Genomic DNA, 57,671 nt, shown 5'->3' with positions numbered 1-57,671 from the left:
GCCGGCGCCGGCGTTTTCTTCGCGGCGCACCACGTGCACTACGGGTTGGGCGGCCCACCAGCTTTGGCGCTGGTAGCCGAGCGGCCGCCAAAAGCCCGCGCGGTCGAAGAGGCCCTGGTTGTTGGTGGTTTCGGGCCAGTCGGCCTCGCCGAGGTAGTCGAAGCCCGTCCACAAAAACTGGCCCGCCATGAAGGGCTTATCGCGCAGGGCCAGCCAGGCGCTGAGCGCGTGGGTGTTTTCGGTGCCGATGACCTTGCGGGCGGGCTTGGCCTCGTGGGCGGCCACCAGTTCGTTTTCGCGGTAGTTCTGGCCCACCACGTCCATTATTTCGGCAAAGCCGTTCTCGTACACCTTCGACTGGCCGGGGCGGAAAAGCGCCATCGTGACCGGCCGCGTGGGGTCGAGCTGGTGCACCAGGTCCTGCTGCTCCTTGTATTTCTGGAAGCCCGCGGCGTCGTTCAGGTTGTCGTGAATCTCGTTGCCCACGCTGTAGAGCACGATGCTGGGGTGGTTGCGGTCGCGGCGCACCATGTCGCGGGTGTCGGCGCGCCACCACTCCGTGAAGAAGCGGTTGTAGCCCTGCTCGCCGTTGTTTTTGGCGGCCGTCCAGGTGTCGAAAGTTTCATCTAGAACCAAAAAGCCCAGGCGGTCGCAGAGGTCCAGAAACTCGGGCGCCACCGGGTTATGCGCCGTGCGAATAGCGTTCACCCCCACCTGCTTCAGCAGATTCAGGCGGCGCTCCCAGGCGGCCAGCGGCACGGCGGCACCGAGGGCGCCCGCGTCGTGGTGCAGGCACACGCCCTTGATTTTCAGGTTCTCACCATTGAGCCAAAAACCGGTGGCGGCCTCAACCTTCGCTTCGCGAATACCGAAGGGGGTAGGCTGCTCGTCGAGCACCGCGTTGGCCTGACGCAGGCGGGTGACGGCTTTATATAAAACCGGCTGCCGCAGGCCCCATCGCTGCGGCTTGGGCACGGCTATTTCCTGCGTGAAAACGACCGTGCTGCCGGCCGCCACGGGCTGGCTGGTTTGGGTGGTTTTGACGGGCTTGCCGGCCGGGTCGAGCACGGTAGTTTCGACCACGTAGGTGCCGGCCTGGGCGCCCTGGTTTTGCACTTCGGCCTGCACGCGCACGGTGGCCTGGGCGGCGCCGGCCTGCGGCGTGGCCACGTACACCCCATTCTCAGCGAAGTGCACCGGGTTGAGGCTGAGCAGCCTAACGTGCCGGTAAATACCCGCCCCGGTGTAGTAGCGCGAGGCCGGTTGCACCGAGTTGTCGGCGCGCACGGCCAGCACATTGGGCTGGCCGGGGCCGTAGTTCAGCTTACCGGTCAGGTCGTAGGCGAAGCTGCTGTAGCCGTAGGGCCGCTGGCCCAGCTTCTGGCCATTCAGCCAGACTTCGCTGTTGGCCATCACGCCATCAAACTCGATGACGACGCGGCGCTGGCGGTCGGTTTCGGGCAGGGCGAAGCGCTTGCGGTACCAGCCTACGCCGCTGGGCAGGTAGCCGCCGCCGCGGCCGGTGGGCGCGGCCTGGTCGTAGGTGCCGGCGATGCTCCAGTCGTGGGGCACGGCTACGGCCTGCCACTTGGCATCGTCAAAAGTGGGCTGGGAAGCTGTAGGCGCATCTTGCTGCAGAAAGCGCCAGTCGGCATCAAACGGCGTGACGATGCGGGCCGGGGCCTGCGCCTGGGCAGCCGGCGCGGCCGCCAGCAGCAACGCCAGGCCCGGCAGCAGCCAGCGAAGGGGGGTAGGAAAAGGAAGGGCGAGCACGGGTGGGAAAGTTGAGGGAGGCGAAAAGGGTCGGAGCCACGAACTGGGCGGCAAGTACGACGGCGTACCGGCCGGGGGCCTACCCGCACTCTCCTGCCGGGAGCGGCGCCGGCCCTATCAGCTGGCTCTTTTCCTTCTAAATCAATCACCTGAATCAACGGGCCGTGTGCTTCAGGTGATAGCTCCACGATAGGCTAATTTTTTAGTGGTAGCAGGAGGGAGCAGGAAAGCCCTGGTTTTACGCCCTTCTACTTTCACAAAAAAATCACCGAAGAAGGCAATTGCCGGCTTCGCTTCCTTCCCCACCCAATCCTATGAGAAAACTGTACTCCGCAGTTGGCGGCTTGCTTTTGCTGCTGCTACTGCTAGCGGGCCAGGCCCGCGCCCAAACCACCACCATCACGGGCAAAGTCACTACCCCCTCCGGCGAGGCCCTGCCCGGCGTGACGGTGCTGCTCAAGGGCACCACCAACGGGACGGGCACCAGTCCCGACGGCGCCTTTTCCCTGAGCGTGCCGGGCGGCCGGGGCACGCTGGTGTTCTCCTACGTGGGCTACGTGAGCAAGGAAATCGCGCTCACGCCGGGCCAAACGACAGTTAATCTGAAGCTCGAAACCGATAACAAGAGCCTCGACGACGTGGTGGTGGTGGGCTACGGCACCCAAAAGGCCTCGAACGTGACCGGGGCCGTGACGGGCATCACTTCAAAAGAGATTGAGGAGCGGCCGGTGAACCGCATCGAGAATGCGCTGGCGGGCCAGATGCCCGGCGTGTCGGTGCAAACGGTGTCGGGCGAGCCGGGTGCTGACCTGCAAATACGGGTGCGGGGCACGGGCTCCATCAACGCCTCCACCGAACCGCTGTACGTGGTAGACGGCGTGCCGGTAGACAACCTGCGCGGCTTCAACCCCACCGACGTGGCCAGCCTGGAAGTGTTGAAAGATGCCTCGGCCGCCGCCATTTACGGCTCGCGCGGCTCGAACGGGGTCGTGCTGATTACCACCAAGCGCGGCAAAATTGGTAAGGCGCAGCTGCAGCTTTCGGGCTTCGTGGGCCTGCAAACGCAGGAGCGGCGCATTAAGGTGCAGACGGCCGAGGAGTGGATTCAGATGCGCAAGGATGGCATTGACGAGGACTGGGTGAAGCAAAACGTCCTCAACCGCGCCGACGACCCCATGAGCGTGCGCAAGGCGCGCCTGGGCGGCAGCGCCATTAGCAGCACCAGCTACTACCGCTACCTCTACGACCCCAAGTGGGCGTACGGCACTGACAGCCTGGCGTATATCGACTGGCAAAAGGAGTTCCTACCCCCCGCGCCCATGCAGCAGTACACGCTGGGCGTGTCGGGCGGCACCCAGGACTTCAACTACAGCATCAACGGCTCGTACCTCAACCAGCGCGGCCTGGTCATTAACACCGGCTTGCAGCGCGGCACGCTGCGGGCCAACTTCGATGCCAAAATCCGCAAGGGCATCCGGCTGACCATGACGCTGGCTCCTTCGCTCGAAGACTCGAACCTGGGCCGCGTGGATGGCAAGGACCAGCAGGCGCTCAACGCCATTCAGATGCCACCCGTGGGGCCGCTGGCGGCGGGCGTGCTGGTGGGTGCCAATCCCTACCCCGCCTACCCCTGGTCGGGGCGCTACATCAGCCCGGTGGCCGTGATGCAGCGCACCCAGAACAACACCACGCGCTTTCGGATGAACGCCAACATTGGTCTCAACATCGACCTGGGCCTGCCCGGCCTGCAGCTGCAAACGCTGGCCGGCGTGGACAACTTGTACCTGGTAGCCAACGCGTTTACGCCCACCAGCGCCTCGCGCGACTGGGCCACCGCCGCTAACGACGGCGCGCTGAGCACCGCCTCGCGCAACCAGCAGTACAGCACGCACTACCTGGGCCAGGCCCTGCTGAGCTACACCAAGCAGCTGGGCAACCACTCTATTAACGTGATTGGCGGCACCTCGCTCGAAACCACCCGCCAGGACGTGAGCCAGCAAAATGCCTCGAAGCTGCCCAACGACTGGTCGGGCCTGTTCAACAGCGCCAACTCCAACACGAGCACCTATACTTCCGTGCCTTACAAAACGGCGCTGGTATCGTTTTTCGGCCGGGCGCAGTACAGTTATATGGACAAATACCTGGTGTCGGGTAGCCTGCGCGAGGATGGTTCGTCGAAGTTTGGCTCGAATTCGCACTGGGGCTTGTTTCCGGCCGCGTCGGTGGGCTGGCGCTTGTCGGAGGAGCCGTTTATGAAGGGCGTCACGGCCGTGAGCGACCTGAAACTGCGGGCCAGCTTTGGCATGACGGGCAACAACCGCATTCCCGACAACGTGCAGTACGCGCTGCTCAACCCCAGCAACTACTCGCTCAACGGTGCGGCCGTGACGGGCTACTCGCCGGCCAACTTCGCCAACGAAAACCTGCGCTGGGAACAAACCGTGAGCTACGATGCGGGCCTCGACTTTGGCCTGCTCAATAACCGCGTGCTGGTGTCGGGCGACGTGTACACGCGCACTACCAACGACTTGCTGCTCAATGCCGTGCAGTCGGCCGTGACGGGCTTCAACAACAGCTACCAGAACGTGGGCAGCGTGCGCAACCGCGGCATCGAGCTGGGCCTGAATACGCGCAACGTGGTGGGCAACGGCTTTACCTGGAGCACCAATTTCAACGTGGCCTACAACCAGAACGTGGTGCTGAAGCTCGGCGACGCCGACACCCCCATTCAGACCGGCTTCAGCAACCTCACCTCCATCATTCAGGTGGGGCAGCCCATCAACTCGTTTCTGCTCTACGACGCCATCGGGGTGTATAAAAACCAGGCGGAAATTGATGCCAGCCCCCACATGGCCAAGTCGACGCCCGGCGACTCGCAGTACCGCGACGTGAACGGCGACGGCGTGATTGACAACAACGACCGCACCCTCATGGGCAACCCACAGCCGAGCCTCACCTACGGCATGACCCACACGTTCAGCTACAAGGGCTTCGACCTCAGTATTTTGATGAATGCCCAGACTGGCGGCTACATCTACTCGCTGGTGGGCCGCAGCATCGACCGGCCGGGCATGGGCTACCTGTATAACCACCTCGACGTGTGGAACAACCGCTGGCGCTCGCCCGACAACCCCGGCGATGGCATGACGCCGAGCATCAACGCCACCACCGGCGCCTACTACGACACGCGCTGGCTGTATAAGTCAGACTACCTGCGCCTGAAGAACATCACGCTCGGCTACAACCTGCCCACGGCGAGCTTCTACAACCGGGCCCGCGTGTACGTGGCCGTGGAGAATGCCTACCTCTTCACGCACTACAAGGGCGGCTTCACGCCGGAGGCCTCCAACGGCACCGGCCTGGGCAGCTACGACTACGGCGGCTACCCCCCCGCCCGCGTCTACACCTTCGGCTTCAACATCACGCTGTAAGCTCCTCTCCCACCCGTCTTTTAGCTGATTATGAAACCCTTTATCTCTTTTTATCGGCCCGCGCTGCTGGGCCTTGGCCTGAGCGCTAGCCTGCTGCTGGGCGCCTGCAACAAGGTGCTCGACATTGCCCCCGAAGCCCACAACAGCGTGGCCGACTTCTACAAAACCGAGTCGGACTTCAACCAGGGGGTAGTCGGTATTTACAACGATTTTCTGCCCATCCCCGGCGACTCTTATTGGAACCTGTCGGAGCTGCGCTCGGACGACATCGTGGTGACGGTAGGCCTGAACGTGCAGCGCGACTACGCCGATATCAACGGCTACTCGGCCACCTCGCAGACCGGGCAATTTGAGACGACCTGGTCGGATTATTACTCCGTCATTTACCGCGCCAACGTGGTGCTGGGCCGCCTGCCGGCCATGTCGTTTGCGCGGGTGCCGCAGTTCACGGCCGAAGCCCGGTTTCTGCGGGCGCTGGCTTATTTTGACCTGGTGCGCTACTGGGGGCCGGTGCCGCTGACCACCACCGAAGTCAGCATTTCGGAGGCCAAAAACCTGCCCCGCGCGCCCATCGCCGACGTGTACAAGGTCATTACCGAGGACTTGACTTTTGCCGCCGCCAACCTGCCCGACGTATATGCCGCCACTGACAAGGGCCGCGTGACCAAGTGGGCCGCTAAGGCGCTGCTCGGCAAGGTGTATTTGACCATGTACGGCTACCCCCTCAAGCAAGCCGACAAGCTGCCGCTGGCCAAGCAACAGTTTGCCGACGTGATTGCCCAGGAGGGCGTGAGCGCCAGCGTGCCGGCCATCGCGCCGAGCTACAAGACCATGTTTCAGACGGTTAACGACAATAAGTACTGGCTGTTTGAGGTGCAGTACATATCGGGCACCGGCGGGCTGGGCAGCACCGCGCCCTCCGACATGGGCTTTCAGTACCCCTCGCAGTGGGTTACGTACCAGCCCTTCGGCCCCGACGCGGGCGTGAACCCCAACCTGCTGGGCGCCGGCTGGCCCAAAATCGACACCCGCAAGGCGGCCACCATCGATTCGGGCTACGTCGATACCAAGACCAAGTTTGTGTCGCCGCGCATTCAGTTCACCAAGTTTTTGGAGAAGGGTACCACCGCCCCCACCGGCACCCGCGACTACCCCAACAACTACCCCCTCATCCGCTACGAAGACGTGCTGCTGATGCAGGCCGAAGTGCTGAACGAGGAAGCCGGCACCGGCGCCGCAGTGCCCACCCTGGCCCTCACCTACCTAAACCGCATCCGGACCCGCGCCGGCGTACCGGTGCTCAAAACCATGACCAAGGAGAATTTCCGGCTGGCCCTGGAGCAGGAGCGCCGCTGGGAATTTGCCGCCGAAGGCCAGCGCTGGTTTGACCTGGTGCGCACCGGCCGCGCCCTCACCGTGATGAACCAGTTTATCAAGGACAACGCCGTGCGCCACCCTACCCCCCTCGACGAGCACGACCTGCTGTTCCCAGTGCCCTTGCAGGAAATGCAGATTAACCCCGGCTTCTGGCAGCAGAACGCGGGGTATAATTAGGGGCGTATTTAAGGACTCAAAAAGAACGTCATGCTGAGCTTGTCGAAGCATCTCTACCACGCCGTTAGAATTACTAACCGACTGGCGTGGTAGAGATGCTTCGACAAGCTCAGCATGACGTTCAAAAATGCCTAAATACCAGCTTCCTTACTGCCTCCCACCCATGCGCCTACCCCTCATAGCCGCCACCCTGCTCGCCCTCACGGCCGCCCAGCTGCCAGCCCCTACCCCCCTGTTGTTCTGCTACTTCAAGAACAACGGCACCGACGGCCTGCACCTGGCCTACAGCCGCGACGGCTACCAGTGGGCCGCTCTGCACGGCGACAGCACCGTGCTGCGCCCCACCGTGGCCCAGGACCGACTGATGCGCGACCCCTGCATTATTCGGGGGCAGGATGGGCAGTTTCACATGGTCTGGACGGTGAGCTGGCAGGACCGCGGCATCGGCTACGCCACCTCCCCAGACCTGGTGCACTGGAGCGCCCAGCGCTTTTTGCCGGTGATGGCCGACGAGCCCAACGCCCGCAACTGCTGGGCCCCGGAAATCACCTACGACCCGCGCACCAAAAGCTACCTCATTTACTGGGCCACCACCATCACGGGCAAGTTTCCGGCCACTCAAAGCACGCAGGAGAGCGGCTACAACCACCGGCTGTACTGCACCTCGACCCAAGATTTTCAGACCTTTACGCCGACGCGGCTGCTGTATGAGCCGGGCTTCAATGTGATTGACGCCACTATTCAGCCCGACGGCAAGCGGTTCGTGATGTTTTTGAAGGACGAAACGCGCGAGCCGGCGCAAAAGAACATTCGGGTAGCTTTTGCGGAAAAATTGGGCGGGCCGTACGGGCCGGCGTCGGCGCCCATCACGGGTGCTTATTGGGCGGAGGGGCCCACCACGGCCCGCGTGAGCGGCGAGTGGCTGGTGTATTTCGACAAGTACCGCGACCATAAATACGGCGTGGTAAAATCGACCGACCTTACGCACTGGACCGATGCTTCGGATAAGCTGCACCTGCCCGCCGGCCTGCGCCACGGCACCGTGCTGCCCATTTCGGAGGCCGAGCTGCAAACCCTGCTGGCAGCGCCAGCCGCCCCGTAGCCATGCGGCGGTTTTTTCATTGCTGGTGCCTGCTAGTGCTGGCACTGCTACCGATGACCGGACGGGCCCAAGCCCCTACCCCCCCGCCGGCCGGCCACCTCGCGCCCAAGCCGCTCTACCGCGACCCGGTGTATGATGGCGCGGCCGACCCGGTGATTATCTGGAATAAAAAGGCCCGCAAGTGGTGGATGTTTTACACCAACCGCCGCGCCACCGACTCGGCCGCCACCGGCGTGACGTGGGTGCACGGCACCAGCATCGGCATTGCCGAATCGGGCGACGGCGGCGCCACCTGGACCTACCGCGACACGGCCAACATCAACTACCGCCCGCAGCCCGGCTACACCTTCTGGGCGCCTGATGTGATAGCGGATAAGGGCATCTACCACATGTTTTTGACCTACGTGCCGGGCGTTTTTACTGACTGGAACCACCCGCGCACCATCGTGCACCTCACCAGCCCCGACCTCCTGAACTGGCACTACGTGAGCACCCTACCCCTCGCCACGGATAAGGTCATCGACGCCAGCGTGTTGAAGCTGCCCAACGGCACCTGGCGGCTGTGGTACAACAACGAGCGCGACCACAAAAGCACCTACTACGCCGACAGCCCCGACCTGAACACCTGGACCGACCACGGCCCCGCCCTGGCCGAGCGCGGCGAAGGCCCCAAGGTATTCCGCTGGCACGACCAGTACTGGCTGATAATCGACCCCTGGAAAGGCCTCGCCGCCTTCCACTCAACCGACCTGCTGCACTGGACGCCGCAAGCCACGCGCCTGCTCGAAGCCCCTGGCCGGGGCCCCGACGACCAGGCCATCGGCGGCCACGCCGACGTGGTGGTGAGCGGCGGCCGCGCCTACCTGTTTTACTTCACCCACCCCGGCCGGGCGGCGGCCCACCCCGCGCCGGCCACCAGCGTAGCCGCCCGCCGCAGCGTCATTCAGGTAGTGGAGCTGCACTATGACAACGGCCAACTGACCTGCGACCGCGACCAACCGACTTACGTGAATTTGAAGCCGCCGGAGAAGTGAGGGATGTGGAGCGAACGGAGCACCTCACGAGACCCGCCAGAACAACACTATCTCAACCACTAATGAACCAACCCATCCGCCTCGCCGCCACCCTCGTCCTCGCCACCGGCCTGCTCACCGCCGGCCGGGCCCCTACCCCCGGCCGCCAGCTCGAAGCCCTCGACCGGGGCACCGTGGCCGTGGCGGTAGGCAAGGGCCAGACGTTCATCAGCTGGCGCTTGCTGGCGACCGATGCGCCGGGCCGGGGCTTCGACGTGTACCGGCAGGCGGGCACTGCGGCGCCGGTGAAGCTTACCCGCACTCCCCTGCTCGCCGGCACCAACTACCTGGATGAAAGCGCCAAAGCTGGCCCCGCCTACACCTACTTCGTGCAGCCGGCCGGCAGTGGCGCGGATAGTCACCCGGTGCGGGCTGGCGTGTGGGCCCAGCCCTACCTGCGCGTGCCGCTGCGCCAGCCCACGGGCGGCACCGTGGGCACCGGCGCCGAGGCCAGCGCCTACACTTACAGCGCCAACGACGCCTCGGCGGCCGACCTCGACGGCGATGGTCAGTACGAACTTATTCTCAAGTGGGACCCCTCCAACTCCAAGGATAACGGCCAGGCCGGCCTCACCGGGCCGGTGCTGCTTGATGCCTACCGCCTCGATGGCACGTTGTTGTGGCGCATCAACCTCGGCAAGAACATCCGCGCTGGGGCCCACTACACGCAGTTTCTGGCCTACGATTTTGACGGCGATGGCAAGGCCGAAGTAGCCTGCAAAACCGCCGACGGCACCGTGGATGGCACCGGCAAAACCATCGGTGACGCCAGCAAGGACTACCGCTCGCTCACTACCCCCACCGACGCGCCCGCCGTGCCGGGGACCCGCGACGCCCGCTACGGCCGTATCCTGGCTGGGCCCGAGTACTTCACGGTGTTCAGCGGCCTAACCGGGGCCGCGCTCGCCACCGCGCCCTACGTGCCGGGCCGCGACCCCATCGATGGCTGGGGCGGCATCGGGGGCAATGGCGGCAACGACCGCTACGGCAACCGCTGTGACCGCTTCGTGGCCGCCGTGGCCTACCTCGACGGCCACCTGCCCAGCGCCGTGATGTGCCGCGGCTACTACGGCCGCACCGTGCTCGCGGCCTGGGACTGGCGCGGCGGCAAGCTTACCCAGCGCTGGGTTTTTGACTCGAAAGACGCTCAAAACCCGTTCTCCGGCATGGGCAACCACGGCCTGAGCGTGAACGACGTGGACGCCGATGGCAAAGACGAAATCGTGTACGGCGCGATGGTGGTCGATGACAACGGCCAGGGCCTGTTCAGCACCGGCCTGCGCCACGGCGACGCGCTGCACGTCAGCGACTTCGACCCCAGCACGCCGGGCCTCGAAGTGTGGGGCGCCCACGAAAACGAAGAGCCTGTGCCCGGCCACCCCGCCGGCCCCGGCGTGGCGCTCTACTCGGCCACCGATGGCAAAATATTGTGGCACGGCGATGATGGCCAGGACGCCGGCCGCGCCATGGCCGCCGACATCGACCCACGCTTCCCCGGCGCCGAGCTATGGGGCGGCTCGCCCGAGGTGGGCCTGCGCTCTATCAAAGGCGAGCGCATCGGCAACGCGCCCCGCTCGGTCAACTTCGGCCTGTGGTGGGATGGCGACCTGCTGCGCGAATTGCTCGACGGCACCCACGTGGACAAGTGGGACTATAAAAACGCCACCACCACGCGCCTGCTCGACGGCAGCCCCTTCGGCGCCGTTTCCAACAATGGCACCAAGGCTACCCCCTGCCTGTCGGCCGACCTGCTCGGCGACTGGCGCGAGGAGGTAGTCTGGCGCACCGCCGACAACCAGGCGCTGCTCATCTGCACCACCACCATACCCACCACCTACCGCCTGCCCTGCCTCATGCAAGACCCCACCTACCGCCTCGGCGTGGCCCGCGAAAACGTGGGGTATAATCAGCCCCCGCACACCGGGTACTTCCTGGGCGAGGGCATGAAAATGCCGGCGAGCCAGCCCGTGAAGTAGTGGCATTTACCTTTCTGGAACGTCATGCAGAGCGTAGCGAAGTATCTCGCTTGCGCCACTGGAGTCACTAAACCCAACGATTCGAGCGAGATGCTTCGCTGCGCTCTGCATGATGACCAGCGTGGTATGAAAGCACATTACAATAATTCCTACCCCCCCTCCCACCCATGAGCGCTCGTTTTCTCCTGCCGGCCCTGGCCTGCGTCGCCCTACTCACCAGCCCCGCGCAGGCGCAAATTGGCCGGCGCTTTCCGGCGGAGCGGAAGGTGGTGACGGACCCCGTCACCGGCACGCCGCTCACGTTTTTGACCAGCACGCCAGCCGGCGATTCCAAGATTTACCAAACCCATAACCAGTGGACGGCCGACTTGCAGTGGCTCATTTTCCGCTCGAACCGGGCGAAGAACGAGGCGATGGCGGTGAATGAAAAGACCGGCGACATCGTGCAGGTGAGCGAGGGCGGCTACGTGGGTATGCTCAACGTGGCGCGCCACGCCATGAAGCTGTATTTTATGCGCCAGCCGCCCGGCCCTACCCCCTCGCCGAGCGGTGAAGCGGCACCAGCTTCTTTGCAAATCGTGGAAGTAGATTTGGCTAAAGTCTTTGCCGATAGCAAAGCCGGCAAGATGCGGCCCGCCAGCGCTTACCAGCGGGTATGCGGCACCACGCCGCCCGCGCTGCAAGCCGGCGGCGACATGGCCCTCGACGGCGACGAAACCTGGGCCTACTTCCGGGTGGGGCGCGACGAGGCCGCCCGCCACCTACCCCCCGGCACCAAGCTGGAAGCCAATTTTGGCCCGCGCAACATGGGCGCCGGCCCCGCGGGCATTGCGGCGATGAACGTGAAAACGGGCGCCATCAAGTACGTGGTGTCGGTGCCGTTTCAGATTGGGCACATCCAGACCAACCCCTGGGTGCCGGGCGAAATCGTGTTTTGCTGGGAAACGGGCGGCAAGTCGCCCCAGCGCACCTGGATGGTGCTGGCCGACGGCAGCGGCCTGCGCCCGCTCTACCCCGAAGCCGAAACCGAATGGGTGACGCACGAGGCCGTGATTACCAAGGATGAAACGGCCTTCGCCATTATGGGCCACCGTCCCATTCCGGCCGTGGCCCAAGACGTAGCCGCTGGCACGCCCGTAACCGGGGCCAACCCCGGCCAGGAAGCGGCCTGGGGCCCCAGCGGCACCCGTGAGAAGCCCACCGGCCTGGCCATCGTCAACCACCGCACCCGCGAAATGACCATCGTGGGCCAGACGCCCAGCGGCAGCGGCCTGTGGCACGTCAGCGGCTCGCCCGACGGCCGCTGGGCCGTGGGCGACGACTTCGCCCGCAACATCTACCTCATCGACCGGCACACCCACGAAATGCTGCTGCTCTCCACCAGCCACAAAGCCACCGCCGCCGACCACCCTCACCCCACCATGAGCCCCGACGGCACCCGCATCGAAATTCAGTCGGCCATGCTCTCGGCAGATGGGCGCAGCATGAATATCTGCATCATTCCAGTGCCGGAGGCGTGGCTGCGGCGGGTGTATAAGTGAGGTAATTTGGGAGGCAGTAGAAAGGTCATGCTGAGCGTAACGAAGCATCTCTACCGCGCTGGTGGAACCTCACCCCCTACCCCTCTCCAAAAGAGAGGGGAGCCAGACGTGACGGCACCACTTCTGCGATGCTTAACCCCGTGGTGTACTGCTCCACCCGTTATCCTACCTGCAAACCGGCTTGGGATTTGGAGCCCAGAAAATGCTTGACGGAAGTTGAATAGCTCAGGATAGCTAGAGCCGTCAACTCTAAAGGCAAGGTTAAACAGAAACCTAGCAGGGGACCTGAATGGGTGAAGTTGTAGTAGATAATGCTGCTTATCACGCACACACTCAAGCTACAAATTAGTATCATAAGTATCCGGGCGGGACGCCAGCGCCGGAACAGCAGGAATAACAACAGTACACTCGTTCCGACCCCGCCGCCGTAGTGGCCCGAAGGCGCTACAAACCACAACTTCTGATAAATGGGCAACGCCAGGCTCAGCAGCCAGCAGCTGGCCACTACTACTAGCAGCCAAAAACCTTTGTCAGTGGTACGCATAAGGCAAAGCATTCGGAGGTCTGGGAACCGTGAAAAATGACAGCAACGCGAAGTAATAGCCCAGCGAGCAAATTATTCCAGCAACTTTCTCTCTGTTAGCCATCTTTGCGAAAGAATGCTCACAACATCTTCAAGATACTGACTGTAAGAGCTATTGAAGCTGTTTAGAAAGTCGGCTTTGAGGCGGGCTGCCTAAATGGACTTTCTAAACAGCTTCATTAGATGTGGAACGTAGCCGCGGAATGAGTGCTCTTTACACCGTTCTGAGCCTATCAACCCTACCGCCCCATAATGGCCAGCACGGGCGCCACCAGCAGCCGGGAGCCGGTGGCGTCCAGGTGCAGGCCGTCGGCGGTCATGGTGTTGATGTCCAGGCCCGGGGTTTGGTAGCCGTTCACGAAGAGGCAATGGGTGCGGCGCGCCACCTGTTGGAAGGTGCTGGCCATGTGGCGGACCCGCTCGTTGCCGCCCTGGTACTTGGGTAGGGCTTCGGCTTTCGTGCCGTAGGGCGGCGGGGAGATGAGGATAATCTTAGCGCGGTTGATGGCGGGGTAGGGACAGGTTTTTATGCGGTGGAGGAGGGTTGCCAGGTTGACCGGGACTTCTCGCTGGCGGTCGGCAAAAACGGCTTTGGCGTCGTTGGTGCCCAGCTCCAGCACCACGAAATCGAACGGCCGGTCCTGGGTAAACTCGGCCGCTTTCCGCAGATTTTCGTCCAAGACCAGCAGCGAATTCAAGGTGCTGTCGCCGTTGTTCACGAACCCAATGGTGCGGCCCGATTTGCTGATATTGAAGACCTGCGCCTGGGGTAGGGCCAGCTCCAGCTGCTTGGGCCAGCTGTGGGGAAACGTGCCGTTGCTGTCGCCTAGGGTCAAGATGTTGAGGGGCTTGTCCGACGCCACCGGGGTTTGCGCGGGTAGCAGGGCCGGCAGGAGCAGTAGAAACAGGAGAAGCTTTTTCATGGCAATGGCTAATAATTAGGACCTGCTGGCGCGTGTCTGCGACGCTAGAAGCCTCGCTTGCTACTTTAGATCATGCTTTCATCTTATTCTACCCAAAGCCTAGACTTCTTGTTGGAAATACTTCCAGACTTGCAGCCCTTCGTAACCGAGCAAGAATATTGGTTCGAAATAAAGATGGTTTCGCCATCCGGTTGGGACTTTTGGGTATCATCAGCGAATACTGAGATTACCGTTGGCTTCGCTGAATATCACACTCATTTTGGATGGCATGAAGGCGACCCCACAGACGATGCCACTGATGCCGCCGGATTCATTCGTTCCCTTCGTACCGGGCAGTTGATGTTATCAGTTTGGTATCGAGGCGAAGAATACGTGGGTTCTCGCCCAATTGAATCCATTCAAGAAGCTCAGCCGAAAACATGGTTTCAACGTTGGTGGAGACGAAAACAACGGCTTCAAATCAAAAAGTGGATTGAATAACCTCGTCCAGCCTACTTCAAAATCTGCACGGAACTGTCGTTGATGCCATACGGGTGCTGCTTGAGTAGCTGGATGATTTCGGCGCCGGCCAGCAGCACGGGGCCGTAGCCGTGGGCGGCGTACACGTTCACGGGGCGGTAGTAGTAGAAGGCCGGGTCGAAGCCCATGCCGGTGCCCACGCAGGTGCCTTCGACCTGGCCCTGGGGGGTGACTTTGGTGCTCACGGCGTTCCAGGCTAGCAGGGCCATGGGGCCGTAGGCCTGGGCATCGAGCCAGCCCTGGTTCACGGCGTGGGCGATGGCGTAGGCGTAAATAGCCGTGGCCGAGGTTTCGAGGTAGCTGTCGGGACGGTCGAGCAGCTGGTGCCAGAAACCCGAGCCGCTTTGCTGGGCGGCCAGGCCGCGGGCGTGGGCGCGCAGCAGCTCCAGCACCGCCGGACGGCCGGGGTGGTTGGCGGGCAGCACGTCGAGCAATTCCACGGTGGTGAGGATGGCCCAGCCGTTGGCGCGGGCCCAGTGGAACTCGGGGTGCTCGGCCATGCCCTGCACCCAGCCGTGCATGTAGAGGCCCTTTTGCCGGTCGAACATGCGCGGGGCAAACTGCGTGAGCTGCTTCACGGCCTCGTCGTAGTAGCGGGCGTCGCCGGTGAGCTTGCCCATTTGGGCCAGCGCCGGGATGCTCATAAACAGGTCGTCGAGCCAGAGCGTGTTGGGCTGGGGGCGGTTGCGGGCCAGCGTGCCATCGGCGAGGCGAAATTCCTTGGTCATGATGTAGCTCACGAACGGGTCAATCATCGGCCGCAGGTTGGCGGTGGGGTCGAGGCGCTGGGTCTTTATCATGGCCGCGCAGATGGCGCCCACATCGTCCAGGGCGTGGGGCTGCACGATGGAGCGCACGGGCGTGGCCGCCTCGGGGTGGGCCGTTTGGTAGGCGCGGAAGTAGGGCACCAGCTCGCCCAGAAACTTCAGACGGCCGCGGGTGTAGGCGGCGAATTTGGGGTCGCCGGTGGTTTCGGAGGCGCGGAGCATGCCGGCGTAGGTCACGCCCCACTCGTAGCTGGTGAGGCGGAAATCGCCGGGCTTGATAATGGCGTCGGGGTTGAATTTCCGGCGGTCAGTAATGGTCGCGTTGGTCTTTTTATCGACCAGCTCGGTGGGGGTAGCGGCGTCGAGGTAGGCGTACACACGGTCGAGCACCAGCTTCACGCCTTCGGCCGTGGTCTGGCCGTAGGGGATGGGGTAGTCGGGTTTTAGCAGGTGCAGGGGGGTGGTAGTGTCGTTGGCTTTGGGCGGCGCGGTTTGGGCGTAGGCGGGCGTGGCGGCAAGCAGCAGGAGCGCCAGTGATAGTCTTTTGCCAAAAAAGAGGGGGTAGGGCATGGGAATTGGCCGCCTAAGAAAGTTAATAAATATCTCCAGAACGTCATGCTGAGCCTGTCGAAGCATCTCTACCGCTTCGTTGAACGGCTCATGCGAAGCGGTAGAGATGCTTCGACAGGCTCAGCATGACGTTCCGCTAAGTCAGCATGACTTGTTCGTCTAAATCAGCAAGCCTCTACCCCCTTATTGTGCCACCACCTCGTAGCTCGCGCCCAATTTGGTCGGAAACGAGGTGAGGTAATAGGTAGTCCCGTTGGCCGTTTCGGTGGTGGTTTTGGCCGCGGCCGGGCTCACCTGCACAGGCCCGCTGGTGCGCAGCACGCACGGCGCGCCGGCCCGCGAGGTGAGGCGCGCCGTGACCAAGCGGCCGTCGTGCCAGGTCATATCGACTACGAAGCCGCCGCGCGCCACCAGGCCCTGCACCGCGCCGGTGGCCCAGGCGGCGGGTAGGGCGGGCAGCAGGTGCACGTCGGCGAGGTGGCTTTGCAGCAGCATTTCGGTGAGGCCGGCGGTGGCCCCGAAGTTGCCGTCAATCTGGAACGGTGGGTGGGTGTCGAAGAGGTTGTGGAGGGTCGAGTTTTTGAGCAGTTCCTGGTACATCTTGTAGGCGTGGTCGCCGTCGAGGAGGCGGGCCCAGAAGTTGATTTTCCAGGCCTTGCTCCAGCCGGTGCCCGCATCGCCGCGCACCACCAGCGTTTGGCGGGCGGCCGCCGCCAGGGCGGGGGTAGTGAGCGGCGAAATCTGGCGGCCGGGGTGCAAGCCAAACAGCTGCGACACGTGCCGGTGTTGCGGGTCCACGTCCTCAAAATCGCCGTACCACTCCTGCAAATTGCCTTTTTTACCAATGTGAAACGGGTAGAGCCGCGCCCGCGCCGCCCGCACCCGCGCCGCAAAAGCCGCGTCGGTACCCAGCACCGAGTCGGCCTCCAGTACATTGGTGAACAGGTCGCGGATAATCGACATGTCCATGGTGGAGGCGATGGTTACGACCTCCTCGCGGCCGTTGGGCAGGCGGTAGCTGTTTTCGGGCGAGGTGGAGGGGGCTGTCACGAGGTAGCCGTCGTGCTCCACCAGCCAATCGAGGCAAAATTCGGCTGCCCCCTTTAGCAGGGGGTAGGCTTCCTGGCGCAGGTAGGTTTTATCCTGCGTAAAGCGGTAGTGGTCAAATAAGTGCTGCGAGAGCCAGGGGCTGCCCAGGCTCCAGTTGGCCCACTTGGGGTCGCCTACCCCCTCGCCCACCGGATTAGTCGAGGCCCAGATATCGGAGTTGTGGTGCGCGGCCCAGCCGGCGGCGCGGTAGTAGGTGCGGGCCGTGGCGGTGCCGGTGGTGGCCATGTGGGCAATTTGGGTGCGCAATGGCTCCTGCAGCTCGGCCAGGTTGGCGGCCTCGGCGGGCCAATAGTTCATCTGCAGGTTGATATTGGTGGTGTAGTTGCTGCGCCACGGCGGCTGCGTGAGCTGGTTCCAGATGCCTTGCAGGTTGGCCGCCGGGCCGCCCGGCCGCGAGCTGCCCAGCAGCAGGTAGCGCCCAAACTGAAAGTACAGCTCCTCCAGGGCCAGGTCGGGCTGGCCGGCTTTGTAGCGCGTGAGGCGCTCGTCGGTGGGAAGGTCGGGCGGCGTGTCGCCGGCCAGCGTGAGCCGCACCCGGTTAAAATAGCTCTGGTAATCAGCTACGTGGCGGGCCCGCAGCTGCGCGAAGCTGTATTTTTCGGCGCCGGCCAGCCAGCGTTGAGCTTCCTTGGTCTCGTCCTTGCCATCCTTATCGGGGCACTTGTCGAAGCCGTTGAAGCTGGTGGCGCCCGATACCAGCAGCAGGGCCTCGCTGGCCCCGGCCACGCGCAGGATGCTGTCGGCCGTCGTCACGCGCCCGTCGGTGCGCGCCACTTTCAACCGAATCTGGTAGCGCATGCCGTTGCAGCCGCGGTCGTCCTGATACACCACGGGCTTAGCCTCCTGGTTTTCTACCAGACTGGTGCGGGCCTTGCCGCGCAGCACCAGCTCCCTACCCCCCGCCGCCAGCTTGGAGGCCAGCGGATTGCGCAACGACAAGCTAAAGCTCAGCGCCTTTTTCTTACTGGCCGTGAGGCGAATGACAATGACCTGGTCGGGCGCGGTCACGAATACCTCGCGGGTGTAGGTCACGCCGTTGGCGGTGAAGCGGGTGGTGGCAGTAGCAGTCGAGATATCGAGGTCGCGGCGGTAGTTGCTCACCGCGCCGGTCAGCGGCTGGCGCAGCAGCAGGTCGCCGAGGGGCTGGTAGGCGTTGGTATTGGGGCCCTGCATCTGGCGCATGAGCTTCGAGGCCGCGCTGTTATCGCCGGCGAAGAGCAGGCGGCGCACCTCGGGCAGGTAGGTGGGCGCGGCCGGGTTGGGGTCAGGGTTAGCGGGGCCACCGGTCCACAAGGTGCTCTCGTTCAGCTGCATCAGCTCGCTGTCGGGCCGGCCGAAGAGCATGGCTCCCAGCCGGCCGTTGCCCACGGGCAGCGCCTCGTTCCAGTCCTTGGCGGGCTGGCGGTACCAGAGCACCGTGGCGGCCGGCGGCTGCGCCAGAGCGGGTAGGGCGAGGCTTAGGGCCAAGATTAGGGCAGGCAAGAACTTGCTTCTCATTGAATGAAAAAGAACGTCATGCTCATCGGGCGTCCGCTTGTCGAAGCATCTCTACCGCCTCGTTGAACGGTGCTGATGAAGCGGCAGGATGCTTCGACAAGCGGACGCCCGATGAGCATGACAGGCAGATTTGAAGTTGCAAACTACCCTGTCTCAGCTAATTCCCATCCGGTTTGGTGACAGTGCTGCGCGGGCTTTCGGGCCAGCGCCACTGGGCCAGGGCGTCGGGGTGGGCGGGGCTAAAGGGCGGCACGTCGGGCCGCAGGTACTTCACCAAGTCCAGCTTAGCGGTTTTCATACCCTCGACCACGCAGCGGGCCACCTCGTAGGCGCCGTAGGGGTTGAAGTGCGTGTTGTCGGCCAGCGCCTGGGTCTGGCCGGGGTAGGAATTGGCGGGGTAGTGCACGAATATCTTCTTCGTCTCCTCGTCGCCGATGGCTTCGTACAAGCTGGTAGTTAGCGCATTGAGGTCGATGAGTGGCACGTTATCCTGCTGCGCTACCTGGCGCACGGCGGCCGGAAAATCGCCCAGGCTATTCTCCATCTTGCCCCCGGCCCCGAACGAGCGCCGGCTGGTAGAAGTCACCAAGACCGGAATGCCGCCCTTTTTGCGAGCCTCGCTCACGAAGAGCTTCAGCCGCTCGGTGTAGGCCAGGAAGGGGCCGTCGTTGGGGCCGTGCTCCTTCTGGTCGTTGTGGCCAAACTCGATGAATAAATAATCGCCGGGTTTCATGATACTCAGCACTTTTTCGAGCCGGTGCGAGCCCAGGAAACTGCTCAGGCTCAGGCCCGATTCGGCGTGGTTGGCCACGGCCACGCCGGGCCCGAAGAACCGCGGCAGCATCTGGCCCCAGGCCGCCCAGGGCTCGTCGTCCTGGTCTACCACGGTGGAGTTGCCGGCCAGAAAAACGGTGGTAGCGGCCGGCGCGGGCGTTATTTCGAGGGCTACCAGGGCGCTCGGCGCGCCGTCAAATTCCAGCGTCAGGCGGTCGTCCCAGTCCAGCTTGTTCAGCTCGCGGGGCTTGAGGCTGACCTCGCCGCCGCCCACGATGCGGCGGTTCTTGACGTTGACGGTCCAGGTTTGGGTGAGGAGCTGGCCGGGCCGGGTGGCGGTGGTTTCGAGCAGCAGCCGGCGCGACTCGGCCTTGACGAAGTTGGACGATGCGCCCTTGAAGTCACCCAGCGTCACGGTCACGTTGTAGTTGCCTTCCGGCACGGCGGCCGAGAAGTAGAACGGCTGCCGGCTGGTCACGAAGTCGCCCCGCAGCGCATCCCTACCCCCCCTATCAACGCCCGTAACGGTGGTACCAAAGTCGAAGCCGTAGCCGGTTTGCGCGGAGTAAACGGCCGTGGGCAGCACCTGCTGGTAGCCAGCCGCCGCCCGGCCCGGCCCAAAGTCAAACTTGAGCGTGGGCGGGCCTGCTTGAGCAGCGGCGTGCAGGGGCCCCGCCAGCAGGGCGGGCAGCAGCAAGGCGTTGATTTTCATAGGCTCAGAAAGACGCGGCGGCTATTTCACCGCCGGCCGCAGGTACTTGTTGAGGGCCAGCTTTTTGTCGGCTCGAATGCCTTCTACTACTGATTCGGCGTTGACCTGGGCCCCGGCGGGGTTGGTGTGGGTGTGGTCACCGGGGAAGAATTTCTTGGTCGCCTCGGGGCCCAGCTGGTCGTACTTGCGGGCGGTCAGCTCATTCAGATTAATAAACGCTACCCCCTCCTGCCGGGCCACCTCGGCGGCCCACTTACCAAAATCCTGGTCGGCCCGGATGACCTTGCCGTCCTTCCACTCGTTGCGCGGAATCATGGAGCACACAATGGGCGTGGCCCCTTTGGCCTTGGCTTCCTGAATGAATTTGCGCAGGTACCAGCCGTAGGTGTTCACGGTTTCGGGGTGGCCGTCGGGCCACACGAGGGGTTTGGTTTCGAGGCCGGTGCCGCGCAGCACGCCGCGGCGGCCGGCCTTGGTGGTGTCGGGCACGCTGCCTTCGTTGTGCCCAAACTGCATAATCAGGAAGTCGCCGGGCCGGATGGCGGCGATGGTTTTGGCCCAGCGCCCCTCCGAAATGAAGGTGCGCGTGCTACGCCCGGCCATCGCGTTATTGACGATGTGCAGCCGCGTGGTGTCAAAATAGCGGGGTAGGGCCGTGCCCCAGCCCTGCTGCCCCGGCCCGGTGTTGCGCACCGTTGAGTCGCCGATGATGAACAGCGTGGGGGTAGGCGCGGGCCTGGGGAGGAAGGCCGTGAGGGCTAGGAGGGCCGCCAGGGCCAGGAGCAGATTTTTGCGCATAGTTGAATGGATTTCGCTAAAAGGCCCTCGCGTTCACCTCACCCCCTAGCCCCCTCTCCAAAAGAGAGGGGGGGCTAGTTCTAGTATTTAGAGCTAAGACTAAAGACTAGTTCTCCCTCTCTTTTGGAGAGGGGGCTAGGGGGTGAGGTGCCGCCTGCGCCGCCTACTCCGCCGCTACGGGCCGTGCGGGCTGCTCCTTTTTGCTGGCCGTGGGCTGCTCCGAGCCCAGGTAATTCCCATAGCCCACAATTACCGTGGAGAATACCACGGCCACAATTCCCACCGCTACCGTGCGCATAGTCAGGCGGTTGGCACCGCGCCACTCGTGCAGCATCAGGCCCCAGAACGAGCTGAAGGCGATGATAAAGGCCATGTGCAGCGTCCAGCCCGAGAAGCGGTAGGCGCCCATCTGGCTGTCGCCCATGCCGTAGAAGAAGAACTGCAGGTACCACGTGAAGCCCGCCGCCGCGCAAAACAGCACGTTGCGCAGCGCCGGCATGGTGGGGTTGAGGTAGTCGGTGTAGGTCTTATTCTTGACGTTGAGGTAGATGCACCACACGGCGTTGGTGGTGAGGCCGCCCAGCAGAATCACGACCAGGATGGCGTTATTCATAAACAGCTCGGCGGTGCCGCTCTGGCGGGCCAGCTCGGCGATGGGCTGGCCGGCGGTGAGGCCAAATGACATGCAGGCGCTCATAATGCCCGAAAACACGGCCACCAGCACGCCCTTGCGCAGGTCAAATTCGGCAATCGTTTCTTTTTTCTGCTTGCTGGTCAGCGACCTTTCCTTCATAATGCCCGCCAGGCCGCAAATCACGATGCCCATCACGCACACCACCAGGCCCATGAGGATGGTTTGGCCCGAGGGCGAGTGCACCAGCGCCGGGAATGTGCCCAGGTAGAGCGGCGGCACGATGGTGCCGAACACGGCGCACAAGCCCAACGTCACGGCCATGCCCAGGCTCAGGCCCAGGTAGCGCATGGCCAGCCCAAACGTGAGGCCGCCGAAGCCCCAGAGCACGCCCCACATGTAGGTCCAGAGCAGGGTCGAGTTATCGGCCTGATGCAGCACGCCCAGCAAGTTATGTACCGTGAGCGAGCCCATTATCCAGGGCGCAAACACCCAGGAGATAATACCGCCCACGAGCCAGTAACTTTCCCAGGCCCAACCCTTTACTTTTTTGTAAGGCAAGTAGAAGCTGCCCGAGGCAAAGCCCCCGAGCGCGTGCAGAATGACTCCCCAGATGACGGCCATAGATAGGGTGGGTGGGATAAAAAGTAGCGTGAGTGTACTGGCAAAGCTGCGGCCCCTACCCCCCCAAACTCTCCTGTGCTCTCCTGATAAGCTGGGCGGCGCCAACTATCCGCTGGGCGTAACATTTTTTTTACGCCCAAGCAGGAGAGTGCAGGAGGTTGGCGGGCGGGGCAAGCCAGAGTTTTGTGCCCAAACTACGCCCGGACTTTTTACGGTTGCTCATTTCACCCTGCTTATGCACCCCACCCTCACCTTTCAGCACGTTAGCTACCTCTGGGACGAAGCCAAAGCCGCCGAGCTGGCCGGCGACGAAGTGGCCCTGTTCCTCTACCGCTCCAACCTGCTCGGGGCCGACCTGCGCCTGACCAACTACGCGGGTGGCAATACGTCGGTTAAAATTCAGGCCACCAACCCCGTCACCGGCGAAGCCGCCGAAGTAATGTGGGTCAAAGGCTCGGGCGGCGACATCGGCACGCTCACCAAAGCCGGCTGCGCCAACCTCTACGTCGAGAAGCTGCACCAGCTGAAGGCCCGCTACCGCGGCCTGGCCCACGAGGATGAGATGGTGGGCCTGTTTGAGTACTGCCTCTTCGACCCCAAGTGCGCCACGCCCAGCATCGATACGCCGCTGCACGGCCTGCTGCCCTTCAAGCACATCGACCACCTACACCCCGATGCGCTCATCGCCATCGCGGCCAGCCAGGACGGCGAGGCCATTATGCGCGAGATTTGGGGCGATACCATGGGCTGGCTGCCCTGGCAGAAGCCGGGCTTCGACCTGGGCCTGCAGCTGGAGAAAATAGTGGCCGACAACCCCGGCCTGCGCGGCGTCATTCTGGGCGGCCACGGGCTCTTTACCTGGGGCGACACGAGCTACGAATCGTATATCAATACGCTGGAAGTCATTGAGATGGCGGCTACCTATCTCGAAGCTAACTACGGTAAGAAAAGCCCGGTATTCGGCGGCGTGAAACTGGAAAACGGCCCCGACGAAGCCACCCGCCGCGCGCAGGCCGCCGCCGCCCTACCCCTGCTGCGCGGCCTGGCCAGCAGCCAGCGCCGCATGCTGGGCCACTACACCGACGACGCCCGCGTGCTGGAGTTTGTGAACTCGCACGACCTGGCCCGCCTGGCCGCCAAAGGCACCAGCTGCCCCGACCACTTTTTGCGCACTAAAATCCGCCCCCTCGTGCTCGACCCCGAGCAGATGAAAGGCGACGCGGCCGCTGTAAAAGCCTACCTCGAAGGGCTATTTGCCGACTATCGCCAGGACTACGTGGCCTACTACGAGCGCTGCAAGCACGACAATAGCCCGGCCGTGCGCGATGCCAACCCAGTTATCATCCTGTGGCCGGGGGTAGGGCTGCTGAGCTTCGCCAAAGACAAGCAGACGGCCCGCGTGGCAGCCGAGTTTTACACCAACGCCATCAACGTGATGCGCGGCGCCGAGGCCGTGAGTACCTACCAGGGCCTGGCCGAGCAGGAGGCCTTCAACATCGAGTACTGGCTGCTCGAAGAAGCCAAGCTCCAGCGCATGGCCAAGCCCAAGGCCCTCTCGGGCAAGGTGGCCTACGTGACGGGCGGCACCGGCGGCATCGGCCTGGCCATCTGCGAGCTGCTGGCCCAGCACGGCGCCTGCGTAGTGGCCACCGACCGCGACCGCCTGGCCGAAACGCAGGAGTCGCTGCGGAAGAAATTTGGTAAGGACAGTGCCCTCACGGCGGCCATCGACGTGACCGATGCCGACACCATCGCCGAGTCGTTTCGGCAGGCCACGCTGCAATTTGGGGGGGTAGACATTGTGGTGAACTGCGCCGGCCTGAGCATCAGCAAGCCCTTGTCGGAGACGACGCAGGCCGACTGGGACATCCTCAATGACGTGCTCGTGAAGGGCCAGTTCCTGGTGAGCCAGTGCGCGGTGGAGATTATGCGCCAGCAAAACCTGGGCGGCGACATCGTGAACATTGCCAGCAAAAACGGCCTCGTGGCCGGCCCCAATAACGTGGCCTACGGCACCGCCAAGGCTGCCCAGCTGCACATGAGCCGCCTGCTGGCCGCCGAGCTGGGTCCCGACAAAATCCGGGTCAATACCGTGAACCCCGACGCCGTACTGCGCGGCTCCAAAATTTGGGAGGGCGACTGGGCCGCCGGCCGCGCCAAGGCCTACGGCGTGAAGGTGGAAGACCTGCCGCAGCACTACGCCAAGCGCACGCTGCTGGGCGAGGAAGTCCTGGCCGAGGACATCGCCAAGGCCGTGCTCGTGTTCGTGGATGGCTCGCTGGCCAAGAGCACCGGCAACGTCCTGAACGTGGACGGGGGGGTAGCAATGGCTTTCGTGCGCTAAGCTTTTCCTACTGTAATACTTAGAACGTCATGCTGAGCTTGCCGAAGCATCTCTACCACGCCGGTAGGTTACTAACCCGAACGGCGTGGTAGAGATGTTTCGGCAAGCTCAGCATGACGTTCTTGTTTTGGAAATGCTTAAATTGAAGGCCATAGCCAATATTTTCTGCGTCTTGCCGTAGTTTTGGCCCCCTACCCACCTTCGCTCTTTTTATGTACACGCCCCAGCTCAAGCCGCTCGATAAAACCCCCAAGTACAAGCAGATTGTGCAGTCGGTTATCGCGGATATCGAGCGCGGCGTGCTCAAAAACGGCGACCAGCTGCCCAGCATCAGCGAGCTGAGCATTGAGCACTACCTGGCCCGCGACACGGTGGAAAAGGCCTACCGGGAGCTGCGCGAGCGCGGCTTCATCACGTCGGTGCAGGGCAAGGGCTACTACGTGCAGTCGCGCGACTCAAACAAGCTGAAAATCCTGATGATTTTCAACAAGTTGAGCTCCTATAAAAAGGAGATTTACTACGCTTTTCTGGAGGCGCTGGGCGACCAGGCCACCGTCGATTTACAGATTCACCACTACAACGTCAACCTGTTTCAGGAGATTATCGAGAAGAACCTGGGCAAGTACAACTACTACGTGGTGATGCCCCACTTCACACTCGACACGGATAAAAACCTGTACCGCAGCATCTTGAATACCATCCCGTCGCAGGAGCTGGTGCTGCTCGACAAGGACCTGCCCGAACTGGGCCACGACTGCCTGCGCGTGTTTCAGGACTTCGACAAGGACATCTTCAACGCGCTCGTCAACACCCAGGATTTGCTGGCCAAGTACTCGCGCCTAGTACTCATCTTGCCCTCCGACGCCAACCACCCCGAGGAGCTGCCCTGGGGCTTCCGCTCCTTTTGCCTGAGCCGCGACAAGGACTTCGCGGTGGTCGAAAACGCCAAAAACGAGGTGCTCATCGAAGGCACGGCCTACGTCGTCATCCGCGAAACCGACCTGGTGGAGCTGGTGAAGAAAATCCGCCAGACCAGCTTCCTGCTGGGCCGCGAAATCGGCATCATCTCCTTCAACGAAACCCCGCTCAAGGAGCTGCTGAACATGACGGTCATTACCACCGACTTCGTGGCCATGGGCCGCACCGCCGCCCAGCTGCTGCTCGAAAAGCAGCGCGTGAAGGTGAATAACCCATTTTATACTATCCGGCGCGGCTCGCTGTAGTAGTGAGGTGGTGAGTTAAATTATCAGCGCGGGTTTGGCGCAACATAACTCGCGCTGGTCATGATGAAGCGGCCACGCCTCTACTATCACAACGTGGCAACAGGGCACATCGGCAAGCTATTACTGATTCATTGCGCTACTCAGGGAGTTTTGGGGGGTTGCTCTACGCGCAAGCCTTATTCCTTAGCTGGGCTGCACCCGTTTGCTGCCTACCGCCTATTTTAAGTTGCACGGCTTCGTTGGGGTTCTCCAGCAGTTTTGCTAATAAGGCCCAAGGGGGTAGGGCGCTATTCGATTACTTTACCAGTTGCTTCGGGTACATGGTAGCAGCGAAAGCGTAATCGGTATTGTCGATATCGGGGCCGCCAATAATGGGCTGTCCATTTTTGGTGAGGGTGCCCGGAATCTGGTAGCACATGATGGAATGCGGGTCGGGTGGCACCGTGCCCACCAGCGATGATATTTCCAGCGGTGTGAGTACCTGCGCCTTTACCTCGGCGGCCGACCAGCCCTGAGTAGCCCCGAAGTAGGCAATAGCTTTCTTGGGGTCAATTAGCGCCACCAACTCTTGCCGCATGTGCTCGTGCGGAAAGCCCAGGGTGTGCCCCGTTTCGTGGCGTACTACCCGGTAAAACTCCGAATCTGGAGTGTTCATTGTGAAAGCCTCCAGGTTCATGGTAGGCTTATCAGAAGCAATGCTAAGAATATCGGTGCCTAGGTATGACCAGTAACCTCCGTGCGCGCCACCCGCGCGTGCGATGCGTACCTGTGGGTTGCTCTTGCTTTCCTTGAACGATATGTTGGCCATTTTTCCCCAGGCATTCATGTGCAGCAGCAGGCGCTTGCGCAGCGCCACCGGGGGGGTATCGAGGAAGCCGACGGTAAGATGCACCCCTACCGTACGCCATTTTTTGGTGGTTAAGATGGCAATTTCAAGCGCCGTAGGCGCAGTTTTCAGCACTTGCGCCATCCGGCCCACGGGCGGGTGGTTGACGGGGTTGATAGTCGTAGCCTGGGCTGCCGCCGGAATCCACAGGTCCTGCGGCAGGCGCATGGGGGTGCAGGTGAGCAGCGGGGCTTCGGCCGGGGCCGCAGGGGTAGTAGCCATAGGAAGAGAATAAGTAAGGTGAAAAGCAAACGGCGACGTACTACACAGCAACCGCCGCCTGCGCTAAGTGTCGGGCCGGGGATGCCCCGGCCCGAACCAGCTACCTACCTCAGGGGCAGATTAAGTTCATGCCCGCCATAAAGGCACTAATAGCCGCCTTAATGCTGCCTGGTATAAACGGGATGCTCGCAATAAGCTTCAAAAACGGCTTTACCTTGCCGTAGAGGTTGCATATTTGGGGTGGGACCAGGCCCGCGGCGGTCGGCGCACTCATGGCACTGGCAGCCTTCTCTACGGCGGCGTGGTCGAGCTTGGCCGCAGCGGCCCCCAGCTCTTCATAGTTGAGCTGGTGTTCTTGGTGGGTAGTTGGCATGACGTTGAAAATGAAAAAAAGTGAAAAAATGATTCTCACCTTGCGGACCGCCCGCAAGATGTAAACAGGGCTCGGCACCGGAAACGAGCAGGCGGTCTGACCGCTCCTAATGCGAAACCCGGGTAACACTAGCCAGGGCCAGCTGGCTGCTTTAGTCGCTAAGGGATGGAGCGCGCTGGAACTGTAATGACAAATGGCCCTGGCCAGGCATGATGCAGTCGAAGCGCAATGCGCTGGCGGGGCAGACAATCCTTGCTACCCCGCCTACCCGCTGTGTATGGCCTGCTTAGTACTCCATGAGTAGCTCGCTTTCCTCCGTGTATTTTCTTCCCCATCCCTCCAAACCCACGCCCCGCCCTCACTTGGCATGACGTGGTACTATGCGGCGTACTCGCAAGGGGGCACACCGGGCTGCTCGCCGTAGTAGCTCAACTAGTAGTGCGGCTTTAGTAAGTGCGCTACTTCTCTATAAAGGTATGGGCCTTAAAAATCTTGCTCATCCGTACTAGCACTGAAAACCAAATATTTATTAATTATTTTCTATTAGCACACTGCTTGGGCAACCCTGGCTGCCGGCCCGGCAGGTAGTAGTCCGTCGCGTTGCTTACCAGAGGCAGGGGCGACCGCATGCCTACCATTTTAGAGCCTGTTCTCAATAGTGAGAACAAGGCCTACACACTACTTGCTTGGTAACTGTTTATATAAAATTTCGCAGGAATTTAGCGGAAAGCCTCCCCGCCGCACCCTGCGTTTAGGTACGTTAATCGCCCCAGGCAGGAGAGTTCAGAACAGTTCGGACAAGGCGCAAGGGGTAATTTGCTACTCTTCTAACACCGCCTACCCCCCACCCAGCGCCCATGCTCTCCGAAGACCAACTCCACGACCTCAACCAGCCGCTGCTGGGCGAGCACAACCTGCAATTTGACTACCTAGCCGACTTGCTGGGCCGGCGCGGGGTCGATGCCCACACCATCATTCTGCAGCTGGTGGAGTTTCAGGTGGCTATTCCGAGTTGGGCGCTGGGCACGGGCGGCACGCGCTTCGGGCGGTTTCCGGCGGGCGGCGAGCCGCGCTCGCTGGAGGAAAAAATTAACGACGTGGGCTTGCTGAATCAGCTCAATGGCTCGTCGAACTCGATTTCGCTGCACATCCCCTGGGATATTCCGCAGGATATTGCGGGTCTGCACCAGCTGCTGAAAGAGCAGGGCTTGTCGATTGATTCGATGAACTCGAACACGTTCCAGGACCAGAAAGACCAGGCGCAGACATACAAGTTTGGCTCGCTGAGCGCCACCAGCGCGGCCGTGCGGGCGCAGGCCGTGGCGCATAATATCGAGTGCATCCGGTACGGCACGCAGCTGGGCGCCAAGGTGCACACCGTGTGGCTGGCCGATGGCTCTAACTTTCCAGGCCAGAGCCACTTGCGTAGCGCCTACCTGCGCACCCAGGAGAGCCTGGCCACCATCTACGAGGCCCTACCCTCCGACTGGACGATGCTCATCGAGTACAAGCCCTACGAGCCCAATTTTTACTCGATGGTGATACCCGACTGGGGCACGTCGTACACGCTGTGCCAATCGCTGGGCCAGCAGGCGCAGGTGCTCGTGGACCTGGGCCACCACCTGCCCAACACCAACATCGAGCAGATTGTGGGCCGCCTGCGGCAGCTGGGCCGCCTGGGCGGTTTCCACTTCAACGGCTCGGGCTACGGCGACGACGACCTGACCACGGGCAGCGCCAAGCCGTTTCAGCTCTTCTTGATTTTCAATGAATTAGTGGATGCCAGCCAGGACGCCAGTCTGACTACTGCGGCCGTGGCCTACATGATTGACGCCAGCCACAATACCAAGGACCCGCTCGAAGACCTCCTACAATCGGTGGATAACATCCTGGGGGCCTATGCCAAAGCCCTGCTCGTGGACCGCCCCGCCCTGGCTGAAGCTCAAGAAGCCAACGACACGGTGCGGGCCGAGGAAATTCTGCGCGACGCGTTTCTCACCGACGTGCGGCCGCTGGTAGCCGAGGCCTACCGCCAGGCCGGCGGCGCGCTGCGGCCGGTGGCGGCCTACCGGGCGGCCGGCGTGCGGCAGCAGCTCATTGCCCAGCGCGGCAAGTTCAGCCTCTCAACCGGCCTGTAAGCGATGGCGACCAAGAAACCGATTTACGCCGTGTTCGACATCGGCAAGACCAATAAGAAGTTGATTCTCTTCAATGAGGAGCGGCAGATTATTGACGAGATGCTGCACGTGTGCACCGACGTGCTCGACGACGATGGCTTTCCGTGCGACCACCTGCCGCGCCTCACGCAGTGGATGCAGGATCACTGGCACCAGCTGCGCCACCACCCGCACTACACCGTGAAGGGCGTCAATTTCACGGCCTACGGCGCCAGCTTCGTGCACCTGGGGGCCGACGGCGAGCCCGTGCTACCCCTCTACAATTACCTGAAGCCGCTGCCCGCCGACCTCACGGCGCGCTTTTACGCCGAGCTAGCCGAGTCGGCCGCCGATTTCACGGCCACCACCTGCTCGCCGCAGCTGGGCATGTTGAACTCGGGCCTGCAGCTGTACTGGCTCAAGCACGCCAAGCCCGAGCAGTACGCCCGCATTCATACCTCGCTGCATTTGCCGCAATACCTGTCGTATTTGCTTACCGGCGAGAAGTTTAGCGACTACACTTCAGTGGGCTGCCACACGGCGCTCTGGGATTTTGAGCGCGGGCAGTACCACGACTGGGTGCGCCGCGAGGGCATTGACGAGAAGCTGGCCCCGCTCACCCAGGATTCCATTGCCTCAGTCGTGGATGGCATACTGGTGGGGGTAGGGCTGCACGACAGCTCGGCGGCGGTGATGCCCTACTTGCTGGAAGTGGACGAGCCGTTTATGCTGGTGAGCACCGGCACGTGGTGGGTGACTATCAACCCATTTAATAGCCAGCCGCTTACGCCCGAGCTGCTGCGCCGCGACGTGGTGAGCTTTCTCACGCCGCGCGGCCAGCCCATGCGGGCGGCGCGGGCCTTTCTGGGCCGCGAGCACGACTATCAGGTCGAGCGCATTGCGCAGTTTTTTCACGTGAAGCCCGATTTTTACCGCTCGCTGGTGCTGGCGCGGCCCCGCGACGCGGCCTCGGCGGCCTTCCGGCCCGGCTGCCTGGCCGGCGGCGGCCCTACCCCCGACGAGCCGGCCGGCGACTGGGACCTCTCGGGCTTCTGCACGGCCCACGATGCGTATCAGCACCTCATCCATGGCTTGGTCGATATCCTGCTGGCTTCGATGAAGCTGGTGTGGCAGGGCGAAAAAATCATCTACGTGGATGGCGGCTTTGCCCGCAACCCGCTGTTTATGCAAACGTTGAGCTGGAATTTCCCGCAGGCGGAAGTGCGTACCCTGGAGGTGCCGCAGGCCACCGCGCTGGGCGCGCTCGTGCACCTGGAGCAGGGCGAGGCATGGAAAAAAACGCAGCTGCTGTTTAATTGAACGCCCTTCGTGCTGACCTCACCCCCTAGCCCCCTCTCCCGTGGAGAGGGGGAACTAGCTCTAGACTAGCTTTTAAACTAGAAACTAGTCCCCCCTCTCCACGGGAGAGGGGGCTAGGGGGTGAGGTCAGCGCGGAGGGCGAAATAGTCTTACTTATCCCTATGAAAGTCGCCCTTTTCGTGCCGTGCTACGTGGACCAGTTTTACCCGCAGGTGGGCATCGCCACCTTGCAGCTGCTGGGCAAGCTAGGCATTACGGCCGCCTACCCCCCCGGCCAGACGTGCTGCGGCCAGCCGCTGGCCAACAGCGGCTGCGAGCGCGATGCGCTGCCCATCTACCGGCATTTCGTGGAAACGTTTCAGGATTACGACGCCGTGGTGGTGCCCTCGGGCAGCTGCGTGTACCACGTGCGCAAGCATTTCGACAAGCTGGAGCAGACGCCCGCCGTGCAGCGCGTGCGGGCCAATACGGTGGATTTGATTGATTTTATCGTGGATAAACTGGGCATTACGACGCTGCCCGGCGCCTACCCCCACAAAGTGGGCCTGCACCTGAGCTGCCACGGCCAACGCGGCCTGCACCAGGCCAACGAGTCGGAAGTGACGCCCGTGCGCGACGGCCACCTGCGCCGCCTGCTGGCCGGCCTCGACGGCATCGAGCTCACCGAGCTGGACCGCAATGACGAGTGCTGCGGCTTCGGGGGCACGTTTTGCGTGAGCGAGGCAGCCATTTCGGGCCGCATGGGCCACGACCGCGTGCAGGACCACCTGCGCAACGGTACCCAAGTGCTGACCGGCGGCGATATGTCGTGTCTGATGCACCTACAAGGCATCGTGCGCCGCCAAAAGCTGCCTATGAAGGTGCTGCACGCGGTGGAGATATTGAATGGAATCAGCTGATTGTTAATTACCTGTAACTGCAAATCGTCTGTCATTGCGAGCGAAGCGCGGCAATCGCACCAGCGCGACACCCGCACGACTCGTTTTGATGCGATTGCCGCGCTTCGCTCGCAATGACAGACGATTAGTCGCAAAAACAGACGGATTTCATTAGTCATTAGTCACTAGTCACTTATCATTAGTCGTTATAAAATGAGCTACCGCACCCACGCCAGCCGCGCCGAAGCCTTTGTGCTTGACCACGAGCGCACGAGCTGGCACGACGAAACACTGTGGTTTGTGCGCCAGAAGCGCGACAAGGCGGTATATGCCGTACCCGAGTTTCAGGAGCTGCGCAATTTGGCGTCGGCCATTAAAGACCACACGCTCAGCCAGCTAGACTTCTATTTGGAGCAGTTTGAGGCCGCCGCGCTGGCCAACGGCGTGCGTGTGCACTGGGCGGCCGACGCGGCCGAGCACAACGCCATCGTGCTCGATATTATCCGGGCGCGCGGGGCCACGCGGGTGGTCAAGAGCAAGTCGATGCTGACCGAGGAATGCCACCTCAATCCGTACCTCATCGAGCACGGGCTGGAGGTGATTGACACCGACCTGGGCGAGCGCATTATTCAGCTGCGCGACGAGCCGCCGAGCCACTTAGTGCTGCCCGCTATTCACCTCAAAAAGGAGGACGTGGGCGAGACGTTCTTCAAGCACCTGGGCACTGCTGAGGGCCTCACCGACCCGCAGCAGCTGACGGAGGCGGCGCGCCAGCACCTGCGGGCCAAGTTCTTGGCGGGCGAGGTGGCGCTCACGGGCGTCAATTTTGCCATTGCCGAAACGGGCTCGGTGGTGGTGTGCACCAACGAGGGCAACGCCGACCTGGGCGTAAACCTGGCGCCGGTGCACATCGCCAGCATGGGCATCGAAAAACTGATTCCGCGGCTGCAAGACCTGGGCGTGTTTACGCGGCTGCTGGCGCGGAGCGCTACGGGCCAACCCGTTACGACCTATACCGCGCACTACACCCGGCCGGCGGAGGGTAGGGAGATGCACGTCATCATTGTGGATAATGGCCGCACAAAGCAACTGGGCCGGCCCGATTTTCGGGCCTCGCTAAAGTGCATTCGCTGCGGGGCCTGCATGAATACCTGCCCGGTGTACCGGCGCAGCGGCGGCCACAGCTACGACTTCACGGTGCCGGGGCCGATTGGCTCCATCCTCTCGCCCAATATCGACCTCAAAAAGCACAGCACGCTGCCCTTCGCCAGCACGCTCTGCGGCTCGTGCACCGACGTGTGCCCGGTCAAGATTGACATTCACACCCAGCTGTATAAGTGGCGGCAAATCGTGGCCGAGGCCAACGGCTTGCTTGTCGCCAAGAAGCTGGGCATGCAGTTTATGGGCCGCCTGCTGGCCAGTCCGGCGGCCTTCAAGCTGAGCGGGCAGTTGGCGCGCCGGGGCCTGCGCCTGCTGCCGCACGCCCTCAGCCACAACCAGGCCGTGAACGCCTGGGCCATTGCCCGCGAACTGCCCGAGCCGCCCAAGCAAAGCTTTCGCGACTGGTACGCCCAGCAAGCCCCTACCCCCTCCGCATGAGTTCAAGCCGCGAACGTATTCTGGCCGCCGCCCGCGCCAACAAGCCCGCCCTTATGTCCCTACCCCCCCCGTCCGACTTCGGCGGCGATGCCTCGCTGGCGCGCTTCAGCGAGGTGCTGGCCAGCATCGGGGGCACGGTGGTGCGGCTGGCAGCGCGCAGCGAGCTGGCCGCCACGGTGCAGCAGCTGTTTCCGGCGGCTCGGCTCGTCGCCTCAGCGCTGCTCACACCTACCCTAGTGGTTGACCAGCAAACGCCGACCGACGTGCTGGCCGACGTGGACCTGGCCGTACTGGCCGGCGAATTTGGTGTGGCTGAAAACGGCGCCGTGTGGCTGCCCGAGGCCCAGATGCTGCACCGCGCCCTACCCACCGTGACGCAGCACCTGGCCCTGGTGCTCGACCAGCGCCAGCTAGTGGCCACCATGCACCAGGCCTACGCCCGCCTGCCGGCCGGCCCTGGCGGTTACGGTTTGTTTATCGCTGGGCCTTCGAAAACGGCCGATATCGAGCAGTCGCTCGTCATTGGCGCGCACGGGGCGCGCAGCCTGGTGGTGCTGGTGTATTGAATGGGTAGACGGCGCGGATGGGGCGCCTCACCCCCCGGCCCCCTCTCCGAAAAGGAGAGGGGGAGCCAGCCACCTTCCACATCTGCGCAAGACCGGTGCCCCCTCTCCTTTTCGGAGAGGGGGTCAGGGGGTGAGGCGCCCGCCCGCGCCGAACCACCGCCTACCCCCCTACTTCATAGTCATCAGCGCGGCCATCGTTTCCATCCCATCCCACAAATTACCCAGGCGGATATTCTCATTCTCAGCGTGCTGGTTGTTATCATAATTCGCCACCGGCACGGTGAGCGTGGTGGCGCCCAGCTCCTGCTTGAATACGTAGAGCGGCAGGCTGCCGCCGGAGGTGGGTAGCAGCACTACCGGCTGGCCTACAGTAGTTTGCACGGCCTGTACCACGCTGCGGGCCAGCGGCAAATCCATAGCCGTGCGCTGGGCATTGTAGCCGGTGGCGGGCGATACGCGCACGAGGCGGGGGTAGCGCGCCCGCTCGGCGTCGGTGGGCTCGGCTCGGGTCACGAAGAAGCCCTGGCGCTCGATGTGGCGCACTACTTTGGCAATCTGGCGCTGGTAGTCGTTGCCCAGCACGAGGCGCAAATCCAGCACCGCATCGGCGGTGGTGGGTATAACGTTGGCGGCCTGCGGCCCCACGTTGGCGCTACGCATGCCGTTGATATTCAGCGAAGGCTGGTTAATGAGCTCCACCAGCGACTGGCCCGCGCCGTCGGGCCGGGCAAAGCCCAGCTCGCGCCGGATATCGTCATCAATGTTTGGGATTCGCTTCAGCGCATCCTGCTCAGTAGCAGTGAGGGGTATTACGTCGTCGTAGAAACCCGCGATGGTAACGCGGCCGGTGCTGTCTTTCATCGAGCCCAGCAGGCGGGCCAGGCTCATGGCCGGGTTGGGGGCCCAGTTGCCGTAGTGGCCGCTGTGCAGCGGGCGCTTGGGGCCGTACACGGTCAGGGCCACGTTCACGTCGCCGCGCGCTCCAAACACCACCTGCTTGCGGCCCGACTGGTGCACTGGCCCGTCGCAGATTATCCAGAGGTCCGATTTCAACAAGTCGCGGTGCTTAGCCAATAGCTCGGCCAGGTGCGGCGAGCCGGCTTCTTCCTCGCCTTCGAAGAAGAATTTCAGGTTGGCGGTGGGCCGGCCGCCACTCTGGGCCAGGGCCTGATAGCCGGAGATAATGGCCATCACGCCGGCCTTGTCGTCGGAGCTGCCGCGGGCGTAGATGCGCCAGTCGGGGCTAATGGCCGTGCCCGGCGCCAGGGGGGGTAGGAGCTGCCCGCCGCTGGCCAGCGAGCCGCTCGCCAGCGTGGGCCGGAAGGGGCTGAGGCCCGGCGCCCACTGCGCGGGGTTCACGGGCTGGCCATCGTAGTGGGCGTAAAACACGATAGTGCGCTTGGCGCCGGGCACCCGCACCTCGCCGTACACGGCGGGCGCCACGCCGGGCGTGGTGGCCGGCAGCAGCTGCACCTGCCCAATGCCGCGCTGGCGCATCAGCTCCGCAATAGTGGTGGCGGTGCGGCGCAACCCGGCCGTATCGGCTGCCACGTTGGGGATGGCCAGCAGCCGGGTGTAGTCGGCCAGCAGCTCGTGCTCGTGGCGCTGGCGGTACTGCCGCACCTTGGTGAGGACGGTGGCAGGCGGGGCGGCGGCGAGCAGCGCGGCGGCGGCCAGCGGCAGCAGGCCCGTGAGCAGGTAAAGTTTCTTCATGCCCCCAAGGTATGTAAAACGGAGTGGCACTCCGTTTATCGTTGAACAAGTCGTTCACGCGGAAACGGCTTATCGTTGAACAAGTCGTTCACGCGGAAACGGAGTGCCACTCCGTTTTACAGGTTCGCCTACCCCCAAAAAAGAGGCCGCTCCCAAGGGAAGCGGCTTCTCGTGTCATTCACTTTTTTTTAACAACCTAAAACTTGATTTGGGCGCTGTTTTGCACCGCCATTGGCTCGTCGTCCTTCGCCTTAATTGTTACATTTTTGATAGTCCAGTCCTTGGCGTAATTGATGCCGCCGGCGGTTTCGGCGGTCATGGTCACGTTGTCAAGGGTCATGTTTTCCAACAGCGAGTTGGGCTGACCTTCAGCCGATATGGCTACCTTGGCGTTCTGCACCCGCACATTACTGATAACTACATCCTTAAAATGCGGAATGCCTTTCTCGGCGGGCTCTACTTTGGTCAGCATCGCCTTCCAGTGGGCGGGTAGGGTTTCCTGGGTGTAGCCCGCAGGCAGCGTGGAGTAGCTGTAGGCAGGGTTCCAGTTCATGGTGAGCAGAATAGCCGTGCCAACCCCGTCCATCTCGATATTATCCACTCGTATATCCTCCACCGTGCCGCCCCGGGTGAGGGCCGACTTGATGCGGATGCCCACCTTGGTACCCTTGGCCCGGAGGTTGCGGGCGATGACATGCCGGATGCCGCCCGACGTTTCGGAGCCGCAGGTGAAGAGGCCATCGCCGGCACCGGCCACGCAGTTTTGGATGAGGATGTACTCGGCCGGGCGGTTCACGCGCAGGCCGTCGGCGTCGCGGCCCGACTTCAGGCAGAAGTTATCGTCATTGCAATCAATATCAGAATTTTGCACCAGCACATAGCTGCTCGAATCAATGTCGATGCCGTCGGTGCTGGGGCCGTGGCCGCCGAGGTTGTTGCGCACCGTAATGCCATCCACGGTCACGTTTTTGGAGTACAGCACGTGCACCGTCCAGAAGCCCGAGCGTTGCAGGGTCACGGCCTTCAGGGTCACGTTGCTGGCGTTCGATATCAGCAGCAGGCGCGGGCGCTTGGCGTCGTAGTCCACTATCCAGCGCAGGCCCTTGGGGTCGTACTCCTTGCGCATGGCCCAGTACTTGTCCCAGAAGGGTTTACCTTGCCCGTCCACGGTGCCTTCGCCGGTGATGACCACGTTGTCCTGGTCCAGAATATTGAGCAGCGCGGCGGGCCACACCATCTCGATGCCGGCCACGCGGGTCGGGATTTCGGGGTAATCCTTCAGGTCCTGGCTGCCGAGCAGCGTCACGCCCTTGTCGAGGTGCAGCGTCACACCCTTCTTCAAAAACAGCGAGCCGGTGAGGTACTGGCCGGGCGCCAGCGTCACGACGCCGCCCTTCTTGGCCGCCGCGTCGATGGTCTTTTGCAGCGCGCTAGTATTCAGCGTTTTGCCATCGCCCACGGCGCCGTACTTGGCGGCAGCAAACACAGTTTTGGCGGTCGGCAGGGTTTTGGCCCCTACCCCCTTCACCCAGGCCGGGTCGGAGTCAGCGGCGGGCGTAGTCGGACGTATGAAAGCGCTGAGCGCCAGCAGCAACAGGGGCAGGAAGTAGGTGGGATGAAGCTTCATGGAGGGCAGGACCAGCCGCGCGGGGTAGCGGGCCGGTTTAGTATTGGCAAAAGTGCAGGCTGCCCGCCCGGCCACCTTCCCGCACTCACCTGCTGCGGCATGAAAAATTAGTCTTGGTGAAAAACCCGCGCCAACGGCGTTACCACCGGCGAGTTATCGGGATTAACTTCCATCAAATCGGCCATGTAGGCCCACCAGCGGGCCATTATGGGCAGGCCAGGTAGGGCGTCGGCGGTGTGGCCAGCCGCCCGCTTCTGCACCCCAAACAGCCGCCCGCTGGCCGCATCCAGAAAGATGGAGTAGTCGCGGATGCCGGCCGCGTGCAGGGCCGCAGTCAGCTCGGGCCAGATTTCGTCGTGCCGGCGCTGGTACTCGGCCGCCACGCCGGGCAGCAGCTGCATAGTGAAGGCGATTTCTTCCATAAGTAATTATCAAGCAAGATATTTTGTCATTGCGAGCCTGCGAAGCAATCGCCCCAGAACGTCATCGTTCTGGGGCGATTGCCGCGCTGCGCTCGCAATGACAAACGAAAACAAGCGACTACCCTACTGCGCCACCGGCCCGCCCAGCGCCACCGGCGTGAGCGTAACCGGCCCCAGTAGCCCCGACGCTACCGGCGACCACTGCGCGGCGGTGAACAGGCCGTCGGGCCCACGGTTTTCCTTAAGCTTGGCGGCCATATTCACGTTGTAAAACAGCTTCCATTCCTGGTGCTGGCGGTCCATGTCGGCAATGCGGTTGGCCATGCCGTTGCTCACGCTGATGGCCAGCTCATTACTGGCTTTCAGTTGACTTTTAGGCAGATACAGCTGGTAGGCTGGACCCAACAAGGTACCGACTTCCTGGCCGTTGAGCTGCACGCGGGCGCTCTGCCCTACCCTGCCTAAATCGAGCAGGTAGCCTTCGGCGCTGCCGCCGGGGGGTAGGGCGAAGGTGGTAGTATAGGTGGCGGTACCGGCAAATTTTTGCCCCGCCTCGCCAGCCAGCTTGGTCCACGAATCGAGCTGCGCGATTTGCAGCGGCGCGGGCAGCGTGGGCCCGCCGCTCACGAAGCGCACGGCCCAAGTTCCGGCTACTGGCTGCGCGGGACCGACTGGCCGGTAGTAGGCAAAGGCTAGGCCGGGCACTGCGGCCGTAGTTTTGGTATCGAGCAGGCACGAGCCGCCGGGCGCCAGCTGCACGTACACTTCGGCCCTACCCCCCGCCGACTGACGCACGGCGGCCGCGCCCAGCTGCTCGGTCATGGGGTCGTAGAGGTTGGCCGATTTGGCAGCGGTAGCCAGTGGCACCCAGGCGTGCACGGGCTGGTCGCTCCAGTTGGCCAGAAAGTAGGTGTAGCCGTTGGCCGTGCGGCGGCGCTCGCACTGCAAGCCACTGTCCACCAGCGTTTCGCGCGACACTCCGGCCTGCGTCAGCAGCTGCGCTACATCGGTACCGAGCAGGAATGCGCCCTTACCCACAGTGGCCCGCTGGCCACTGGCCACGGGTTTAAAGTTCAGCTGCGCCGTCAGCTTTTTGAAGGTAGCCTGGCGGCGGGCCAGGTCGCCGAGGCCGGGCACATCGGTGGGTAATGCATTCTGCACCACCACTGTGGCGCCGGCCTGTGCCAGCGCCAGCAGGTGCTGCCAGGTGGATAGGGGCATGGTGCGCGCGGCCGGCACTAGTATGGTGCGGTACTGCGCGCCGCCGCTGGTGCGCAGGCCCGCGCCGCTAGCCTGCACCAGCTGCACCTGCTTGTCCGAAATGAAGTCGTAGCCGTAGCCTTGCTTGAGCAGCAGCTCGCTGGTGGCCTCAATGGGCAGGCCCTTGAAACCGTGCTCGATGCCGTCGAAATGCTGGAGCAATACCTTGCCGGGGCGCTGGTAGGCGTCGTACTGCGGTAGGTAGAGCAGCACGTCGTTGGCGGGCTGGCCGGCTTGCAGAAAGCTCTGGCAATGCGCCGCGTAGCGGTTCAGCTGGCCGAAATCCTGCCAGAATGGGTTCTGCGGATTGAACTCCACGGCGGCGTAGAACAGCCAGCCGGGCCAGGCCGCCGCCTGCGGTGAATAGGCCGTGCCGTGGTAAAACACGTGGTTGACGCCGCCGAGCAGCATCCGGTCCACGGCCTTTTTCACGTCGCTCAGGGTCGAGAGAAAGTGGTCGTTTTCCCAGGTCGCGGTTTCGGCCGAGGTCAGCGGCTTGCCCGTGACGTGCGCGGCCGACGAGGCAAACTTGATGCGCGTGAGGTCTTCGCCTTCCGTTTCCGGAATGTCGGTGGCAGCGTACAAATCCAGGATATTGGCCGGCGAGCCGTGGGCCTGGTTGCGGATTTTTACCCCGTAGCCGTGGGCCCAGGTAGCCCAGGCCTCGGTGTAGTTTTCGAGCAATAATTCCGAGATGGTTTCGCGGTAATCGGTGAGTACGCGGGCGTTTTCGTCTACCCCCCCCTTTGCGAACAAAGCCGGCAGGTGCTGGCGCAAATCGTAGCCCCTGCGTCGCTGAAACTCACTGAACATGAGCGGCGTCCAGTTAGCCTCGCCCTGCGCATCGTCTACCTCATACGAGTCGTTGAAAAACGCCCGAATGCTCCGCACGTCGCGGCCCTTGAAGGCCTGGTCGAAGCGCTGCAAGTAGTGCGTGGTGGCCGTTCGGGAGAAGTGGTCAATCACGTCGCCTTCGCCGCCGGGGCCGGCGCGCTCTACCTGCTTGCCGTGCCAGCCTTGGAAAATGGCGTAGAGCGTCCAGGTGCCCGCCGGGGCCGTCCAGGTGAGCTTGCCGGTGGCATCGACCTTGCTGGTCAGGTCGATAGCCGCGCCCTGGGCGGGGTAGGCCATGAGCGCCTGCAAGGGCAGCGGCTTCTCGAAGCGCACTTGCTCCAGCGCCAGCGCCTGCATATTCTTGTTAGTCGCCACGGGGTCGGCGAGCTGCTTAATGTCCACCTTGTGGCCAATGGCCGTGGCGATGGGCTTCTGGGTAAAGCTTACTTTTTCAGCGAACTGGTGGCCGCCCTGCACGGTGTAGGTCTGGTAAGCCACGTATTTGCAGGCGTCGGCGGGCGTCACCCAGGGCCCGCCGAAGGGCCAACCCGAGGCCTGCGCCACGTCCACGCCCAGCCCCAGGCGCTGGCCCTCGGCGAGGGTATGCGTGAGCATATCGACCCACTTGGGCGAGAGGAAGTCAATGAACTGACTCTCCGCGCCTTTCACGCCGTAGATGGCCGTTATCTCCAGGCCGCCCAGGCCGGCCTGCTGGTACTGCGTCAGCAGGTGCGTCAGGTCCTGCGGGTTCACGGCGCTACCCTCCCACCACCAGCGCGTCCAGGGCCGGTTTTGCTGCGTGATGGTGGGCCAGGCAGGCGCCTGCGCCCGCGCCGCAAGGGGGGGTAGGGAGGCGCTAAGCAGCAGGGCGAGAGCGAGTTGTTTTTTCATATAAGTTGACCGTCATGCAGAGCGCAGCGAAGCATCTCGTGTGCTGATGTCTGCTGACGTTAGAAGTTAGTGCTGTACGCGAGATGCTTCGCTGCGCTCTGCATGACGTTGTTTTATAACCCTTTACTTCAGCTTATACACCTCGCTGCCTGCCAGCAGGAAGCAGCCGAGGCCGTAGTCCTCAAAATCGGGCTTGCTGGTGTAGCTCACGGGCTGGCCGTCTTTGGGCTCCTTGCCGGTGCCCTGCACGTAGCCCAGCGCGCCGTCGGGGTGCACGCATTCGGTGGCCATGGCCGTCCAGGCTTTGGCGATAATCGGTTCGTATTTCGCCTTATCGAGTAGTCCCTGGCGCACGCCCCAGGCCATACCGTAGACGAACAACGCAGTGCCGCTCAGCTCCTTACCACCGAAGTGGGTGGCATCGTGCAGACTTACGTTCCAGTAGCCGTCGGGGCGCTGCAGGCGGGGTAGGGCACGCATCATAGCCAGGTAGGTTTGCTCATACTCAGCGCGATGTGGGGCGTCTTGGGGCATGATGTCGAGCACGCGCACCAGGGCGGCCACCACCCAGCCGTTGCCGCGGCTCCAGTAACAGTCCTGGCCGTTGGGCTCCTGGTAGGGGGGTAGGAAATCCTTATCGCGCCACCACAGGCTGTCCTGCGGATTGTAGAGGCCGGGGCCGCCCTGCCGGGTTTTAGCGAAGCTGTATAGGCGGTACATCTTGCCGTAGTACGCAGTGTCTTTGGTCAGTACGCCCAGCTTGGCGTACACGGGCATGGCCATTTGCAGGGCATCAATCCACCACCAGTCGTCCACTTTATCGCTGTGCACGGTGTTGTCGATGGCCGCTTTCAGCTCCCGAATACGTTCGGGCTTGGGGTCAATCTGGTAGAGGTCGAGGTAGGTTTGGCCGGCGCACTGGTCGTCGGCGTTGCGGCCGGTGGGACCGTTGCGCAGGCCCCAGTTGTGCTTCTGGCCCCAGTCCACGGCGTAGTTGTAGTATTTCTTCTTCGGGTCGATGCCGTAGAGCGCCATCAGGCCCTCGTAGTACACACCGCGCGTCCAGATATGACTGGGCCGCAGCTTATTAGTCATTATTTCCTTGCCGGGGTCGGGCCACTGCTGCATAAAATACGCGTTGGCCAGCGTCATCTTTTTGAGTACGTCCTTCTTCTTTGGCAATTGCTGGGCGGCGGCGGGCAGGGCCAGCAGCAGCCCCAAAATGAGGCTCAGGCAAGCACGCAGATACTGATTGTTAGTCAACTGTAGCATAAATCGTTAAGAAGCCGACTTGGCAATTTCCACCGCGTATACCTGCTCCGAGCCCTCAAAATTGGCCCTAAAGATTATCCACTTGCCATCGGGCGAAAAGTGCACGTTGGGCTCCAGGTGGTAGTTGTGGTGGGCCATACTCACCAATTTTTCGGCCTGAAACTGGTCGCCTGAGGGCCGAAATAAGTAAATCCACTCGCCATCGGGCGCCTTGGCCACCTGGCCGGGGTCGCCACCGTCGCCGGCAAACAGCTTCTGGTCGGGCGAGATGTTGTAGTGAATCGACCACTCGTTGCGCTGCAGCTGGTAGCGCTTCTCGGGGCCACCCGCCACCGGCGCGCCTGCCAAGTAAAACGTGACGCTGCGCGGCTGCTGCAAATCGAACCACACCGTCTGGCCATCGGGGCTGAAAAACTCGTGGCCCGCAATTTCGCCGTCCACCGTGCGCTTATGTATCAATTTGACCGCGTGCGTTTTAATGCTGATGTGCCAGATGCGGTCTACCTTGCCCCAGGGCCCCTCGTGGCAATACATGAGCAGGTCGGGGTCAACGGGCGAAAACTGCACGTGGCCCAGCCAGGTATTCTCCTGATAAATCTCGTCGCGCTTACCCGTCTTCGTATTGATGGTGAACAAGATATGCTGCACCTTGGCATCGTAGATGCGGTTGAAGAAGTCGCTCTTGGCCGGGTATTTTTTGAAAATCTCGCGCGCCTCGGCTCCACCCAGCGAGCCGGCCAGCAGCGTGCCATCGGCATTCAGGGTGGAAATACTCCCCGGAAAATCGGCCGGGAACGCGTAGATTTTCCGGGTCTTGTGCGTGTCGGTATTGGTGGCATACACCACGCTGCCAGCCTGGTAATACACGTCGTGGCGGCGCGCATCCACAATTTCCCCGCTGATTTTGGGGTAGTACTCGCTCAGCGGCGTCACGCGGCGGGTGGCCAGGTCGAGTAGCTGCAGCTGCTGGCCCTGGGTGCCGGTGTGGTAAAACACCATCGCGTCGCTCCCCCCCACTTTCACGAAGGGGTTGTTGTGAAAGTAAAAACTGCCGTTGCCGCCGTCGAGCGGCGTGAGGCGGCGCACCTGGTGGCCGGTGGCCTGGTCGACCCAGTCGGCGGCGGGCATGGGCGTTTGGCCGCCGGTTTCGAAGTGGCTTTGCGCCTGGGCGGGGGGGTAGGGCAGCAGCGCCATAGCCCCGAGCAGGGCGGCAGCCAGGTAGGTTTTCATGGGTGCAAAGGGGGTTGGGTGGGAAAGAAGAAAGGCAGGGTTAGTTGGAGGTAACTGTGGGCGGCCGGGCGGGCAGGTAGCGGGCCAGGTCGCGCAGGGCCACCACGCGGTAGTGATGCTCGTGCAGGTAGGCCAGGTATTCTTCGAAAAGCGCGGGCGGCGTGGTGACCCAATCGTGCGCCCCATCGGGCACGCCGTGGATGGTGAGCACCACGATGCGGCCGTCGTGGGCCTGCGCCAGGGCAGCCAGTATCTGCAATCGGTTGGTGGCCAGCGTAGTGTAGCTGGGCACCAGCAACGGGTCATCCTGGGCGGGGTCGTAGGGCCGGTCGCCGCCGGCGCGGGCCAGGCGGTAGCCCCGGTCGTGCAGCACCGGCAGGGCGCGGGGCGCCGTGTCGTAGCCGGGGTAGGCGAAGGTGACGGGCCGCGAAATGTGCCAGGTCCGGCAGCGGCTTTCGATGGAATCCAGCTCCGCTCCTAGCTCGCTCGCGGTCAGCTTCGTAACGTGCCGATGGGTGAGCGTGTGGCTGCCCACTTCGAAGCCCCAGCGATAGAGCTGCCGAATCTGGGCCCAGCTCATGTACTTGCTTTTATCGGCGAAGGCCGGCTCCCGAAACTCGCACACGAAAAACGTGGCCCCGAAGCCATACTTACGCAGCAGCGGCGCCACGTAGGTGGCGTGGCTCAGCACCGCGTCGTCGAAGGTGAGCACTACGAGGCCGTCGGGCACGGGCCGAGGCCGCGCCAGCGCGCCACTCAGGCTCAGCAGCAATAAGCTTCCGACTACAAGCATCGCGTTGACCGGGCTGACTAGGGGTAGGACGGGCTAATCAGGCCGCAAGAATCATCGCCGCCGCGCCCAAACCCTCCTGTACTCTTGGGTAGGGCGGCCGGACCTGTGAGCCGGTAGCCCACACGCAATGCCGACTATTCTGCCTACTCCCGGTTAATCATCTACTAGGAAGCAGTAGCCCTAGCCGAATGCGCCTGCCAAAATGGCCCCTCCCCTACCCCGGCCCCAAATGTGCCCTACCCCCCACCTATGAATTGGCTAACCTCCTTATTAACAAAAATCTCCGCTAAGAACCCCGGCCACGGCCGTGGCCCCGAAAAGCCCGCCGTGAGCGTGCGCGAGCGGGTATCGGCGCTGCGCCACCTGCCGGCTTTTCTGCGCCTTATTTGGCTGACCTCGCCGGCGCTCACGCTCGGCAACATTGTGCTGCGCCTGGTGCGGGCGGCCCTGCCGCTGGCCATGCTCTACGTGGGCCGGCTTATTCTCGACGATATCGTGCAGTTGACCAAGCTGCCGGCCGCCAGCCGAGCCCTACCCCCCGTATTCGGGCTGGTGGCGCTGGAGTTTGGCCTGGTACTGTTCGCCGATGCGTCGGGCCGCGCCGTAGCGCTGCTCGACTCGCTGCTCGGCGACCTCTTTGCCAATGCCTCGTCGGTACGCCTCATGCGCCACGCCGCCGAGCTTGACCTCGACCAGTTCGAAGACAGCAACTTCTACGACAAGCTGGAGCGCGCGCGCCGCCAAACGCTCTCGCGCTCGGTGCTCATGAGCCAGGTGCTGGCCCAGGGCCAGGATGCCGTGACGCTGGTGCTGCTGGCCGGCGGGCTGGTAGCGTTTCAGCCGTGGCTGCTGGGCCTGCTGCTGCTGGCCGTGGTGCCCGCTTTCTTGGGCGAAAGCCACTTCAACGAGCGCAGCTACTCGCTTTCGCACTCCTGGACGCCCGAGCGCCGCGAGCTCGACTACCTGCGCCAGACCGGCGCCAGCGACGAAACGGCTAAAGAAGTTAAAATCTTTGGCTTATCTGATTTCTTGATTGCCCGCTTCTCCACGCTCTCCGACCAGTTTTACACCCAAAACAAAGCGCTGTCCCTCAAGCGGGCTGGTTGGGGCACGGTGTTCGCGGCCGTGGGCGCGGCCGGCTACTACGGCGCGTACCTATACATTATCAAGCAGGCCGTGGGCGGCGCTATTTCCATTGGCCAACTCACGTTTCTGGCCGGCTCTTTTGCCCGGCTGCGGAGCCTGCTAGAAAGCATCCTGAGCCGCTTCAGCCAAGTGGCCGATGGGGCGCTCTACCTGCAGGATTTCTTCGACTTCTTTCAGATTACGCCGCGCATCGTGCGCCCTACCCTGGGCCAGGCGGTGCGGCCATTTCCGCGGCCCATCCAGCAGGGCTTCACGTTTGAGGACGTGGGCTTCAAGTATAAAAATGCCGAAAAATGGGCCCTGCGCCACCTCAGCTTTGAGCTGCAAGCCGGCGAAAAGCTGGCGCTGGTGGGCGAAAACGGCGCCGGTAAAACCACGCTCGTGAAGCTGCTGGCCCGTCTCTACGACCCCAGCGAGGGCCGCATTCTGCTCGACGGTCACGACCTGCGCGAGTATGACCCCGCCGAATTGCGCCAGGAAATCGGCGTCATCTTCCAGGATTTTGTGCGCTTCCAGCTGCCCGCCGGCCAAAACCTGGCCGTGGGCCGCATCGAGGAACGTACTAATCAGCCGCGCATCGAGCAAGCAGCCCACCAGAGTCTCGCCGACTCGGTTATCGCCAAGCTGCCGCTGGGCTACGATCAGATGATTGGCCGGCGCTTCAACGGAGGGGTAGACCTGAGCGGCGGCGAGTGGCAGAAAATCGCCCTCGGCCGCGCCTACATGCGCGAGGCCCAGCTACTTATCCTCGACGAGCCTACCGCCGCCCTCGACGCCCGCGCCGAGTACGAAGTCTTCCAACGCTTCAAGGAACTGACCCAGGGCAAAACGGCCGTGCTCATCTCCCACCGCTTCAGCACCGTGCGCATGGCCGACCGAATATTAGTGGTCGAAAACGGCCGCGTGCAGGAAATCGGCTCGCACGAAGAGCTTTTGGCTAAGAATGGGCGCTATGCGGAGCTGTTTGCGTTGCAGGCAGCGGGGTATAGGTAGGGGCGACTAATTTGGCGCTAAATGCGCCCATAACAGTATAATAGCAGGCTGATAGTTGGGCAGCCTGCTATTATACTGCGCCGTCGTTTGTGCCTATTACTCCTCGCTCAATGAAACGTCTGGCTCTGGTGCACGCTCTAACTCCTGCGGCTTCACACATAGCTGTGCTACGCCAGTTTCTTCATATACCTGCGCGACCGTGAGGCTCAGGTTCAATTCCTGAATTGCCAGGACTTCGTTTGGCTCAGTCAGCACGACTATCACCCACTCGTTGGCTTCATTGCGGCGATACCACTCTACGCGCCAAGTGGGTTGTGCCACCAACACATAGTGCCGTAGCGAAGGCAGCTTTTTGTATTGGTTGAATTTCAGGCCGTGGTCGTCGGCCTCAGTTTCGGGGTACGATACCTGTAGCAGCAGTTGAGGCTGCCGAATTAAGGCGATTTCGCCAGCTCCATCGTCCGCACAGCATACCAATAGGTTGGGGTAGGTGTAGTGCTCGTTTTCGCTCACTACCAGCAAGATGCCGAGCGTGTACACTTGGCTTTCGCTGTGCCGCAATGCTTGCCGCAAGGCCATCATGCAGTTCCCTACAATTGTGTTGTGCGTGGCCGTGTCGCCAGGACGCTTGATTATCTGGCCCTCAAAAAAGTCGTGGCGCACCTCACTCTTCACTTCTAAGGCAAAATACTCCTCGGCCGTGTAGCGGCGCGGCTGTACGTCGGCAGGTACCATAAGGCCAAAGATAACCCTATGGGTGAGTGGCCGGAAACCACCCTTACTTAATCCTGTTGGGTAGTGGCAGGCCCCGGCTGCTTCCTTGGCTGCCCACTTAGCCGCTCCTGTTTCCTACCCCCCCTTTAGAATGCCCGAATTTACCGCTACTGATAAAGCCTTCCTCTACCTGCTGTATTCACTCAGTCCGCTTGCCCCGCCTAAGAAGCCTACGCTGCGGGTCATTCTCATCCGGCACGCTGAAAAGCCCGATGAGGGCGATAACCTCACGTGTGCCGGCCTCAACCGGGCCCTGGCCCTGCCCACTGTGCTGAGCAAGCTACTGCCTACCCCTCCCGACTACACCTACGTGCCGCTCATCGGCACCGACGGCAAGAAAACGACCAGCGTGCGGATGTTTCAGACCATTACGCCCTACGCGGTGCAGCACAACCTGACGCTCAACAGCGACTACGCCGACGATAATATCGCGGGCATTAGCAAGGCCATCCGCCACCGCCGGGGCACGGTGCTGGTGGTGTGGGAGCACCACAACATCGTGGAAATCGCCAAAAAACTGGGTATAAAAGAACCGTTGGAATGGCCAGATGATGATTTTGACAGCATCTGGACCATTACGTTCAGCGGTGGAGGCACCAGCGGCAAAGCCAAATATCCTACCCTGCTGAAGGGCAAAGAGAATATCCAGCCATCAGCTATCTGCCCCGGTCAGTACGCTTAGCTACCCCGCCGCTACGCCCGCCAGGGCGGCGGCGGGCGCAGGCTAGTCGTTGAGCACAGCCATGTACCAGAAACCGGCTCAAGCGAGGCGCCTGGGGTTGAAGAAGCAAGGTTGCCCCGCACGACGTCAGCTTCAGGCTGCCAACTGCTGCCAAGCGCCGCAAAACTATCCTCATCGATAACTCATATTGCACGGAATTTTTGTGCACGAAGCCAAATGACTTTCGGGGCAGCTAGCTGAGTTTCGCCTGTATTTTGGGCTTTTCAATGGCAGTCTGGTCGGGTAAGCAGTGCAAATAAGCTAGCTTATTTGCACTGCTAATAAGCTGAACGCTAGCTTAAAAATCTGTTTCTATCCGTAGCTTAGAGAGTTGATTAAACTCTCTACTCTATTTTCCATGAAACCCACCACTTCGTTTAAGCTGGCAGGTCTGCTCAGCCTGCTGCTACTCTCCGGCTGCTTCACTTCGCGCGAGGCACGCGTCGAGTCGAGCTACAGCTATCGGGGGCGCTTCCGGCACTACCGCACCTATGGCTTTTTGAGCGGCAATGGCCTCACCGCCGACAGCACCCGCCTCAGCGATGCCCTGCGCGATGCTGTGCGCCAGCGCATGCGCCTGCAAGGCTACCGCTTCTCGCGCCGCAACCCCGACCTGATGGTGAGCTTCAAGCTGTTTGAGGGCGACATGCGCTTCCCCGGCTTCGTGCAGGAAGACATCACGCGCTGGGTAAAGAACAACGACGCGGAAAACGAGGAAACCCCCGACGAGCAGCGCCACACCTACCAGCCTACCCGACTGCTACTACTCGATGGCACCCTGATGGTAACGCTCATCGACACCAAAACCGATAACGCTATCTGGAACGGCTACGCCTCGGGCGTGACCCTACCCGAAGGCATCCGGGGCGAGTATGTGCTGGTGCGCTCGGTGCGCGCCGTGTTTGACCGCTACCGCATTTTCACCGAGAACTACTTCAACGGCGGCAACCTCGACGGGGCCATGAACGGCCAGCTAATGGGCGACCCCAACGCCACCCCTACCCCCCCACCAGCCACCGAAACCCCGCGCTAAGCGGCGGCGGGCCACATTTCGTTTTAGTCCAGCCCGGCGCGGGTGTACCTTTGCCTGTCCGCGCCCGTGTGCCCGCTACCTAACTAGCTGACCGATATGCTACTCGCCATAAACTCCGATTACCAGCCCAGCGACTACCTCCCCATTCTCATTCAGTTTGGCCTGGCCGTAGCTTTCGTGGCCTTCGCCATGATAGTTTCCCACTTGGTAGGCCCCAAGCGCCACAGCCGCGTGAAGGACGCCTCCTTCGAGTGCGGCATCGAGAGCGTAGGCAACGCCCGCACGCCCATCTCGGTCAAGTATTTCCTCACGGCCATTCTATTTGTGCTGTTCGACGTGGAGGTAATTTTCATGTACCCTTGGGCCGTGAACTTCCGTCAGCTTGGCACAGCGGGCTTCGTGGAGATGATTATCTTCATGACCCTGCTGATGGCCGGCTTTGGCTACGTCATTAAAAAGGGTATTCTGCGCTGGAATGAAGCGGTTCCTAGCCAAACTTTCACGGCCAAACCGGTGTTGCAAAATCGGGCTGCCGAGGTTGGGCAGGCTGCTTGATAATTATCAGTTATCAATCAACAATTATCAGGAGGAGGAGCATTCAAGAAATCTCACGACCTACTGATTACTTGCAGATTGACCGATGATAATTGCTAACTGTTAATTGATAATTGAAAATGGTTGATACCCGCGTTCCCGAAATAAAATCCGTACCGGCCCCCGAGGGCGTCGAGGGTGCGGGCTTCTTCGCTACCTCGCTCGAAAAGGTTGTCGGCATTGCCCGCGCCAATTCGCTCTGGCCTCTGCCCTTCGCTACTTCGTGCTGCGGCATCGAGTTCATGGCGACCATGGGCGCACACTACGATATCTCGCGTTTCGGCTCCGAGCGCCCCAGCTTCTCGCCCCGCCAGGCCGACTTGCTGATGGTAATGGGCACCATCGCTAAGAAGATGGCTCCCATTGTGAAGCAGGTGTACGAGCAAATGGCCGAGCCCCGCTGGGTGCTGGCCATGGGCGCCTGCGCCTGCTCGGGCGGCATTTTTGACAGCTACTCGGTGCTGCAAGGCATCGACCGCATTATTCCGGTCGATGTGTACATCCCCGGCTGCCCGCCCCGCCCTGAGCAGGTGCTCGACGGCCTGATGCGCGTGCAGGACCTCGCCAAAAACGAGAGTATCCGTCGCCGCAACTCGCCCGAATACCAAGCGCTGCTCGCGTCTTATAATATTAAATAATTAGCTGTTAGCCAGTAGCTGTTTAGCTGTTAGCTTCTCTTTCAGGAGCCAAGCAGCTAAAAAAGCTAACAGCTAACAGCCAGTAGCTAACAGCTAAACCGAATGGCTGACCCGACCAAAGAAGAATCGACCGCCGCGCAGGAAACCGCCGCCGCCCAGGACCCCACCGCGCAGCAAAACGCGCAGGTGCTGACGCTGCTCCATAGCCTGTTTGGCGAGGCTACGTTTACGGATGTGCACGAGCCCTACGGCTTGCTAACGGTGACCACCAAACGCGAGCACATCCACAACATCGTAGCCGGCTTGCAGCAGGATGAAACACTCAAGTTTCACTTCCTTACCACGATGTGCGGTATTAATTACCCGGAAAACCTGAACCAGGAACTGGGCATGATTTACCATTTGCACAGCCTGGTGCATAACATCCGGCTGCGCATCAAGATTTTCTTCCCGGTAGCTGACCCGGTAGTGCCTACCCTATCAGATATCTACGCTACCGCCAACTGGATGGAGCGCGAGGCCTACGATTTTTACGGCGTCATCTTCACGGGCCATCCCAACCTGCGCCGCATCCTGAATGTGGAGGACATGGACTACTTCCCCATGCGCCGGCAATATCCGCTTGAAGACGGTACCCGCGAAGACAAAACCGACCTCTTTTTTGGTCGGTAGCACATACAAAGTGTCATGCTGACGAAGAGCGCATCTTATCCCGGCTGTCTTCGCCAGAGTTAGTTACTACACCCTTGCGGCGCGGATGTGATAAGGTCCTTCGCTGTGCTCAGGATGACAATTTTATAATGGCAGTAAACGACGCCCTGGCAGGCACCCACAAAATAGTAGAAGAAGCGCAGGAGCAGCAGGGCGGCCAGCTCGTGCCGACCCTGAACGACTTCTCGCAGGAGCTGACGACCCTCAACCTAGGGCCGACGCACCCCGCCACGCACGGTATTTTTCAGAACATCCTGCAAATGGATGGCGAGCGCATTATCTCGGGTGTGCCGACTATCGGCTACATCCACCGTGCGTTTGAGAAAATTGCGGAGCGGCGGCCGTTCTACCAGATTACGCCGCTCACCGACCGCATGAACTACTGCTCGTCGCCCATCAACAACATGGGCTGGCACTTGACGGTAGAGAAGCTGCTCGGCATTACGGTACCCAAGCGTGCGCAGTATATGCGCGTGATTATGATGGAGTTGGCCCGCATTGCCGACCACCTCATCTGCAATTCCATCCTCGGCGTGGATACGGGAGCCTTCACCGGCTTCCTGTACGTGTTTCAGGAGCGCGAAAAGATTTACGAAATTTACGAGGAAGTCTGCGGCTCGCGCCTGACCACCAACATGGGGCGGGTAGGCGGTATGGAGCGTGATTTTTCACCCGTGGCTATTGAGAAGCTCCGCACTTGGCTGAAGGAATTTCCGGCCGTGATGAAGGAGTTTGAAACCATGTTCAACCGCAACCGCATCTTTATGGACCGCGTGGTGAACGTGGGCCCGATTACGGCGGAAAAGGCGTTGAACTATGGCTTCACTGGCCCCAACCTGCGAGCGGCGGGCGTCGATTACGATGTGCGGGTGATGAACCCTTACTCTTCCTACGAAGACTTCGAGTTTGATATTCCGGTGGGCACCAATGGCGACACGTACGACCGCTTCCTGGTGCGCAACGAGGAAATATGGCAGAGCCTGCGCATTATCAATCAGGCACTTGACCGGCTGCCCGACGGCCCTTTCCACGCCGATGCGCCGCACTATTACCTGCCCGCCAAGGAAGCCGTGTACAAAAACATGGAGGCCCTGATTTATCACTTCAAGATTATCATGGGTGAGATTGACGCCCCGGTAGGTGAAGTGTACCAATCGGTGGAAGGCGGCAATGGTGAGTTGGGTTTCTACCTGGTTTCGGACGGCGGGCGCACGCCCTACCGCCTGCACTTCCGCCGGCCGTGCTTTATCTACTACCAGGCCTATTCGGAGATGGTAGTAGGCACGAGCCTTTCGGATGCCATCGTGATTTTGTCGTCGATGAACGTGATTGCTGGCGAGCTGGACGCCTAGTTTTTAGTTGAAAGTACTTGATATGGAGCCGACTACCCCCACTGCCAAACCTGCTTTTTCGCCCGCTGCGCAAGCCGAAATCAAGCGCCTGCTGACGCACTACCCCGACGAACGCAAGAAATCGACGCTGCTGCCCGTGCTGCACATCGCGCAGGCCGAGTTTGGTGGCTGGGTAAGCCCCGAGGTGCAGGACCTGGTAGCTGAAACCCTGGGCCTAGCGCCGATTGAGGTGTATGAGGTGAGTACGTTCTACACCATGTTCAACCTCAAGCCAGTGGGTAAGCACGTGCTCGAAATCTGCCGTACCGGCCCCTGCATGTTGCGCGGCTCCGATGAGCTAACCGCCCACCTGGAGCGCATAACCGGCGCGAAAGTGGGACAAACGTCTCCCGACGGCCACTTCACTTTGAAGGAAGTGGAATGCCTGGCCGCTTGTGGCTTTGCCCCGGTGGTGCAGGTGCGCGAGAAGTACTATGAGTCGCTCGACACGGAGGAAAATGTGCAAGCCATGCTTAGCGAGCTGAAAGGCTTGGTGCACCGGCCCATTTTGCCTTGGGAGGGCAACCTGCCGAATTCGCTGCAAAACAACTGATAGTTAACTAGTAGAGCACTATGGGACGCAAGCTATTAACCGAACACGTCAACGTTGAAGGCATCGAAACCTTCGCCGTTTACCGCAAGCATGGCGGCTACCGCGCCGTGGAAAAGGCGCTGAAAATGACGCCCGAGGAAGTGGTGGAAGAAGTGAAGAAGTCGGGCCTGCGCGGGCGCGGCGGCGCGGGCTTCCCTACCGGCCTCAAGTGGAGCTTTCTGGCCAAGCCGGAGGGCGTGCCGCGCTACCTCGTGTGCAACGCCGACGAGTCGGAGCCGGGTACTTTCAAAGACCGCTACCTGATGGCGAAGCTGCCGCACCTGCTCATTGAGGGCATGATTGCGGGCAGCTACGCCTTGGGTGCGCGCACCAGCTACATCTACATTCGCGGCGAGCTTTTGTACGTGCTACGCATTTTGGAGAAGGCTATTGCCGAGGCGTATGCTGCGGGTTTTTTGGGTGAAAACATCCAGGGCTCGGGCTATTCGCTTGATTTGCACGTGCATCCGGGCGGTGGAGCCTACATCTGCGGTGAGGAAACTGCACTGCTTGAATCGCTGGAAGGCAAGCGTGGCAACCCGCGCAATAAGCCGCCGTTTCCGGCCGTGCAGGGCTTGTATGCCCGTCCAACGGTAGTAAATAACGTGGAGAGCATTGCCACTGTCGTGCCCATCCTGAACATGGGCGGCGATGAGTACGCCAAGATAGGGGTAGGAAAAAGCACGGGTACCAAGCTGTTCTCAGCCTGCGGCCACCTCAACAAGCCTGGCATCTATGAGCTGGAGCTAGGCGTGCCGGTGGAGGAGTTCATCTACTCCGATGAGTACTGCGGCGGTATCTGGAAAGGCCGCGAGCTGAAAGCTGTAGTGGCCGGTGGCTCATCGGTGCCGATTCTACCGAAGGAATTGATTCTCAAGACTGCCGCTGGTGAGCCGCGGCTGATGACGTACGAGTCGCTGAGCGATGGCGGCTTTGTGACGGGTACTATGCTCGGTTCGGGTGGCTTTATCGCGATGGACGAAACGACGTGCATCGTGAAGAATACCTGGAACTTCTCACGCTTTTACCATCACGAGAGCTGTGGACAGTGCTCGCCCTGCCGCGAAGGCACCGGCTGGCTCGAAAAAGTGCTGCACCGCCTGGAGCACGGTCACGGCTCGATGCACGACATCGACCTGATTGTGAGCGTGGCCAAGCAGATTGAAGGTAACACCATTTGCCCACTCGGCGAAGCTGCGGCCTGGCCGGTAGCGGCGGCTGTGCGCCACTTCCGCGATGAGTTTGAGTGGCACGTTACGCACCCCAAAGAGGCTACCCAACCCGGTGCGGTATATCGTGGCAACCTGGTGCTGGCGTAATTTCAATTATCAATCAACAATTATCAGAATACTGCGAAACACTGCGTATAACACTGCGAAACACTGCGTGACATACCACTGGCTCGATTCCAGTAATTCCTGCACTAATGGCTAAAATAACGTTCGACGGAATTGAGGTGGAAGTGCCCGATGGCACCACTATTCTCAACGCGGCCCGCAAAATTGGGGGGGGGGTAGTGCCGCCCGCCATGTGCTACTATACGCCCCTGAAAGGCAGCGGCGGCAAGTGCCGCGCCTGCCTGGTACGGGTGGCGGCCGGCTCGACTAAAGACCCGCGCCCCATGCCCAAGCTGGTGGCGTCGTGCATCACGCCGGTGCAGGATGGCATGGTAGTCGAAAACACGACCAGTCAGCAGGTTCTCGACGTGCGCAAGGGCATAGTAGAGATGCTTCTCATCAACCACCCGCTCGATTGCCCGGTGTGTGACCAAGCCGGCGAGTGCGACTTGCAAAACTTTGCTTTTGAGCATGGCGTGAGCACGACGCGCTACGAAGAAGAGCGCCGTACGTTCGAAAAAATCGACATCGGGCCATACATTCAATTACATATGACGCGGTGCATTCTATGCTACCGCTGCGTGTATACCGCCGACCAACTCACTGATGCCCGCGTGCACGGTGTGCTGGGCCGCGGCGATGCTTCCGAAATCGGCACCTACATCGAGAATACGATTTCGAACGACTTCAGCGGCAACGTTATTGACGTGTGCCCGGTGGGTGCGCTCACCGATAAGACCTTTCGCTTCAAGCAGCGCGTGTGGTTTACCAAGCCGGTAAATGCCCACCGTGAATGCAGCCACGAGAAGTGCAACGGCCACGTAACGCTTTGGTACAAAGGCAAGGACGTGCTGCGCGTAACTGCCCGCAAGGACGAGTATGGCGAAGTAAAAGAGTGGATTTGCAACGAATGCCGCTTCGAAAAGAAGGAAACGGCTGACTGGATTATCGAGGGCCCGGCCCATATCGACCGGTCTTCCGTTATTGCGCAAAACCACTATGAACTGCCGGTTATCAACCCGCAAGTAATTGCTGACCTACCCGAAAGCACCGTACGCGAGCTGGAGAAAAACCCACCCCTGAAGCTAGGTGGCCCCAACGGCACCTCTTTCTAATTACTCCCGATTTTTGTGATGCTTCGCGGGCGGACGCCAGATGTAGCATGGCTAACACTTATTCCTTATGTCTCTTGAATCTTTAGGCTGGCAAGGCTTGGTTATTCTAGTAGTTTTTGGCGTTTCGCTGCTAATCGCTACCTATTGTACGTATGCTGAGCGCGTTATCGCGGCTTTCCTGCAAGACCGGGTAGGGCCCGACCGCGCGGGTCCGTTCGGTTTGGCGCAGCCGCTGGCCGACGCTGTGAAACTGTTTACCAAGGAGGAATTTTTCCCTAGTGGGGCCAATAAGGCGCTGTTCATCTTCGGGCCTTGCCTGGCGATGATAACGGCGTTGATGTCGTCGGCGGTTATTCCATTTGGTAGCTTCCTGAAATTTGGGACCACCATTGTGCATTTGCAGGGTATTGAAATCAACGTAGGGATGCTTTACGTGTTCGGTATCGTGTCGCTGGGCGTATACGGTATTATGATTGGCGGCTGGGCTTCGAACAATAAGTTTTCGCTGCTGGGCGCCATTCGTGCTGCTTCTCAGAACATTAGCTACGAGCTGGCAATGGGCCTAGCCCTGATTGCGGTGTTAATGATGTCAGGCTCACTATCGCTGCGCGACATCACGTTGCAGCAGTCGGTGCCCGGCGAGTGGCAGTTCTGGAACATTGTGAAGCAGCCGCTGGGCTTCATTATCTTCATAGTGTGCGCCTTTGCCGAAACCAACCGCACGCCTTTTGACCTGCCCGAGTGCGAAACTGAGCTGGTAGGCGGCTACCACACCGAGTATAGCTCGATGAAAATGGGCCTGTACCTGTTTGCCGAGTACGTAAACGTATTCGTGGCTTCGGCCGTGATGAGCGTTATTTATTTCGGGGGCTTCAACTTCCCGTTCCAATACGAGCTGCGTGGCTGGTTGTCTTCGTCGCAGGGCTTGTCGCTGGATGCAGCGCAGAACATCGTGGCTATTCTGGGGGTAGTGAGTGTTTTTGCGAAAATCTTCGCCTTCATTTTCTTCTTCATGTGGGTGCGCTGGACGCTGCCGCGCTTCCGCTACGACCAGCTGATGCGCCTGGGCTGGACGATTCTCATCCCGCTGGCTATCTTCAATATTCTGCTTACCGGCGGTCTCATTACCACGGGCATCATCCCGGAAATCAAGCATTGGTGGTAAGTGGTGCCTTGGTGCCTTCCCTACCCCCCTCTACTTATCTGAACTTATGCAATCGCTAAGCAACCGCGCTAAGAAACTGGAAAAGAAGCCCATGACGCTCGCCGAGCGGGCTTACCTACCGGCGATTTTCCAGGGGCTCACCATTACGATGCAGCACTTTTTTCGGGCTGCCACCAAGAAGCAGATTACCATTCGCTACCCCGAGGAGACGCGCCCGTTTTCGCCCGTTTTCCGAGGTCTGCATGTGCTGAAGCGCGATGAGCAAGGCCGTGAGCGCTGCACGGCCTGCGGCCTGTGCGCCGTGGCTTGCCCCGCCGAAGCCATTACGATGGTGGCCGGCGAGCGCAAGAAGGGCGAGCAGAATCTGTACCGCGAGGAGAAGTATGCCGTTAGCTACGAAATCAATATGTTGCGCTGCATCTTCTGCGGCCTCTGCGAAGAGGCTTGCCCGAAGGCAGCTGTTTATCTGCAGGCTGATAAGATGGCGCCGCCGCGCTACGAGCGCGACGAGTTTATTTACGGCAAAGACCGGCTTGTAGAGCCTGTGGCGCCGGATAACCGCTCGAAGCGCGGCATCCAGCTCACGCCTGAGCAAGCTGAAAAGCTGCGCGGCCAGATGCAGTCGGCGTAATCCCTACTCCCTGCTGCCCTCTCGACGAAGGAAGCAGATTATCACGGCTGCTCTCGTCAGCACTACTTATTCTCCGCGCGCGGCAAGCATGATATAATGCTTCGCAAGCTCAGCCTGACACCTACTTATGTCCCTTTTTCTCTTCCTGTCGTTTGTAGCCCTGCTGAGTGCGCTGGGCGTGGTGCTGGCCAAAAACCCGGTGCACAGCGTGCTGTTCCTTATCCTCACGTTCTTCACGCTATCGGCTCACTACCTGATGCTGAACGCGCAGTTCTTGGCCGCCGTGAACATTATCGTGTACGCCGGTGCCATCATGGTTCTGTTCCTGTTCGTGATTATGTTCCTGAATCTCAACGAGGATACGGAGCCGCATAAGCCCGCGCTGGCCCAGATTGCCGCTACTATTGCCGGCGGCTCGCTGCTGCTCATTATGGTAGCCGCCTTGCACAACGTGCAGCCCGTGGGCTACGACCCCGCTACATTCGATTCGCAGGTGGGCATGGTAGACCGGCTGGGTATGGTGCTGTTCAAGCAATACTCCCTACCCTTCGAACTGGCCTCTATCCTGTTGCTCGCCGCCATGGTGGGCTCCGTTATGCTGGGTAAGCGTGAAACGGGCGAACGGAATTTTTAAAGAAGCTTCTTCCAATAAAAAAGCGGTCCCTGAAATTTCAGGGACCGCTTTTTTATTGACTAAGTATCTGGTTATCAAACTGTAGTTAGCCACAGCAATAGGCCAGTTTTTTCTTTAATGCGGATACTCTTCCCCATCCAGTACGGGGGCCATATCCTTGGACTCGGCTTCGGTGAAGAGCCGCGAGCGGATAAGAAACCGCACGCCCAGCGGAATTTCCAGTGAAAAGCTGGCGCCCCGGCCCTTCGTTACGTCGATGGTGAGCTGCGTATGCTGCCAGTATTCAAACTGGCTGGCACTCATAAAGAAGTCGCAGCCGTGAATCTGGCCCAGCCACACATCACTGCCGCCCACCCGAAACTCGCCTTTCTGGAAGCACATCGGCGACGAGCCATCGCAGCAGCCGCCACTTTGGTGAAACATGAGCGGGCCGTGCTCATCCCGGAGCAAGTCAATGGTGGCTTCGGCGGCTTGGGTGGCCAGTACGCGGGGGGTAGGCATGGGTAGGTAGCGATTAAGCGGTTAGTTGGAGGTAGGAGCTTACCGCGCTTTCCACTGCCGGGCGGCCCGGCGGTACGTGAAAGTTGCGCCGGTATCCTGCTGCTTCACCGTCACAAGACTATCGGGGG

General features: G+C 61.5%; 46 protein-coding genes and 1 pseudogene (2 of these 47 cut by a window edge). 27 read left to right on the top strand and 20 right to left on the bottom strand.

Translation table 11 applies throughout. From position 1 onward, the window contains the following. On the bottom strand, nucleotides 1-1,773 hold the 5' portion of the coding sequence (locus E4631_RS04780) for a glycoside hydrolase family 2 TIM barrel-domain containing protein (RefSeq protein ID WP_240734663.1). Its footprint begins 573 nt before the window's first position; the window shows 1,773 of its 2,346 coding nt (coding positions 1-1,773); its start codon is at nucleotides 1,771-1,773; the stop codon falls past the left edge of the window. Nucleotides 1,774-2,087: 314 nt separating this feature from the next. On the opposite strand from E4631_RS04780, the gene E4631_RS04775 reads away from it, so the two are divergent. The 6 genes from E4631_RS04775 to E4631_RS04750 all read left to right on the top strand — a co-directional run bounded on the left by E4631_RS04775 (nucleotide 2,088) and on the right by E4631_RS04750 (nucleotide 12,450). Next, a complete protein-coding gene (locus E4631_RS04775) occupies nucleotides 2,088-5,204 on the top strand; it encodes a TonB-dependent receptor (RefSeq protein WP_133659781.1) in 3,117 nt (1,038 codons plus the stop codon). A gap of 30 nt (nucleotides 5,205-5,234) precedes the next feature. Then, nucleotides 5,235-6,758: a RagB/SusD family nutrient uptake outer membrane protein gene (locus tag E4631_RS04770; protein ID WP_133659782.1), complete on the top strand. Its 1,524-nt coding sequence runs from the start codon at nucleotides 5,235-5,237 to the stop codon at nucleotides 6,756-6,758. 163 nt (nucleotides 6,759-6,921) lie between these two features. Beyond that, a complete protein-coding gene (locus E4631_RS04765; RefSeq protein WP_133659783.1) occupies nucleotides 6,922-7,860 on the top strand; it encodes a glycoside hydrolase family 43 protein in 939 nt (312 codons plus the stop codon). A gap of 53 nt (nucleotides 7,861-7,913) precedes the next feature. Next, nucleotides 7,914-8,894, top strand: coding sequence for a glycosyl hydrolase (locus E4631_RS04760; RefSeq protein WP_133659784.1), 981 nt, complete (start codon nucleotides 7,914-7,916; stop codon nucleotides 8,892-8,894). A gap of 62 nt (nucleotides 8,895-8,956) precedes the next feature. Further along, complete coding sequence (locus E4631_RS04755) at nucleotides 8,957-10,909, top strand: rhamnogalacturonan lyase (protein ID WP_166648253.1); 1,953 nt, start codon at nucleotides 8,957-8,959, stop codon at nucleotides 10,907-10,909. A 167-nt stretch (nucleotides 10,910-11,076) separates the two neighbouring features. Next, nucleotides 11,077-12,450, top strand: a complete 1,374-nt coding sequence (locus tag E4631_RS04750) for a hypothetical protein (protein WP_133659785.1) — start codon at nucleotides 11,077-11,079, stop codon at nucleotides 12,448-12,450. 160 nt (nucleotides 12,451-12,610) lie between these two features. Here E4631_RS04750 and E4631_RS04745 read toward each other — a convergent pair whose 3' ends face one another. After that, entirely contained in the window at nucleotides 12,611-12,994 is a 384-nt protein-coding gene (locus E4631_RS04745) for a hypothetical protein (protein WP_133659786.1), read from the bottom strand. A 278-nt stretch (nucleotides 12,995-13,272) separates the two neighbouring features. Next, nucleotides 13,273-13,956, bottom strand: a complete 684-nt coding sequence (locus E4631_RS04740; RefSeq protein ID WP_133659787.1) for a GDSL-type esterase/lipase family protein — start codon at nucleotides 13,954-13,956, stop codon at nucleotides 13,273-13,275. Between the two features lie 72 nt (nucleotides 13,957-14,028). On the opposite strand from E4631_RS04740, the gene E4631_RS04735 reads away from it, so the two are divergent. Next, the gene (locus tag E4631_RS04735; protein WP_133659788.1) at nucleotides 14,029-14,436 is read left to right on the top strand and encodes a hypothetical protein; all 408 of its coding nucleotides are present in this window, start codon (nucleotides 14,029-14,031) and stop codon (nucleotides 14,434-14,436) included. Nucleotides 14,437-14,447: 11 nt separating this feature from the next. Here the strand turns inward: E4631_RS04735 and E4631_RS04730 are convergent, their stop codons facing one another. The 5 genes from E4631_RS04730 to rhaT form a co-directional block, all read right to left on the bottom strand. Beyond that, nucleotides 14,448-15,812 carry a glycoside hydrolase family 105 protein gene (locus E4631_RS04730; RefSeq protein ID WP_133659789.1) on the bottom strand — a complete coding sequence of 455 codons (1,365 nt, stop codon included), beginning with the start codon at nucleotides 15,810-15,812 and terminating at the stop codon, nucleotides 14,448-14,450. 183 nt (nucleotides 15,813-15,995) lie between these two features. Further along, the gene (locus tag E4631_RS04725; RefSeq protein WP_240734661.1) at nucleotides 15,996-18,389 is read right to left on the bottom strand and encodes a glycoside hydrolase N-terminal domain-containing protein; all 2,394 of its coding nucleotides are present in this window, start codon (nucleotides 18,387-18,389) and stop codon (nucleotides 15,996-15,998) included. Nucleotides 18,390-18,576: 187 nt separating this feature from the next. Then, a complete protein-coding gene (locus E4631_RS04720) occupies nucleotides 18,577-19,905 on the bottom strand; it encodes a rhamnogalacturonan acetylesterase (protein ID WP_133659791.1) in 1,329 nt (442 codons plus the stop codon). Between the two features lie 21 nt (nucleotides 19,906-19,926). Continuing rightward, nucleotides 19,927-20,703: a rhamnogalacturonan acetylesterase gene (locus E4631_RS04715; RefSeq protein WP_133659792.1), complete on the bottom strand. Its 777-nt coding sequence runs from the start codon at nucleotides 20,701-20,703 to the stop codon at nucleotides 19,927-19,929. 163 nt (nucleotides 20,704-20,866) lie between these two features. Further along, a complete protein-coding gene (gene rhaT / locus E4631_RS04710; RefSeq protein ID WP_133659793.1) occupies nucleotides 20,867-21,958 on the bottom strand; it encodes an L-rhamnose/proton symporter RhaT in 1,092 nt (363 codons plus the stop codon). A 235-nt stretch (nucleotides 21,959-22,193) separates the two neighbouring features. Between rhaT and E4631_RS04705 the strand changes: the two genes are divergently transcribed. Further along, entirely contained in the window at nucleotides 22,194-24,302 is a 2,109-nt protein-coding gene (locus E4631_RS04705) for a bifunctional aldolase/short-chain dehydrogenase (RefSeq protein WP_133659794.1), read from the top strand. 212 nt (nucleotides 24,303-24,514) lie between these two features. Next, entirely contained in the window at nucleotides 24,515-25,525 is a 1,011-nt protein-coding gene (locus E4631_RS04700; RefSeq protein ID WP_133659795.1) for a GntR family transcriptional regulator, read from the top strand. Between the two features lie 295 nt (nucleotides 25,526-25,820). Here the strand turns inward: E4631_RS04700 and E4631_RS04695 are convergent, their stop codons facing one another. Further along, on the bottom strand, nucleotides 25,821-26,633 hold the full coding sequence (locus E4631_RS04695; protein ID WP_133659796.1) for a peptidase M12: 813 nt from the start codon (nucleotides 26,631-26,633) through the stop codon (nucleotides 25,821-25,823). Nucleotides 26,634-26,742: 109 nt separating this feature from the next. Continuing rightward, the gene (locus E4631_RS04690; protein ID WP_133659797.1) at nucleotides 26,743-27,006 is read right to left on the bottom strand and encodes a hypothetical protein; all 264 of its coding nucleotides are present in this window, start codon (nucleotides 27,004-27,006) and stop codon (nucleotides 26,743-26,745) included. An 857-nt stretch (nucleotides 27,007-27,863) separates the two neighbouring features. Between E4631_RS04690 and E4631_RS04685 the strand changes: the two genes are divergently transcribed. The 5 genes from E4631_RS04685 to E4631_RS04665 all read left to right on the top strand — a co-directional run bounded on the left by E4631_RS04685 (nucleotide 27,864) and on the right by E4631_RS04665 (nucleotide 33,525). Further along, complete coding sequence (locus tag E4631_RS04685; protein ID WP_133659798.1) at nucleotides 27,864-29,144, top strand: TIM barrel protein; 1,281 nt, start codon at nucleotides 27,864-27,866, stop codon at nucleotides 29,142-29,144. 3 nt (nucleotides 29,145-29,147) lie between these two features. Continuing rightward, a complete protein-coding gene (locus E4631_RS04680) occupies nucleotides 29,148-30,482 on the top strand; it encodes an FGGY-family carbohydrate kinase (protein ID WP_133659799.1) in 1,335 nt (444 codons plus the stop codon). A gap of 161 nt (nucleotides 30,483-30,643) precedes the next feature. Beyond that, nucleotides 30,644-31,381 carry a (Fe-S)-binding protein gene (locus tag E4631_RS04675; protein WP_133659800.1) on the top strand — a complete coding sequence of 246 codons (738 nt, stop codon included), beginning with the start codon at nucleotides 30,644-30,646 and terminating at the stop codon, nucleotides 31,379-31,381. A gap of 192 nt (nucleotides 31,382-31,573) precedes the next feature. Next, nucleotides 31,574-32,959 (top strand): lactate utilization protein B, encoded by a 1,386-nt coding sequence (locus tag E4631_RS04670; RefSeq protein WP_133659801.1) that lies wholly within the window; start codon nucleotides 31,574-31,576, stop codon nucleotides 32,957-32,959. Beyond that, nucleotides 32,956-33,525: an LUD domain-containing protein gene (locus tag E4631_RS04665; RefSeq protein WP_133659802.1), complete on the top strand. Its 570-nt coding sequence runs from the start codon at nucleotides 32,956-32,958 to the stop codon at nucleotides 33,523-33,525. Before E4631_RS04670 ends, E4631_RS04665 begins: the two co-directional genes overlap by 4 nt. A gap of 168 nt (nucleotides 33,526-33,693) precedes the next feature. On the opposite strand, the gene E4631_RS04660 is transcribed toward E4631_RS04665, so the two are convergent. The 7 genes from E4631_RS04660 to E4631_RS04630 all read right to left on the bottom strand — a co-directional run bounded on the left by E4631_RS04660 (nucleotide 33,694) and on the right by E4631_RS04630 (nucleotide 43,567). After that, nucleotides 33,694-35,238: a M20/M25/M40 family metallo-hydrolase gene (locus E4631_RS04660; protein ID WP_133659803.1), complete on the bottom strand. Its 1,545-nt coding sequence runs from the start codon at nucleotides 35,236-35,238 to the stop codon at nucleotides 33,694-33,696. A gap of 196 nt (nucleotides 35,239-35,434) precedes the next feature. Continuing rightward, nucleotides 35,435-36,865 carry a glycoside hydrolase family 28 protein gene (locus E4631_RS04655; RefSeq protein WP_133659804.1) on the bottom strand — a complete coding sequence of 477 codons (1,431 nt, stop codon included), beginning with the start codon at nucleotides 36,863-36,865 and terminating at the stop codon, nucleotides 35,435-35,437. Between the two features lie 107 nt (nucleotides 36,866-36,972). Further along, nucleotides 36,973-37,287, bottom strand: a complete 315-nt coding sequence (gene rhaM, locus E4631_RS04650) for an L-rhamnose mutarotase (RefSeq protein ID WP_133659805.1) — start codon at nucleotides 37,285-37,287, stop codon at nucleotides 36,973-36,975. Nucleotides 37,288-37,410: 123 nt separating this feature from the next. Then, complete coding sequence (locus tag E4631_RS04645) at nucleotides 37,411-40,272, bottom strand: glycosyl hydrolase (RefSeq protein ID WP_133659806.1); 2,862 nt, start codon at nucleotides 40,270-40,272, stop codon at nucleotides 37,411-37,413. Nucleotides 40,273-40,395: 123 nt separating this feature from the next. Next, entirely contained in the window at nucleotides 40,396-41,544 is a 1,149-nt protein-coding gene (locus E4631_RS04640; RefSeq protein ID WP_133659807.1) for a glycoside hydrolase family 88 protein, read from the bottom strand. A gap of 6 nt (nucleotides 41,545-41,550) precedes the next feature. Continuing rightward, a complete protein-coding gene (locus E4631_RS04635; RefSeq protein WP_166648254.1) occupies nucleotides 41,551-42,774 on the bottom strand; it encodes an oligogalacturonate lyase family protein in 1,224 nt (407 codons plus the stop codon). A 40-nt stretch (nucleotides 42,775-42,814) separates the two neighbouring features. After that, nucleotides 42,815-43,567, bottom strand: coding sequence for a polysaccharide deacetylase family protein (locus E4631_RS04630; RefSeq protein WP_133659809.1), 753 nt, complete (start codon nucleotides 43,565-43,567; stop codon nucleotides 42,815-42,817). 249 nt (nucleotides 43,568-43,816) lie between these two features. Between E4631_RS04630 and E4631_RS04625 the strand changes: the two genes are divergently transcribed. After that, nucleotides 43,817-45,706, top strand: a complete 1,890-nt coding sequence (locus E4631_RS04625; protein WP_133659810.1) for an ABC transporter ATP-binding protein — start codon at nucleotides 43,817-43,819, stop codon at nucleotides 45,704-45,706. A gap of 96 nt (nucleotides 45,707-45,802) precedes the next feature. Here E4631_RS04625 and E4631_RS04620 read toward each other — a convergent pair whose 3' ends face one another. Beyond that, nucleotides 45,803-46,441, bottom strand: coding sequence for a Uma2 family endonuclease (locus E4631_RS04620; RefSeq protein ID WP_133659811.1), 639 nt, complete (start codon nucleotides 46,439-46,441; stop codon nucleotides 45,803-45,805). Between the two features lie 130 nt (nucleotides 46,442-46,571). Between E4631_RS04620 and E4631_RS04615 the strand changes: the two genes are divergently transcribed. From E4631_RS04615 to E4631_RS04560, 12 genes and pseudogenes are all read left to right on the top strand, one after another. Further along, nucleotides 46,572-47,162, top strand: coding sequence for a histidine phosphatase family protein (locus E4631_RS04615; protein WP_133659812.1), 591 nt, complete (start codon nucleotides 46,572-46,574; stop codon nucleotides 47,160-47,162). 397 nt (nucleotides 47,163-47,559) lie between these two features. Then, nucleotides 47,560-48,234, top strand: coding sequence for a DUF4136 domain-containing protein (locus E4631_RS04610; protein ID WP_133659813.1), 675 nt, complete (start codon nucleotides 47,560-47,562; stop codon nucleotides 48,232-48,234). A gap of 108 nt (nucleotides 48,235-48,342) precedes the next feature. Continuing rightward, nucleotides 48,343-48,708: pseudogene (locus E4631_RS04605) on the top strand (NADH-quinone oxidoreductase subunit A); the annotation flags it as partial. A gap of 200 nt (nucleotides 48,709-48,908) precedes the next feature. After that, a complete protein-coding gene (locus E4631_RS04600) occupies nucleotides 48,909-49,466 on the top strand; it encodes an NADH-quinone oxidoreductase subunit B (protein WP_133659814.1) in 558 nt (185 codons plus the stop codon). 102 nt (nucleotides 49,467-49,568) lie between these two features. Continuing rightward, on the top strand, nucleotides 49,569-50,138 hold the full coding sequence (locus E4631_RS04595) for an NADH-quinone oxidoreductase subunit C (protein ID WP_133659815.1): 570 nt from the start codon (nucleotides 49,569-49,571) through the stop codon (nucleotides 50,136-50,138). A 128-nt stretch (nucleotides 50,139-50,266) separates the two neighbouring features. Beyond that, entirely contained in the window at nucleotides 50,267-51,529 is a 1,263-nt protein-coding gene (nuoD, locus tag E4631_RS04590) for an NADH dehydrogenase (quinone) subunit D (RefSeq protein ID WP_133659816.1), read from the top strand. A gap of 22 nt (nucleotides 51,530-51,551) precedes the next feature. Then, complete coding sequence (nuoE, locus tag E4631_RS04585) at nucleotides 51,552-52,121, top strand: NAD(P)H-dependent oxidoreductase subunit E (protein WP_133659817.1); 570 nt, start codon at nucleotides 51,552-51,554, stop codon at nucleotides 52,119-52,121. A gap of 20 nt (nucleotides 52,122-52,141) precedes the next feature. Beyond that, the gene (gene nuoF / locus E4631_RS04580; RefSeq protein WP_133659818.1) at nucleotides 52,142-53,479 is read left to right on the top strand and encodes an NADH-quinone oxidoreductase subunit NuoF; all 1,338 of its coding nucleotides are present in this window, start codon (nucleotides 52,142-52,144) and stop codon (nucleotides 53,477-53,479) included. 107 nt (nucleotides 53,480-53,586) lie between these two features. Beyond that, entirely contained in the window at nucleotides 53,587-54,612 is a 1,026-nt protein-coding gene (locus E4631_RS04575) for a 2Fe-2S iron-sulfur cluster-binding protein (RefSeq protein WP_133659819.1), read from the top strand. A gap of 67 nt (nucleotides 54,613-54,679) precedes the next feature. Continuing rightward, the gene (nuoH, locus tag E4631_RS04570) at nucleotides 54,680-55,777 is read left to right on the top strand and encodes an NADH-quinone oxidoreductase subunit NuoH (RefSeq protein ID WP_133659820.1); all 1,098 of its coding nucleotides are present in this window, start codon (nucleotides 54,680-54,682) and stop codon (nucleotides 55,775-55,777) included. Between the two features lie 46 nt (nucleotides 55,778-55,823). Next, nucleotides 55,824-56,408, top strand: coding sequence for an NADH-quinone oxidoreductase subunit I (locus E4631_RS04565; protein WP_133659821.1), 585 nt, complete (start codon nucleotides 55,824-55,826; stop codon nucleotides 56,406-56,408). 127 nt (nucleotides 56,409-56,535) lie between these two features. Then, the gene (locus E4631_RS04560; protein ID WP_133659822.1) at nucleotides 56,536-57,042 is read left to right on the top strand and encodes an NADH-quinone oxidoreductase subunit J; all 507 of its coding nucleotides are present in this window, start codon (nucleotides 56,536-56,538) and stop codon (nucleotides 57,040-57,042) included. A 114-nt stretch (nucleotides 57,043-57,156) separates the two neighbouring features. Here E4631_RS04560 and E4631_RS04555 read toward each other — a convergent pair whose 3' ends face one another. After that, entirely contained in the window at nucleotides 57,157-57,543 is a 387-nt protein-coding gene (locus tag E4631_RS04555; protein ID WP_133659823.1) for a DUF779 domain-containing protein, read from the bottom strand. A gap of 39 nt (nucleotides 57,544-57,582) precedes the next feature. After that, nucleotides 57,583-57,671: the 3' end of a hypothetical protein gene (locus E4631_RS04550; RefSeq protein WP_133659824.1), read on the bottom strand. It continues 316 nt past the right edge of the window; 89 of the gene's 405 nt are visible here — the last part of the coding sequence; its start codon lies off the right edge, out of view — the gene reads right to left on this strand; the stop codon is at nucleotides 57,583-57,585.

This window comes from Hymenobacter sp. UV11 (assembly GCF_004684095.1).
Lineage (GTDB): Bacteria > Bacteroidota > Bacteroidia > Cytophagales > Hymenobacteraceae > Hymenobacter.
Note: the sequence above shows the minus strand (reverse complement) of the source record. Positions and strands in the feature narration are given on the sequence as shown.

Bases quoted from the DNA above. Each gene is read 5' to 3' on its own strand.
- E4631_RS04775 (WP_133659781.1), top strand. From the start codon at position 2,088: ATGAGAAAACTGTACTCCGCAGTTGGCGGCTTGCTTTTGCTGCTGCTA.
- E4631_RS04770 (WP_133659782.1), top strand. From the start codon at position 5,235: ATGAAACCCTTTATCTCTTTTTATCGGCCCGCGCTGCTGGGCCTTGGC.
- E4631_RS04765 (WP_133659783.1), top strand. From the start codon at position 6,922: ATGCGCCTACCCCTCATAGCCGCCACCCTGCTCGCCCTCACGGCCGCC.
- E4631_RS04760 (WP_133659784.1), top strand. From the start codon at position 7,914: ATGACCGGACGGGCCCAAGCCCCTACCCCCCCGCCGGCCGGCCACCTC.
- E4631_RS04755 (WP_166648253.1), top strand. From the start codon at position 8,957: ATGAACCAACCCATCCGCCTCGCCGCCACCCTCGTCCTCGCCACCGGC.
- E4631_RS04750 (WP_133659785.1), top strand. From the start codon at position 11,077: ATGAGCGCTCGTTTTCTCCTGCCGGCCCTGGCCTGCGTCGCCCTACTC.
- E4631_RS04745 (WP_133659786.1), bottom strand. From the start codon at position 12,994: ATGCGTACCACTGACAAAGGTTTTTGGCTGCTAGTAGTAGTGGCCAGC.
- E4631_RS04740 (WP_133659787.1), bottom strand. From the start codon at position 13,956: ATGAAAAAGCTTCTCCTGTTTCTACTGCTCCTGCCGGCCCTGCTACCC.
- E4631_RS04735 (WP_133659788.1), top strand. From the start codon at position 14,029: ATGCTTTCATCTTATTCTACCCAAAGCCTAGACTTCTTGTTGGAAATA.
- E4631_RS04730 (WP_133659789.1), bottom strand. From the start codon at position 15,812: ATGCCCTACCCCCTCTTTTTTGGCAAAAGACTATCACTGGCGCTCCTG.
- E4631_RS04720 (WP_133659791.1), bottom strand. From the start codon at position 19,905: ATGAAAATCAACGCCTTGCTGCTGCCCGCCCTGCTGGCGGGGCCCCTG.
- E4631_RS04715 (WP_133659792.1), bottom strand. From the start codon at position 20,703: ATGCGCAAAAATCTGCTCCTGGCCCTGGCGGCCCTCCTAGCCCTCACG.
- rhaT (WP_133659793.1), bottom strand. From the start codon at position 21,958: ATGGCCGTCATCTGGGGAGTCATTCTGCACGCGCTCGGGGGCTTTGCC.
- E4631_RS04705 (WP_133659794.1), top strand. From the start codon at position 22,194: ATGCACCCCACCCTCACCTTTCAGCACGTTAGCTACCTCTGGGACGAA.
- E4631_RS04700 (WP_133659795.1), top strand. From the start codon at position 24,515: ATGTACACGCCCCAGCTCAAGCCGCTCGATAAAACCCCCAAGTACAAG.
- E4631_RS04695 (WP_133659796.1), bottom strand. From the start codon at position 26,633: ATGGCTACTACCCCTGCGGCCCCGGCCGAAGCCCCGCTGCTCACCTGC.
- E4631_RS04690 (WP_133659797.1), bottom strand. From the start codon at position 27,006: ATGCCAACTACCCACCAAGAACACCAGCTCAACTATGAAGAGCTGGGG.
- E4631_RS04685 (WP_133659798.1), top strand. From the start codon at position 27,864: ATGCTCTCCGAAGACCAACTCCACGACCTCAACCAGCCGCTGCTGGGC.
- E4631_RS04680 (WP_133659799.1), top strand. From the start codon at position 29,148: ATGGCGACCAAGAAACCGATTTACGCCGTGTTCGACATCGGCAAGACC.
- E4631_RS04675 (WP_133659800.1), top strand. From the start codon at position 30,644: ATGAAAGTCGCCCTTTTCGTGCCGTGCTACGTGGACCAGTTTTACCCG.
- E4631_RS04670 (WP_133659801.1), top strand. From the start codon at position 31,574: ATGAGCTACCGCACCCACGCCAGCCGCGCCGAAGCCTTTGTGCTTGAC.
- E4631_RS04665 (WP_133659802.1), top strand. From the start codon at position 32,956: ATGAGTTCAAGCCGCGAACGTATTCTGGCCGCCGCCCGCGCCAACAAG.
- E4631_RS04660 (WP_133659803.1), bottom strand. From the start codon at position 35,238: ATGAAGAAACTTTACCTGCTCACGGGCCTGCTGCCGCTGGCCGCCGCC.
- E4631_RS04655 (WP_133659804.1), bottom strand. From the start codon at position 36,865: ATGAAGCTTCATCCCACCTACTTCCTGCCCCTGTTGCTGCTGGCGCTC.
- rhaM (WP_133659805.1), bottom strand. From the start codon at position 37,287: ATGGAAGAAATCGCCTTCACTATGCAGCTGCTGCCCGGCGTGGCGGCC.
- E4631_RS04645 (WP_133659806.1), bottom strand. From the start codon at position 40,272: ATGAAAAAACAACTCGCTCTCGCCCTGCTGCTTAGCGCCTCCCTACCC.
- E4631_RS04640 (WP_133659807.1), bottom strand. From the start codon at position 41,544: ATGCTACAGTTGACTAACAATCAGTATCTGCGTGCTTGCCTGAGCCTC.
- E4631_RS04635 (WP_166648254.1), bottom strand. From the start codon at position 42,774: ATGAAAACCTACCTGGCTGCCGCCCTGCTCGGGGCTATGGCGCTGCTG.
- E4631_RS04630 (WP_133659809.1), bottom strand. From the start codon at position 43,567: ATGCTTGTAGTCGGAAGCTTATTGCTGCTGAGCCTGAGTGGCGCGCTG.
- E4631_RS04625 (WP_133659810.1), top strand. From the start codon at position 43,817: ATGAATTGGCTAACCTCCTTATTAACAAAAATCTCCGCTAAGAACCCC.
- E4631_RS04620 (WP_133659811.1), bottom strand. From the start codon at position 46,441: ATGGTACCTGCCGACGTACAGCCGCGCCGCTACACGGCCGAGGAGTAT.
- E4631_RS04615 (WP_133659812.1), top strand. From the start codon at position 46,572: ATGCCCGAATTTACCGCTACTGATAAAGCCTTCCTCTACCTGCTGTAT.
- E4631_RS04610 (WP_133659813.1), top strand. From the start codon at position 47,560: ATGAAACCCACCACTTCGTTTAAGCTGGCAGGTCTGCTCAGCCTGCTG.
- E4631_RS04600 (WP_133659814.1), top strand. From the start codon at position 48,909: ATGGTTGATACCCGCGTTCCCGAAATAAAATCCGTACCGGCCCCCGAG.
- E4631_RS04595 (WP_133659815.1), top strand. From the start codon at position 49,569: ATGGCTGACCCGACCAAAGAAGAATCGACCGCCGCGCAGGAAACCGCC.
- nuoD (WP_133659816.1), top strand. From the start codon at position 50,267: ATGGCAGTAAACGACGCCCTGGCAGGCACCCACAAAATAGTAGAAGAA.
- nuoE (WP_133659817.1), top strand. From the start codon at position 51,552: ATGGAGCCGACTACCCCCACTGCCAAACCTGCTTTTTCGCCCGCTGCG.
- nuoF (WP_133659818.1), top strand. From the start codon at position 52,142: ATGGGACGCAAGCTATTAACCGAACACGTCAACGTTGAAGGCATCGAA.
- E4631_RS04575 (WP_133659819.1), top strand. From the start codon at position 53,587: ATGGCTAAAATAACGTTCGACGGAATTGAGGTGGAAGTGCCCGATGGC.
- nuoH (WP_133659820.1), top strand. From the start codon at position 54,680: ATGTCTCTTGAATCTTTAGGCTGGCAAGGCTTGGTTATTCTAGTAGTT.
- E4631_RS04565 (WP_133659821.1), top strand. From the start codon at position 55,824: ATGCAATCGCTAAGCAACCGCGCTAAGAAACTGGAAAAGAAGCCCATG.
- E4631_RS04560 (WP_133659822.1), top strand. From the start codon at position 56,536: ATGTCCCTTTTTCTCTTCCTGTCGTTTGTAGCCCTGCTGAGTGCGCTG.
- E4631_RS04555 (WP_133659823.1), bottom strand. From the start codon at position 57,543: ATGCCTACCCCCCGCGTACTGGCCACCCAAGCCGCCGAAGCCACCATT.